47 protein-coding genes and 1 pseudogene (2 of these 48 only partly in view) are annotated in these 57671 nt (G+C 45.3%); 42 read left to right on the top strand and 6 right to left on the bottom strand.

All coding sequences use genetic code 11. From position 1 onward, the window contains the following. Positions 1-1434, top strand: partial view of a response regulator gene (locus FS628_RS01000; protein WP_145317754.1) — the 3' portion only. The gene continues 246 nt to the left of window position 1, outside the view; only the last 1434 of its 1680 coding nucleotides appear in the window; its start codon lies off the left edge, out of view; it ends in the stop codon at positions 1432-1434. Between the two features lie 339 nt (positions 1435-1773). Next, a complete protein-coding gene (locus FS628_RS00995) occupies positions 1774-3417 on the top strand; it encodes an extracellular solute-binding protein (protein WP_145317751.1) in 1644 nt (547 codons plus the stop codon). A gap of 82 nt (positions 3418-3499) precedes the next feature. On the opposite strand, the gene FS628_RS00990 is transcribed toward FS628_RS00995, so the two are convergent. Next, the gene (locus FS628_RS00990) at positions 3500-3760 is read right to left on the bottom strand and encodes a hypothetical protein (protein ID WP_145317749.1); all 261 of its coding nucleotides are present in this window, start codon (positions 3758-3760) and stop codon (positions 3500-3502) included. 94 nt (positions 3761-3854) lie between these two features. Further along, entirely contained in the window at positions 3855-3983 is a 129-nt protein-coding gene (locus FS628_RS00985) for a DUF4023 family protein (RefSeq protein ID WP_047842809.1), read from the bottom strand. A gap of 206 nt (positions 3984-4189) precedes the next feature. Here FS628_RS00985 and FS628_RS00980 point away from each other — a divergent pair, with 206 nt between their 5' ends. From FS628_RS00980 to FS628_RS00965, 4 genes and pseudogenes are all read left to right on the top strand, one after another. Then, positions 4190-4942: a TrmB family transcriptional regulator gene (locus FS628_RS00980; RefSeq protein ID WP_145317746.1), complete on the top strand. Its 753-nt coding sequence runs from the start codon at positions 4190-4192 to the stop codon at positions 4940-4942. 126 nt (positions 4943-5068) lie between these two features. Beyond that, complete coding sequence (locus FS628_RS00975; protein ID WP_145317743.1) at positions 5069-6232, top strand: MFS transporter; 1164 nt, start codon at positions 5069-5071, stop codon at positions 6230-6232. A 228-nt stretch (positions 6233-6460) separates the two neighbouring features. Next, positions 6461-6597 (top strand): annotated as a pseudogene (locus FS628_RS00970) (acetyltransferase); the annotation flags it as partial. 49 nt (positions 6598-6646) lie between these two features. Next, positions 6647-7249 (top strand): sugar O-acetyltransferase, encoded by a 603-nt coding sequence (locus FS628_RS00965; protein WP_145321302.1) that lies wholly within the window; start codon positions 6647-6649, stop codon positions 7247-7249. A 185-nt stretch (positions 7250-7434) separates the two neighbouring features. Here the strand turns inward: FS628_RS00965 and FS628_RS00960 are convergent, their stop codons facing one another. Next, on the bottom strand, positions 7435-8886 hold the full coding sequence (locus tag FS628_RS00960) for a glycoside hydrolase family 1 protein (RefSeq protein ID WP_145321300.1): 1452 nt from the start codon (positions 8884-8886) through the stop codon (positions 7435-7437). 139 nt (positions 8887-9025) lie between these two features. Here FS628_RS00960 and FS628_RS00955 point away from each other — a divergent pair, with 139 nt between their 5' ends. Both FS628_RS00955 and FS628_RS00950 read left to right on the top strand, forming a co-directional pair. Beyond that, positions 9026-9994, top strand: coding sequence for a LacI family DNA-binding transcriptional regulator (locus FS628_RS00955; RefSeq protein ID WP_145317741.1), 969 nt, complete (start codon positions 9026-9028; stop codon positions 9992-9994). A 205-nt stretch (positions 9995-10199) separates the two neighbouring features. Beyond that, positions 10200-10493, top strand: coding sequence for a DUF3817 domain-containing protein (locus FS628_RS00950; RefSeq protein WP_145317738.1), 294 nt, complete (start codon positions 10200-10202; stop codon positions 10491-10493). An 83-nt stretch (positions 10494-10576) separates the two neighbouring features. On the opposite strand, the gene FS628_RS31225 is transcribed toward FS628_RS00950, so the two are convergent. After that, positions 10577-10714, bottom strand: a complete 138-nt coding sequence (locus FS628_RS31225; protein ID WP_167350856.1) for a hypothetical protein — start codon at positions 10712-10714, stop codon at positions 10577-10579. Positions 10715-10832: 118 nt separating this feature from the next. On the opposite strand from FS628_RS31225, the gene FS628_RS00945 reads away from it, so the two are divergent. From FS628_RS00945 to FS628_RS00920, 6 genes are all read left to right on the top strand, one after another. Beyond that, positions 10833-11177 (top strand): thioredoxin family protein, encoded by a 345-nt coding sequence (locus tag FS628_RS00945; RefSeq protein WP_145317735.1) that lies wholly within the window; start codon positions 10833-10835, stop codon positions 11175-11177. Positions 11178-11360: 183 nt separating this feature from the next. Continuing rightward, on the top strand, positions 11361-12383 hold the full coding sequence (locus FS628_RS00940; protein WP_145317732.1) for a LacI family DNA-binding transcriptional regulator: 1023 nt from the start codon (positions 11361-11363) through the stop codon (positions 12381-12383). Between the two features lie 117 nt (positions 12384-12500). Next, positions 12501-13490 carry an ABC transporter permease gene (locus tag FS628_RS00935; RefSeq protein WP_222125162.1) on the top strand — a complete coding sequence of 330 codons (990 nt, stop codon included), beginning with the start codon at positions 12501-12503 and terminating at the stop codon, positions 13488-13490. Between the two features lie 15 nt (positions 13491-13505). Continuing rightward, the gene (locus FS628_RS00930) at positions 13506-14393 is read left to right on the top strand and encodes a carbohydrate ABC transporter permease (protein WP_076211802.1); all 888 of its coding nucleotides are present in this window, start codon (positions 13506-13508) and stop codon (positions 14391-14393) included. Between the two features lie 37 nt (positions 14394-14430). Further along, positions 14431-16074, top strand: coding sequence for a sugar ABC transporter substrate-binding protein (locus FS628_RS00925; protein ID WP_186327680.1), 1644 nt, complete (start codon positions 14431-14433; stop codon positions 16072-16074). Between the two features lie 22 nt (positions 16075-16096). After that, positions 16097-17449 (top strand): glycoside hydrolase family 30 protein, encoded by a 1353-nt coding sequence (locus FS628_RS00920; RefSeq protein ID WP_145317729.1) that lies wholly within the window; start codon positions 16097-16099, stop codon positions 17447-17449. 25 nt (positions 17450-17474) lie between these two features. Here FS628_RS00920 and FS628_RS00915 read toward each other — a convergent pair whose 3' ends face one another. Next, positions 17475-18308 carry an AraC family transcriptional regulator gene (locus FS628_RS00915; protein WP_145317726.1) on the bottom strand — a complete coding sequence of 278 codons (834 nt, stop codon included), beginning with the start codon at positions 18306-18308 and terminating at the stop codon, positions 17475-17477. Between the two features lie 122 nt (positions 18309-18430). Between FS628_RS00915 and FS628_RS00910 the strand changes: the two genes are divergently transcribed. The 24 genes from FS628_RS00910 to FS628_RS00795 all read left to right on the top strand — a co-directional run bounded on the left by FS628_RS00910 (position 18431) and on the right by FS628_RS00795 (position 51467). Beyond that, positions 18431-19891: an alpha-L-fucosidase gene (locus FS628_RS00910; protein ID WP_145317723.1), complete on the top strand. Its 1461-nt coding sequence runs from the start codon at positions 18431-18433 to the stop codon at positions 19889-19891. 692 nt (positions 19892-20583) lie between these two features. Then, a complete protein-coding gene (locus FS628_RS00905; RefSeq protein ID WP_145317720.1) occupies positions 20584-25833 on the top strand; it encodes a S8 family peptidase in 5250 nt (1749 codons plus the stop codon). 199 nt (positions 25834-26032) lie between these two features. Continuing rightward, positions 26033-26797, top strand: coding sequence for a YheC/YheD family protein (locus tag FS628_RS00900; RefSeq protein WP_145317717.1), 765 nt, complete (start codon positions 26033-26035; stop codon positions 26795-26797). 254 nt (positions 26798-27051) lie between these two features. Next, complete coding sequence (locus tag FS628_RS00895) at positions 27052-28224, top strand: GntR family transcriptional regulator (protein WP_313958564.1); 1173 nt, start codon at positions 27052-27054, stop codon at positions 28222-28224. Positions 28225-28447: 223 nt separating this feature from the next. Further along, on the top strand, positions 28448-29749 hold the full coding sequence (locus FS628_RS00890; protein ID WP_145317711.1) for a glycoside hydrolase family 125 protein: 1302 nt from the start codon (positions 28448-28450) through the stop codon (positions 29747-29749). Positions 29750-29826: 77 nt separating this feature from the next. After that, positions 29827-31206 (top strand): extracellular solute-binding protein, encoded by a 1380-nt coding sequence (locus FS628_RS00885; protein ID WP_145317708.1) that lies wholly within the window; start codon positions 29827-29829, stop codon positions 31204-31206. Between the two features lie 67 nt (positions 31207-31273). Beyond that, the gene (locus tag FS628_RS00880) at positions 31274-32140 is read left to right on the top strand and encodes a carbohydrate ABC transporter permease (protein ID WP_100528983.1); all 867 of its coding nucleotides are present in this window, start codon (positions 31274-31276) and stop codon (positions 32138-32140) included. Positions 32141-32162: 22 nt separating this feature from the next. Then, positions 32163-32987: a carbohydrate ABC transporter permease gene (locus FS628_RS00875; RefSeq protein ID WP_076211825.1), complete on the top strand. Its 825-nt coding sequence runs from the start codon at positions 32163-32165 to the stop codon at positions 32985-32987. A gap of 18 nt (positions 32988-33005) precedes the next feature. Beyond that, positions 33006-35801, top strand: coding sequence for an alpha-mannosidase (locus FS628_RS00870; protein ID WP_145317706.1), 2796 nt, complete (start codon positions 33006-33008; stop codon positions 35799-35801). A 365-nt stretch (positions 35802-36166) separates the two neighbouring features. After that, the gene (locus tag FS628_RS00865; RefSeq protein WP_260870972.1) at positions 36167-36691 is read left to right on the top strand and encodes a DUF5412 domain-containing protein; all 525 of its coding nucleotides are present in this window, start codon (positions 36167-36169) and stop codon (positions 36689-36691) included. Between the two features lie 526 nt (positions 36692-37217). Then, complete coding sequence (locus FS628_RS00860) at positions 37218-38222, top strand: Gfo/Idh/MocA family protein (RefSeq protein ID WP_186327679.1); 1005 nt, start codon at positions 37218-37220, stop codon at positions 38220-38222. Between the two features lie 24 nt (positions 38223-38246). Next, positions 38247-39170, top strand: coding sequence for an AraC family transcriptional regulator (locus FS628_RS00855; RefSeq protein ID WP_260870891.1), 924 nt, complete (start codon positions 38247-38249; stop codon positions 39168-39170). 12 nt (positions 39171-39182) lie between these two features. Continuing rightward, positions 39183-40280 (top strand): Gfo/Idh/MocA family protein, encoded by a 1098-nt coding sequence (locus FS628_RS00850; RefSeq protein ID WP_145317700.1) that lies wholly within the window; start codon positions 39183-39185, stop codon positions 40278-40280. A 173-nt stretch (positions 40281-40453) separates the two neighbouring features. Then, entirely contained in the window at positions 40454-41167 is a 714-nt protein-coding gene (locus FS628_RS00845; protein ID WP_145317697.1) for a glycosyltransferase, read from the top strand. Between the two features lie 277 nt (positions 41168-41444). Then, on the top strand, positions 41445-42197 hold the full coding sequence (locus FS628_RS00840) for a FadR/GntR family transcriptional regulator (protein ID WP_145317694.1): 753 nt from the start codon (positions 41445-41447) through the stop codon (positions 42195-42197). Next, the gene (locus tag FS628_RS00835) at positions 42194-43405 is read left to right on the top strand and encodes a M20 metallopeptidase family protein (protein ID WP_145317691.1); all 1212 of its coding nucleotides are present in this window, start codon (positions 42194-42196) and stop codon (positions 43403-43405) included. The genes FS628_RS00840 and FS628_RS00835 overlap by 4 nt, the downstream gene beginning before the upstream one ends. Then, positions 43402-44967, top strand: a complete 1566-nt coding sequence (locus FS628_RS00830) for an ABC transporter substrate-binding protein (protein ID WP_145317689.1) — start codon at positions 43402-43404, stop codon at positions 44965-44967. Before FS628_RS00835 ends, FS628_RS00830 begins: the two co-directional genes overlap by 4 nt. Positions 44968-45068: 101 nt before the next feature. After that, positions 45069-45986 carry an ABC transporter permease gene (locus FS628_RS00825; RefSeq protein ID WP_091016560.1) on the top strand — a complete coding sequence of 306 codons (918 nt, stop codon included), beginning with the start codon at positions 45069-45071 and terminating at the stop codon, positions 45984-45986. Between the two features lie 16 nt (positions 45987-46002). Then, positions 46003-46932: an ABC transporter permease gene (locus FS628_RS00820; protein ID WP_091030896.1), complete on the top strand. Its 930-nt coding sequence runs from the start codon at positions 46003-46005 to the stop codon at positions 46930-46932. A 21-nt stretch (positions 46933-46953) separates the two neighbouring features. Beyond that, a complete protein-coding gene (locus tag FS628_RS00815) occupies positions 46954-48972 on the top strand; it encodes an alpha/beta hydrolase family protein (protein WP_145317686.1) in 2019 nt (672 codons plus the stop codon). Continuing rightward, entirely contained in the window at positions 48969-49445 is a 477-nt protein-coding gene (locus FS628_RS00810) for a hypothetical protein (RefSeq protein ID WP_145317683.1), read from the top strand. Before FS628_RS00815 ends, FS628_RS00810 begins: the two co-directional genes overlap by 4 nt. A gap of 162 nt (positions 49446-49607) precedes the next feature. Further along, the gene (locus FS628_RS00805) at positions 49608-49970 is read left to right on the top strand and encodes an Asp23/Gls24 family envelope stress response protein (RefSeq protein WP_145317680.1); all 363 of its coding nucleotides are present in this window, start codon (positions 49608-49610) and stop codon (positions 49968-49970) included. Between the two features lie 370 nt (positions 49971-50340). Next, complete coding sequence (locus FS628_RS00800) at positions 50341-50946, top strand: pentapeptide repeat-containing protein (RefSeq protein WP_145317677.1); 606 nt, start codon at positions 50341-50343, stop codon at positions 50944-50946. 137 nt (positions 50947-51083) lie between these two features. After that, positions 51084-51467, top strand: a complete 384-nt coding sequence (locus FS628_RS00795; protein WP_145317675.1) for a hypothetical protein — start codon at positions 51084-51086, stop codon at positions 51465-51467. A 191-nt stretch (positions 51468-51658) separates the two neighbouring features. Here the strand turns inward: FS628_RS00795 and FS628_RS00790 are convergent, their stop codons facing one another. After that, positions 51659-53164, bottom strand: a complete 1506-nt coding sequence (locus tag FS628_RS00790; RefSeq protein ID WP_145317672.1) for an MFS transporter — start codon at positions 53162-53164, stop codon at positions 51659-51661. Positions 53165-53744: 580 nt separating this feature from the next. Between FS628_RS00790 and FS628_RS00785 the strand changes: the two genes are divergently transcribed. The 4 genes from FS628_RS00785 to FS628_RS00770 form a co-directional block, all read left to right on the top strand. Next, a complete protein-coding gene (locus FS628_RS00785) occupies positions 53745-55223 on the top strand; it encodes an Lsa family ABC-F type ribosomal protection protein (RefSeq protein WP_145317670.1) in 1479 nt (492 codons plus the stop codon). 202 nt (positions 55224-55425) lie between these two features. Further along, a complete protein-coding gene (locus FS628_RS00780; RefSeq protein ID WP_036608234.1) occupies positions 55426-55992 on the top strand; it encodes a TetR/AcrR family transcriptional regulator in 567 nt (188 codons plus the stop codon). A 243-nt stretch (positions 55993-56235) separates the two neighbouring features. Continuing rightward, positions 56236-56754 (top strand): RNA polymerase sigma factor, encoded by a 519-nt coding sequence (locus tag FS628_RS00775; RefSeq protein WP_145317668.1) that lies wholly within the window; start codon positions 56236-56238, stop codon positions 56752-56754. Further along, positions 56738-57671, top strand: the 5' portion of a protein-coding gene (locus FS628_RS00770) for a DUF4179 domain-containing protein (protein WP_145317666.1). 680 nt of this gene lie beyond the right edge of the window; the window shows 934 of its 1614 coding nt (coding positions 1-934); the start codon lies at positions 56738-56740; its stop codon lies off the right edge, out of view. The genes FS628_RS00775 and FS628_RS00770 overlap by 17 nt, the downstream gene beginning before the upstream one ends.

Raw genomic sequence — 57671 nt, 5'->3', positions numbered from 1 at the left:
ACGGGACATAACGAATTCGATTATGCACACCAAGCTATTCGAAATCCTTGCGTTGTTGATTACCTTTTAAAGACAGAGGGCATGAATCACATTCGGGCTGCAGTAGAACGGGCATTAGCACAGATCTCGGAAGAGAATGATTTTCGCTACCAAGCTGCCTGGTTTCGCAGTAAATTACCGCGAGCGCTGCCCCAGTTACAGCGTCAATTGCTGCTGGATGTGCTTAAGCGAACGGATAGACATGATACCGTTTCACTTCAAGAAGAACTGGATGCTGTACAGCTACCTTTCGAATCCGATCAACTCGTTATTCCAGTGATCATCCGGGTAGAAGAATGGAACAACTATCAATCCCAGGCGGATCGCAGTCTAATCCGCTATGCCGTTGCCAATGTTGCGGAGGAACTGCTGCAGGACAAGGCCAAGGTGAAGGCGATTGATCTGGACACTCAGGTCATCGCGTGCTTTATTCAATCGCAAGAGACGCATCCGTCACACGTATCTAATACGCAAGGGGAACGAGGGAGTCAGAAGGATAGCTGGGTACAGACCCTTCGTTTTGTCTATGGCACACTGGAGTCTGTGCAGCAATCCTGTGCGGACTGCCTGAACCTGTCTGTATCCATCATGGTCAGCGAGCAGGCGGTAGAGTGGAGCAGGGTTAATCAGGCGATCGCGCAGTTACGCCTTTCGATTCATGAGAGCCCCGGGCTTGGGATGGAGAAGCTGCTGCGTGTAAATATCCAGAATGAATTGCCTTATACCCCTAGCATTATGAATCAACAGGGTGTTGTAGCTCTGCATCTGGATCAGATCAAACAGCGAATAACCGCCGGGGACCGGGAATGGATAGAGTCATTCCATAAATGGACCGAGGCTGCGAAGGAGGGACTTCAAGATCCGTTCTTTCGCATGAAAACGTATACGGGTGCAGCTAGTATACTCATTGAAGTCCTGCATGAACTAGGGTTGTATGAGACGGCAATGGAAGAAATATCGCTGTCCCGAATGCTGCATTTTGACATCCATACCGCATGGTCCGATCTGATCATCTTCTATCAATCGGCATACGAATGGATGATCTCCAAACGAAGCGATGCCCGCGTGAACGACCAATCACAGATTCTGATCACGATCCATCATTACATCAAGCACCATCTGGAGGATGACCTTTCACTCACACGGATCGCACAGGAAGTCTCTCTTAACCCTTCTTATCTGTCGCGTTGGTACAAACGAATTACAGGCAAGGGCATATCCGACTACATCCATGACCGTAGAGTGGAGCGAAGCAAAGAGTTGCTTCTGGGTTCTTCTTGCAAGATGCATGAAATATCTGCGAAGCTTGGATTTAGTGATCAGCATTATTTTTATCGTTTCTTCAAAAAAGCAACAGGCTGTACCCCTCAAGAGTATCGGGATCAGAAAAGTTAATGTCTCAAATGGTAAATCAAAGATACCAGATGTCAACGGGATACACTCGAAGTGATAGCGCTTTCTTTGTAAGATAAAATTATATATAAGATGAGTTAATTTAAACCATGAACGGAGAGAGCAGAAAAAACCTGAAGAAGCGGAGCTAAAAGCTTTCTGTGGAAAGCTACTTCGTAAGCATTAACTCGCCTCTATCAACAGATTTCTCCCTTGGAAAAAGGGATAAAGGAAATCTGGGGATAACAGTGATCGGAAGGTTATTCTGCTATCGGAGTGGATGTTTAATATTTAAAGTTCATCTTATATACCTCACGGGAGGAGAAAAAAAGGGGGATTCGCATGAATATATCATTCAAGAAGTTCTCATTGTTAACATTAACCATGGTGCTGGCCACCACGCTTGCTGCCTGTTCGTCTGGTGCGGGAAGTGCCGAGAATGAAGCTGAGCCGAACGTGCAGCAGGATGCGGGAGGACCACTTACGAAATATGACCCACCCATTAAATTGACTTCCACCATGAATGAAACGGGGAAAGAATCGCTCGCCCAAGGAGATACACACGCCAACAATATCTGGACCAGAGGGTACAAGGATGAGCTCGGTATTGATGTAACATACGAATGGATTGTTCCGGATGCCAATTATAACGATAAGATGAATGTCACGCTGGCGAGTGGTGATCTGCCGGATGTACTGAAAGTGAGTGCTGTTCAATTCGAACAACTTCATGAAGCGGGAATGCTGGAGGATCTGACCGAAGTATATGACAAGTATGCATCCGAACTGGTGAAGGAGTTCATGTCCGCTGAGGATGGAGCAGGTCTGAAGCCGGTAACGAAGGATGGCAAAATATACGCCATGGTGAGTTTCCCAGGCTCACTGGATTCTTCAGATATGATCTGGATACGCCAGGATTGGCTGAAAAAGGTCGGTCTTGAGGCACCCAAATCCATGCAAGATGTTATCCAGATTGCAGAAGCCTTTACCTTCGAAGATCCAGACGGAAATGGCAAAGATGATACGTACGGCATTGCCTTGAACAAAGATTTACCAATAAACGCGTTCTTGCTCGGCTATCATGGTTATCTCGAAACCTGGATTAAGGATGCTTCAGGTCAAGTCGTGAATGGAACGATCCAACCGGAAGTGAAAGAAGGATTGCGTGAGCTTCAGACTCTGTATCAGAAGGGTGTGCTTGATCCCGAATTTGGCGTGAAGGATTTTGCTAAAATGATGGAGGATGTGAATGCAGGCAAGTCAGGCATGTTCTTCCTGCCACAATGGGCACCATTTCAGGTTAGCAGCATGATTAAGAAAGACAAGAACATCGACTGGATGGCTTACCCGGTTAAATCGATTGATGATCAGCCAGCCAAAACACAGAATCATCTTAGTCTGGGCGGTATATTTGCCGTTCGCAAAGGCTACGAGCATCCAGAAGCGTTGATTAAACTGCTTAATTTCCAGGCTGAAAAAATGTTCGGTGAGTCTGCCAAGGAAGAACGGGCTGCTTATTTGAATGGACTGACAGGTCTTGGTTTTCATAATGCGACAGTCTCCAACCTGCCAGCCAACAAAAATGTGAAAGCACAGGATGAAGTAGAGCAGGCGCTCAAAACAGGAGACACCTCCGGATTGGAACTCGAAGCGAAGCTGTTCTATGACGATATTATGGATTATCGGAATGGGAATCTCGATAAGTGGCATATGGAGCGTATCTTTGGCCCGGAGAGTTCACAAGGTGTGATTAAATACTATCGGGATAATGACCTGATTGTCATGAATGAATTCATCTATGCACCAACGAGAACGATGAATACCAAACAGGCAACACTCGATAAACTGAGAGCCGAGACGTTTCTGAAAATCATCTATGGTAACTTGTCGATTGACGAGTTCGATAACTTTGTAGCCAATTGGAAGAAACTTGGCGGGGATCAGATCACACAAGAAGTGAACGACACCATCGCAGCTAACCAATAAAAGGGTTGAATTTCATAAGATCAAAGAAAAAATAGGAAATGGTGCGCTCCCCTAAGGGGAGGCACCGTTTTTTTAATTGGGATTATCTGCGTTTCAATAACAGAACCCCACTGATTTCAGACGTTTTGTAGCGGTATACCACTTTGAATCCAATATCATTGTCCAGCAAGCAGTTCAGTGCATTGATCAGCCGTGCACCGGGAACCAGTGTGAACGTACATGGAGATGTATTACCAATTACACGCACACTTTGGATTCTGCGCGCAGAACCGGGAATGAGCGGATTTCTAGACCAATAGATTAATACCAGATCCGGTTGTGGAACAGCATTGACACGAGCCATCCTAATCATCTCTTTTCTATTAAGGTTCTTAATAGTAGATGAAAAAAGGATGAAAAGGTGCTAGACCATAGACATGCTGTTTAATAAATAGACCCTACTTATTCGTGGAGTGTTGCTTCGATGGTAACTTGTCCCCCGGAGTTCCTTTACCATTGTTTTTGTTATGGCGTGCTTTTTCGGCATTTTCGTTAACTTTTTTCACAAAATCTTGAGTACTCTCCATCTGTTCCTACAACTCCTTTCATAAGCGAAATGTGTATTCCGATTCTTAATATAACCATTGAAAAGTAATTTTATTTGAGGTACATGCCTAATGTTTATTGCGATACGACTTTCACCAAGGTCAATTGGGACATACTGGACATGGGCAGTACAGCCGTCTAAACTAGATAGACCAGACACAATAAGAAGGGATGCGCCTATCCAGACATGTTGCAGAAATTCGGTTTTACACAATATGAAAGTCAGGTCTATGAGGCTATATTTGCACAGGATGAACCGCTTGATGCCACATCCATTGTTAATCACTCCAACGTCCCCAAAGCCAAGATCTATGAAGTGCTCAACCGTCTAATCGACAAGGGAACGGTGCTAACAACGATGGATGGGAAGAAAAAATTATATATGGCCGTGGATCTTCAGTCCATTATTCATAAGATTAAGGCAGATTTCGAGAAAGATATTGAGGAATTGAAGCGTTACAAAATCAAACGTACATTCACCGATGAACATATCTGGACGTTAAAAGATGAGTCGTCCATTGCATCGAATATTGAACAGCTTATCGAGGAGGCAGACTCATCGATTCTTTTTCTCGCCTGGAACGAGCGAATGGAGAAATATCGTGAACTGCTGGAGCAGAAAGAAAAGCAGGGCGTGTACGTTGAAGTGCTTGCCGTTGGGGGAATGGAGACATCCTTAACCCGGAAATACTCGTTGATTCCATTGCTCGACGCGCCAGAGCCTTCACAGTTGCTCATTGTGGATCATGCGTATCTGCTGTTTGCCGGTGTGGAGCACGATTCATGGAGAGCGATCAAGACGATGTCCAAACCGATTGTCAAAGCAATGACCGATTATTTCTACCATGATGTTGCCCTTACTCAAATTACCAAAAAATACGGTGACCAACTATTACAGGATGCGGAGATCGAGCGACTGCTTACCAGGTTGATCTATTAAAACTATTCTCTCAGAGAATAGTTTTTTTGTTATCTCTTCGTATGAAAACGATAATGAAAATAAGTGTTGAAACTTTCATTTTTATAGGTTACTATCGTAGTTGTAACTTTTCGAGGAGGATTCAACATGAATAAGAAAGTATATGTGCTTGCTATCGCAGCATTTGTGGTCGGAACCGTTGAACTGATCTTGGGCGGAATTCTGGACCTGATTGCTACGGATCTTCATCTTTCCCTGGCGAAGGCCGGGTACTTAATCTCTATTTTCTCTCTTGTCTATGCGTTGTCTGCGCCGATTTTATTAAATATGACAGCCAGATTTGAACGTAAAAAGGTATATATGTGTACGCTATTTGTATTTTTAATCAGTAACCTGATCTCTGCATTCAGTACCAGCTTCTACATGCTGATGGCGGGTAGAGCGCTTGGAGCCGCGACGGGCTCACTTATTTTTGTGCTCTCCCTAACCCTTGCAGCGCGCATTGTGGAACCACAATATAAAGGACGTGCCGTGGGGATCATTACCATGGGAGGCAGTGCATCGCTTATCCTGGGTGTGCCCCTAGGTATCTTTGTAGGCAACTTGGCAGGTTGGCGTGAGGTGTTTATGCTGATTGCTATTCTGACTGCAGTGGTTATGGTAGCCATCTGGATTGCAATGGACCGTGTGCAGCCTATTCCTGCTGTATCCCTGAAGAAACAGCTTACGGCTCTGTGGAATCCGAAAATGTTGGCGATCCATGCTACGACTTTGCTTGTACTGGCGGGTCACTTGACTCTATATGCGTATTTCACGCCATTCCTGCAAGAAACGCTGGGTGCCAGCGCCACGATGGTTACGTTTATCTATATGATGTTTGGGATTGCCGCTGTTGCAGGGGGAGGCATCGGGGGCATGTTATCCGATCGTCTGCACCCTGCTAAAGCCATTGTTATTGTTCTGATTCCCTTTATTGTGAGTATGGCTGTCATTCCGTTCAGCGTAGGATTGCCTTTGATCGCCTTCCTGCTATTGTTAAGCATCTGGAGTGCATTGAGCTGGACGGTTACGCCCGTTCAGAATAGTCTCATTATCAAAACTTCGCCGGAAACAGCCGAAACGCTAATCAGTACCAATTCAGGTATTGCACATGCAGGTATTGCACTGGGTACCTATATCGGCGGCATGGTGATTGATCATTCATCGATTTTGAATACTGGATGGGTTGGTTCTGTTCTGATACTGCTTGGTTTGGTGTCTGCCATCTATGCCATCAGCGTTAAGGAAAAAACAGTTCGGGCGGTTGCCTAGAATAAATACGTCAAAAGCTTGAACCTCTGCATTTCCATAATCGAATGGGTGTAGAGGTTTTTGTTGTTTCGTTAGAGTACGCGAGAGTACAATAAACCATTTTCATATAGAGGAAGACTTGTTTTATTCATGGTATTCTATATAATTAAAATAGTTTTAAAAAGTATTATCTAATGTTGAATGACATGATGTGTACCAAAGGAGCAGTGACCATGACTACGAAGCCGGATAAACAAAAAATGCTTAATGGGGCCAGATGTACATATCTATACGGCTTCTCATTATGGTAAGCCAGTCACGATTGGCAATATGTATGGATTGGTGGTAGAGCCGTTATTAATCCGGGGGTTACCATTGGAGACAACGAGAGCTTTAACTTATTTAAGATAGAAGATGGGAAGTGCTTACGAAATGATGACTGAAAAAGAAAAATCTCAATTAGGGCTCTTGTATAACGCCAATTATGATCAAGAGTTAATTGAAGAGCGTTTACATGCCAAAGGGCTTTGTTACGAATACAACCAGCTCCATCCAGGCAAGATCAATGAAAGAGAAGCGTTAATCAAGAAACTGCTCGGGAAAACGACAGACCGTTTCCTGATTGAACAGCCATTTGTATGTGATTACGGCTATAATATTGAAATTGGTGAGAATTTCTACAGCAATCATAATATTGTCATGCTGGATGGAGGAAAAATCAGTTTTGGAGATAACGTTTTTGTTGCTCCAAATTGCGGATTCTATACTGCAGGCCACCCTTTTGATGTTGAGCAGCGCAATGAAGGTCTGGAGATTGTTGGACCCATCACGGTGGGGAATAATGTGTGGATCGGTGGCGGTGTGACAGTTCTTGCCGGCGTGACGATTGGAGACAATACGATTATCGGAGCAGGAAGCGTAGTGACCAAGAATATACCGTCTGGTGTGATTGCTGCGGGTAATCCTTGCAGGGTCATTCGCAAAATAACGGAAGAAGACAAAAGAAAGTACAGCAGGGATGTAGTGAAGAACATATAGTGAAGAACGTGGTAGTGGTAGTAGCCAATGAGAATGCCCGATGTGTATCATCGGGTGTTTCTTTTTGAAAATAAATATAAAATCCCCCGGACAGAAAACATGCCAAGGCATCGAATAACCGACCTTTTCATGTGATTTGTCTGGAGGATAGTAGGAATGTTCTGCTACATGTGATTTATAAGATCTTAACGTTTCAAGCTTTTTCCGTTACTACCGATCACTTCTTTGTACCAATGGAAGGATTTCTTGCGGTAGCGTTCGAGTGTGCCTGATCCATCATCATGACGGTCGACATAGATATAGCCATAACGTTTTTTCAACTGGGCAGAGGACGCACTGACAACATCGATACAACCCCATGAGGTGTACCCCATAATTTCCACGCCATCTTCAATGGCTTCGCCAACCTGAACCAGATGATCATTCAGATACTGGATTCGGTAGTCATCTTCAACGGTTTTCTCGCCGTCAGCACCCGTGATCAATTCGTCCACAGCTCCCAGGCCATTCTCGACAATAAACAGTGGTTTCTGATAACGGTCATAGAACATGTTGAGGACATAACGCAAGCCTTGCGGGTCGATCTGCCATCCCCATTCACTTGCTGGCAGATAAGGGTTAGGCACACCCCCAAGCAGGTTACCTTCACCTGTGACTTGTTTGTCCGGATCTACCGTCTGACAGATGCTCATGTAATAACTGAAAGAGATGAAATCTACCGTATTCAGCAGCATTTCCTCGTCGCCAGCTTCCATCTGAATCTCGATCCCATTTTCACGGAAATAACGTTTCATATATCCAGGGTAGCGACCTCTTACGTGTACATCGCCGAAGAAATAGTTGCTGTGCTCGAATTCCATGACTTTGATCATATCGTCTGGATTCGGTGTTAGCGGGTAGGTAGGCATACTGAGCATCATACAACCAATCTGTGCCGTAGGAATGATCTCATGACAGAGCTTCACGGCAGAAGCACTAGCTACAAACTCATGATGGATCGCCTGATACAGATCTTGCTTGCTAAGCTTCTCTTTCGGTGTGTAGATGCCTCCACTCATGAATGGTGCTTCGAGAATTGAGTTGATTTCGTTAAAAGTAAGCCAGTATTTTACTTTGTTCTTATAACGTTTAAATACGGCAGTTACATAACGCTCATAGAATCCAACCATTTTCCGGTTAACCCAACCGTCATATTCTTTGGACAGGTGCAGCGGTGTCTCATAGTGGGAGAGCGTAACCAGTGGTTCGATCCCGTATTTGTGACACTCGTCAAACAGATCATCGTAGAACTGCAATCCTTCTTCATTCGGCTCAAGCTCGTCCCCTTTCGGAAAAATCCGGGACCAAGCAATGGAAGTACGGAAAACTTTGAAGCCCATCTCTGCAAACAGTTTCACATCTTCCTTATAGCGATGATACAGATCAATACCGATCAGTTTCATGTTATCTTCAGTGGGTTCTTCCGTGATTGGACCCATGATGCCTTTGGGAGCTACATCCTGTGTAGATAATCCTTTGCCGCCTTGATTGTATGCACCCTCAGCCTGGTTGGCTGCAATTGCGCCACCCCACAGGAAGTTTTCCGGGAATTGATAGGTTTGATTTTGAGAGTTGCTCAAGTGTATCGCTCCATTCATCAAATTGATTTTAAGATGATTCATGTATGACATAAAAAAAGCTTAAACGTTGTAACGGGTTACACGTCAAGTTTTACTTTTGACCCCAAATTAAGGCATACTATTATTCTATAGTTGGTTAGCAAGAAGGGAGTCTCCGATGTCCAAGTTCGATGAAATTATGAAGCGGTCCGGTTACTCAAAAGCGACAGTGTCACGCGTGATTAATCATTCTCCGCATGTTAGTGATGAAGCAAGACAGATCATAACGGATATTATGAAACAATTGAATTATATTCCCAACCGGAATGCGGTATCGTTATCTACAGGACAGACGAAGCAGATTGGAATTGTGACCTCTACCACGAGTGAGATCATTCTTACATTCATGAATCAATTCATAGATACAGCCATGGATTTCGGATTTCAGACGATTATCTATACATCCCGTGGAGATCCGGAGATTGAATTGCAGGCGTTCGAAGATCTGCGCAGCAAACGAGTGGATGGGCTTGTTATTATTGCTTGTGTCAATAACCCTCGCAAATTGAAGGAATATCGTGAGTATGGACCCATTGTCTCCTGGCAGCGAATGGGGAATGATGAGATTCCGTCTGTTGCTATGGATCAGGCAGAAGGGTATAAGTTAGCTCTGGAGCATCTGTTTTCTAGAGGATACACCCGAATTGCCAATGTATTCGGCAGAGCTGAAAGTCTGAATACCCAGAGCCGCCGTGAAGCCTATGAATCTTTCATGAAGAGCAGAGGGTTGCATGTGTGGACTGAAGCGTATCAATATTCCGTATTTAGCTCGTCAGATGGCGAAGAGGCGTTGCGAAGAATGGCAGAGGGGTCAGAACTTCCACAGGCCGTATTATGTTCGAATGATTATGCAGCCATCGGCATTTTGAGTGAAGCACGCAGAAGGAATATTCAGGTACCGGAACAACTCGCCATTGTTGGGTTCGATGATATCGAACTTTCCCGTGTTCTCGGAATCACGACCATACACAATCCCATTGCGGAGCAGGCCACCCAGGCTTTTCATCAATTGTGGGCCGTATTGGGTAAAACGGAGTTACAGACCGAACAGCTGACATACCAGCTGATTGAACGTGAGACGACTTGAATCCGTAACACCTGATGTAGGAAGCAGCGATTACGGATTCAATAATTATTCAAATTTGAAGCATCTTCGATTCCGAGTCATACGTTATACTGAATATGAGCTTCAGAACGACATCTCTGTACAAAGATGTGGCGTGAAGTTTTCGTATCATGTTACAAGTTACATATTTCACAAACGATCTGCGGGAAAGGTGAGAATGGACTTTATGAAGACAGTGACAGGCCGATTCAGAATTGCGGGCATATGGGAGGGCGTATCATTACTTCTGTTGATTTTTATTGCTATGCCTCTGAAATATTTTGCAGATATCTCTTCCGCTGTAGCCGTAATGGGCATGATTCATGGTATTTTATTTCCTTTGTACCTTATTGCGCTAGTGCATTTGGCTGTGGTCAAAAAGTGGAAGATCACGCGCTGGTTGATGGGTGGACTCGCCGGTCTATTGCCTTTTGGAACTTTCGTATTTGAATCCTATCTTCGGAAGAAAGATTGGAAGTAAACATCCAATAGAAGAAAAGTCAAAGCAGGCGACCAACTACGGATCATATCCGAACAGGTCGCCTGTTGAGTTCGATGCGAGTTTTATTTCACTGTACCTTGCTGACGATCAGACAGCAGGCTTACGCCAATATCGCCAGAAGCATTCGACACAGGGGCATATGCCGAGAAGGAAGTAACAACAACCAGGGCAGTGAACAGGAATAAGAATGATTTCTTCATACCATAACCTCTTTCATATGGGGATATATTCCATTTGATTCTAACGCACATAGGCTATACTTGAAAAGTAAAAGTTTAAATGAGCAAGCTATTGAATGACTGAAAGGGTTGAGCTTCTATGAAAGATATTCATGAGTTAACATCCATAGAAATGGTTGAAGAAGCTATTCAACAACATGAATTGGTTTTTTTGTATGTATCTCGTCCAGAGTGCAGTGTATGTCACGCTTTACTCCCCAAGATCAGGGCGTTGCTTGAACCTTATCCATCGGTATACCTGGGTCACATTAATGCTAATGAAGTGGAAGAGGTTGCTTCCAAGTTTCTTATTTTTACCGTTCCAACAATGATCATGATTGTGGAGCAGAAGGAATACATTCGAGCGGATCGCTTTGTTCGCTTGGAACGTTTGGAGGAGCAACTGCAACAGATTCACTCCATGTATATCCAGGATGGGGAATAGTAAGCTAAAGCTTCATGAACGGCGGCTCACACGTGAGCCGTTTTTTTTTTGCGCCCGCAGTAACGTATGGTTATACATAAAGTACGTGATGCATGAACTCACAAATTAAAGTGTTGCCATGAAAACGGTTTTATGATAATTTAAACATTATAAAAACGTTTTTATAGCAAAGGAACAAAACTTATGGCAAAGATAACGATAAAAGATGTAGCAAGGGAAGCTGGCGTATCCATATCGACGGTCTCTAACGCCTTGAATGGTGTAGATGTCTTGAACCCGGAGACCAAATCGCATGTTCTCAAGGTGGCAGAGCGATTGAATTATGTGCCCAATCTGAACGGTAAGCTGTTGAAATCAGGTCAAACCAAGATGCTGGGATTTTTCACCACAAGTGTATCGGGTCCATATTTCTATAAGCTGGTGGAGTCGATGTCTCGTGAATGTGATCGTCTGGGGTACGGGCTGAATGTATTTGTGACCAAGGATAAACACGTTATTATGAGTAATATTCTGGGTCGACGGGTGGATGGTGTCATTATCTACGAAGAGCTTCGGATCGATGAGCAAGATATTATCGCCATGGAGAAAGACAAGATCAAGGCTGTTTTTCTGGATCGGGTCTATCAGAGCGATACGATGGGAAGTGTCATTTTTGACTCGTACGTGGCGGCTTACGAAGCTACCAAGTATTTAATTGGGCTGGGGCACAAGAACATTGCGTATATTTCGGGTGTGGATACGATGTTTGACAGTGTACAGCGTAGAGATGGCTATCTGGCTGCCCTGCGTGAATACCAGCTTCCAATCGATGAAGATTACATTATACAGGGGTATTTCGAGGAGGATAGCACATATAGTGCTATAAAATCTTTTCTTCACTTGCATCCCGGCAAGCGGCCTGATGCATTTCTTGCAGGGAATGACTTGAGTGCAATTGGCTGTATGCATGCGTTGAAGTCTGAGGGCTTTGAAGTGCCTCAAGACGTTAGTGTCGTGGGTTTCGACGATATTGATATCGCACAGTATTTTTCTCCACCGCTCACAACGGTAAGAAATCAAATTGCGAGACAGGGTATCCTGGCCATCAATCAACTGGTGGGCATGATCAAGGAGAAAGAACAAGGGGCTGCACAGAAATTGGCGGGTGAGCTGGTGGTTCGAGGTTCAAGCCATGTGAAGATCGACCGGAAAGGCTACCGTACATAAGTTGACTTAGCTTCTTCTCCGGTCTTTTTTTACATAAATATAAACAAAGGGAGTTTTTATGTCGAAAAATAAAAACGTTTTTATGACAATGTAGCAGATGGAGGGGAGTAAAAGAACGTGGAAAAATTAGCTGTAGAGAGATCAACCGGTAAAAATGCGATCAATCCCAATGGCAAGAAGCCCATCGGACAACGGATCAAAGAATTCATAGTAGATTATCGGAGACAATGGGAGATTCAATCGATGATTATCCCGGGCATTATCTTTATGATTATTTTCTGTTATATCCCGATTTACGGTTTGACGATTGCCTTCAAAAATTACACGGTCATTGATACGCTGGCTACCGCTCCTTGGGTAGGGCTGGATAATTTCAGAATCATTTTGTCAGACAAATATTTCTGGGATGCAGTCGTGAATACACTGGGGATTAGTTTTTTGAAACTGGGAATCGGGTTCGTCATTCCTATCATTCTCGCGATCATGATCTATGAGTTAAACAGCGGACGATTCAAGAAGTTTGTGCAAACGGTTTCATATTTACCCCACTTTTTGTCTTGGATCGTACTTGGGGGAATGCTGATTACCTGGTTTTCAACAACGGGCTTATTTAATCAATTGTTACTTAGCCTGGGAGTGATCTCTCAACCGCAGAACATCTTGCTGGATGCAGGCAAGTACTGGTGGATTGCTACTTTATCGGATATTTGGAAAGAAGCAGGTTGGGGAACGATCCTGTATCTGGCGATCATGGCGAAGATTGATCCTACGTATTATGAAGCTGCCAAAATCGATGGTGCAAGCCGTCTTAGACAGATCTGGAATATCACCATACCCAACATGAAATCGATCATCAGCTTAAATCTGATTCTAACTGTAAGCGGTTTATTGGGGTCGAATCTGGATCAGACACTGGTTCTCATGAACTCCCAGAACCGCGACAAAGCGGAAGTCATCAATTCGTACGTCTATCGTATGGGGATGTCTCAGGGTGACTTTTCATATGCAACGGCCGTTGGCTTGGGTGTCTCCATCATCTCAGTCATTCTACTCGTCACGGCGAACAAAATTACGAGCAAACTAAACGATAATCAATCTGTGTTGTAGAAGGAGGCATCCCGCGTGAATGGAAAGGTGGCAAAAGAAGATCTTGATAGTCGGATCTTTGATACCTTAAACATGATATTGCTAATCATCTGTACGGTCGTTATTCTGGTTCCTCTATGGAATGTCATCATCTCTTCCTTTAGTTCAGGCAAAGCGCTGGCGGAAGGTGGATTCATCTTCTGGTCACCGGAATTCTCGCTGGAGAATTACAGAGCTGTATTCAACGATCAGGGCATCTGGCAGGCCTTCTTCATATCGGTTTCCAAAACAACGATTGGCGTTGTTACACATGTGTTCTTCTGTGCCATGGTTGGTTACGGTCTGAGCAAAAAGTACATAAGAGGCCGTAAATTATACGTTGCCATGGGTGTTATTACAATGTTCTTCTCAGGCGGCATGATCCCGACGTATTTGTTAATCAAATCACTTGGCCTGCTTAACAGCTTCTGGGTGTACATTATCCCGGCGTTATTCAGCTTCTATGATGTCGTGATTCTGATGAATTTCTTCCGAAATGTCCCGGATTCGCTGGAAGAATCGGCCAAGATTGACGGTGCAGGGGATTGGCATATTTTCCTGAAAATATTCATTCCACTCTCCATGCCTGCCATGGCCACAATTGCGCTATTCAATGGCGTAGGGCAATGGAACGATTTCATGACGACCAAGTTATATATTACCGATCAGTCACTGTATCCACTTCAGATGATGCTGTATGAGATTATCGTTCAGTCCCAGACACAATCCATGCAAAATGTCGGGGGTTCGGCTGTTATTGAAACAACGACCAAAGGCGTGCAGCTAGCCACCATTGTCATTACGACACTACCTATTGTACTGATCTATCCCATCGTTCAGAGATACTTTATCTCTGGAATGATGCTGGGTGCGGTCAAGGAATAAGAGAACCAAATACCCCATTTTGAGGAGGAACAAAAACATGTTGAAGTTGAACAAGGCATCAGGCAAAAAAGGAATTAAATTGTTGACAACACTGCTCACAGCCGTACTTATGATTACAGGTTGCAGCGGTGGATCGGGGGGCTCCAGTGAAGGGAATTGGGTATCCATTGAAGATCGCTATACGGTTGATCCGGAAAAGCCGGCTTGGCAGTTGGACAAAAAGGAAGAGGCTACCGACCTGACCTGGTACGTCAATGCAGACTGGTGGAACACCGACTTTGGCAAGGATATTGTTACCAAGAAAATCAAAGAGGATCTGAACATCAATATTAAATTTATCACGGGTGATGATACCAAGTTAAATACCTTTTTCGCCGGTGGAGATATGCCTGACTTGTTGACGGTGTTTGACTCGAATTCACCAGTGGTGCAAAAAGCTGCAACCTGGGCTATGCCGCTGAATGATCTGGCGGAGAAATATGATCCTTACTTCAATAAAGTTGCGGCTGTCGATACGTTGAACTGGTTCCAGTTGGCAGATGGTAAAACGTATGGTTATCCGAACTATTCCAATACGCAAGAGGATTATGATAGCGGTAACATTCCTGCCAAGACGGCATTCATCATTCGTAAGGATGTATATGAAGCACTGGGCAGCCCTGTCATTGGAACACCAGAAGAATTCCAGAGTGTGATGAAACGAATTAAGCAAGAGTTCCCTGCGCTGATTCCGTTTGGGTTTAACTCGATTGGTGAAGGAACAGGTTCACTCGGGGATACGTTGCAAGATTTTATCGGCGTTCCGCTGGAGACCGAATCGGGAGAGTTCTACGATCGCAATCTGGATGAAGATTATCTTACGTGGTTGAAGACATTGAACACCGTCTACAGAGATGGCAATATCAGTGATGACAGTTTTGCGGATGATGGCACGGCTTTTGAAGAAAAAGTGAAGTCCGGTAAATATGCAACCATGCTGCTCGACGGTACACCTCAACAAGGAGGGAACCTGCAGATCTATATGAGCGCCAATCCGGGCAAAGAATATATCGCCATTGATGGACCGCAGAGCACTAAAGGCAATGCACCGACATTGAATCAATCCGGGATTACAGGATGGATGATTAATTTTATTTCCAAGGACTGTAAAGATCCGGCCAAGGCCATTCAGATATTCACATACTTGCTGAGTGAAGAAGGCCAGACGCTTATGAATTACGGGATCGAGGGGGAAACCTACCAAACCAAAGCCGACGGTAGCGTAGAATTGCTGCCAGCGGTGAAAGACTTGCAACTCAATAACGCAGATCAATTCAAAAAGGATTATCGGATGGGTGAATTTATGTTCTTCGGTCATGACCGCCACAAAGCACTCAGTGCAGATGCATTTCCGGAAGCCATTAAACAGATGCAGGAGTGGGGCAAAGGCAAGCTGAAACCACACTTCATTCTGGAGAATATTAGTCCGGATCAAGGTACACCTGAAGCTCGTGCGTTGTCAGCGATCAATACGAAGTGGAATACAACGCTGGTCAGTATGGTACGTTCCAAGGATGATGCCTCGTATGACAATGCACTGGCTGCTTACAAATCATTTTTAGGTGAGAACCGTTGGGAAGAGATTGTGAAGGTACGTAGTGAGAAGATGAAACTGAACAAAGAAAAATTAGGTATTCAATAATAGAAGTGTGGAGGGAAGTCATATGACGATTTTCAAAATGTACAAATCCACGGGTGAAGAAGATTTATTCGTATCTCTATCCCAGGAGCAATTGAAACCACTGGATGCCGATAAGGAGACAACAACCATTTATCTGGATGATCAGTTAACGTATCAGGAGATGGACGGATTTGGTGCTTCTTTTACCGATTCATCTGCCTATTTAATCAACCAAATCTTGAATGATGAGCAACGGGATGAGGTCATGACCCGACTATTCCATCCGGAGAAAGGGATCGGGCTGTCAGTCATCCGTAATCCGATGGGAGCTTCGGACTATGCGAGAACGGTATACAGTTATAACGATATGCCAGAACAGCAGACAGACCCGGAATTAACCCAATTCAGCATTGCACATGATGAAGGGGACGTTATTCCTTTAACGCAAAAGGCGTTGGCATTGAATCCTGAACTGAAGCTGTTTGCTTCACCATGGAGTGCACCGGGATGGATGAAAACGAGTGGATCGATGATTACCGGACAGTTGAAGGCGGAATGGTATCCGGTTTATGCCGATTATTTTGTGAAATACATTCAAGCCTATGCCAAGCATGGATTACCGATCCATGCCATCACACCACAGAATGAGGCGCTTTATGAACCAGGGCACTATCCTGGTATGTTGATGCCAGCCGAAGCCCAAGCAGACTTTATCAAAAACCATCTCAAACCAGTCTTCGAGCAAAATGAGATTCAAACGAAGATTCTCTGTTACGATCACAACTGGGATCAACCGGACTATCCGCTGACCGTGTTGGAACAAGCGGGAGAAGAAGTGGACGGCGTAGCCTGGCATTGGTACGGGGGCGATGCTTCTGCTCAAACGAAGGTTTATGAAGCTTTTGCAGGTAAAGAAGTGCATTTCACTGAAGGTTCAGGTGGAGAGTGGATTCCGCCATTTGAGCAGGCCTTTTCAAATGTGATGCGAACGGGAATTCAGATTCTTCGCAATTATAGCAAGTCCTTTGTACTTTGGAATATGGCACTAGATGAGAATAATGGGCCTACGGTTCCTGGTTTTGGTCGCAGTACGTGTCGTGGTATCGTGCAAGTGAATCAGCAGACGAAGGAGCTTACGTATACACTTGATTATTATGCCTTGGCACACTTTAGTGCCTTGATCCGTCCAAAGGCAGTTCGTATTGATTCGACGTCCAGTAATCATTCCATCTGCTCAGTGGCGTTCAAAAATATTGACGGTTCTGTCGCATTGGTCCTCTTCAACGATAGTGAAGAGGTGGGCAATGTGAAGGTTAAACTGCGAAATGAAGAACTGTTACGTTTCCAATTGGAGGGCAAAAGCGCAATATCCATTTTAATTCATCCTAATACGTAAAAAGCAGAGTATCAGGGCTTACGCCCTACGAAGTCCGAACTGTAGTTTGCCTGCGGAACTCCGTAGGCGTGAGCCCTGTATGCTTTTTGAACTGTCTGGAGAAATAATACAAATCACTGAATCCGAGATTCTCGGCAATGGCTGTAATGGTGTTCGGGGTGCAGGTAAGCAGTTCCTTGGCTTTGTCGATTTTTTTGCCTGTGATGTAGAGGATTGGTGGAATGCCGATCTGCTGCTTGAAAAATCGAATAAAATAATTCGGATGCATGTAGGCGATCTGGGCCAGATCCTGAACCGAAATATTCTCTTCGATGTTGGAGTCGATGTAAGCCAGAATGGCAGACAACTTCTCCATGACAGGCACGTTAATAAAGGAGATCTGATCCAGATCCAGATTCATTATATAGTGGGACAGTAACTCGGTCAGTTTGCTCTTGGCCATCATATGGGCATAGACTTCATCAGACTTCGCATATGTAAGGATGCTGCTGAAAATCCCCTGAATCAACTCAGGTTGATCTATCGTACAGATGTGCGGGAACTTCAGGATTTGGAATAAATTAATTCCCCCCACCTTCGCGCTAAAGTGACACCAGTATTTGAGAAAAGGACGATCGTTAATCACCGAGTAGGACTGCTGGATTCCCTCCGGCATTAAAATAAGCTGATTAGGCGCAGGGTAGTACTCTTCATTCCCAATTTTGAGCCACCCCTCACCTTCGCATATGAAATAAAACTTGCTGTAGTCTGGCGTGTAATCCAGATCCCGCCAATCGGTGTCGCACCGATTGTAATTGACCATGAATAAATCAACTTGCAGATTGGACAGGTAGTTCGTAAGCAAAGTTTGGTGATTCATGATCCTCATCTCCATACAAGGTTATTATTGTCCATCTAAAAGTTAGTGTTCTACATGTCTATCCATGGGCCGTAGCACTACAATACAAGTGCAGACGATAACGGAAGGGATGAGAACATATCATGGACAAAAACGAATATTTGCAACAGATCGAAGCAACGATTGCCAGCGGTAAATTTAAGGACAACTGGAGCTCGCTTAGCGCTTTTCAAGTTCCCGAATGGTACCAAAAAGCAAAATTTGGCATTTTCATCCACTGGGGGTTATATTCCGTCCCAGCTTATGATAGCGAATGGTATTCGCGTAATATGTATATCCAGGGCTCCAAAGCCTATGAACATCACCTTGCGGTGTATGGACCGCATAAGGACTTTGGTTATAAAGACTTCATTCCGATGTTTCGTGCAGAGAAGTTCGATGCAGACGAATGGGCCACGCTATTCAAACAAGCTGGAGCCAGATATGTTATGCCCGTGGCTGAGCACCATGATGGTTTTCAGATGTACAATAGCGCTATCTCTCACTATAACACATATGAAATGGGCCCCAAACGGGATCTTCTGGGTGAGATGAAGACTGCGTATGAGAAGCAAGGACTGACCTTGTGTGTATCGTCTCACCGTGCCGAGCATTGGTTCTTCATGTCTCACGGTAAGGAATTCGATTCAGACATTAAGGAACCTTTGAAACGTGGAGATTTCTATTGGCCTGCCATGCGGGAACCCAAGGATCACTTCGACTTGTATGACTCCCCCCCAACTGAAGAGTATCTGGAAGACTGGCTGATTCGCTGCTGTGAACTGGTCGATGAATATCAGCCGAAGGTCTTCTATTTCGATTGGTGGATTCAAATGGTTGCGTTCAAACCTTATCTTAAGAAATTCGCTGCCTATTATTATAACAAAGCTGAAGAATGGGGCTTCCCTGTAGCCATTAATTATAAACATGAGGCCTTTATGTTTGGCTCTGCTGTTCCGGATGTAGAGCGTGGACAATTCGCTGATCTCAAGCCTTATTTTTGGCAAACGGATACGGCTGTCGCTAAAAACTCATGGTGTTACACGGAAAACAACAACTACAAAACGGCCGAAGAGATCATCCGAGATCTCGTCGATATTGTAAGTAAAAACGGCAATCTGCTGCTAAACATAGGGCCCAAAGCAGATGGCAGCATACCAGATGAAGATCGGGATATCTTGCTGACGATTGGCAAATGGATGGAGGTGAATGGGGAAGCGATCTATGATACATCATTCTGGCGTACGTATGGCGAAGGCCCAACAGAGGTGAAGGAAGGGCAATTCACGGATGGGGATACCAAGGTTTTCACGAGTGAAGATATACGGTTTACGGTAAAAGAAAGCAATCTGTATGCCACGGTACTTGCTTACCCGGATAACGGGGTGGTGCACATTAAATCCCTGAAGGAAAATTCTCACCATTTTCAAGGGGTCATTCAAGATATTCAGGTACTTGGCTATGAAGAACAGCCGCAATGGGAGAGAACAGTGGACGCACTGACCATCACCACCACGAATGTGAAGAGTATTGCGCCTGTCGTTTTCAAAATTAAATTGGATTAGAAGTGAAAGGGAGCCGGCAAAAGCGTCGGTTCTTTTTTTGTTTGTGATTTCATAAGTGGACTATTATCTGAGGGGAGTGATAGTAATCTAGGGTCTATTTGAACCGTTTTTTATGGTTGAATTTGCGTGAATGCGAAAATTGTAATTAAGAGTACAAGCGACATGAGACACATAAAAGCATTAAATAGACTTATTTTCTATATTTTTCAATAAAAGTGCTTGTATATATCGAATAATGATTCTATACTATACCAATAAAATCCAATTAAATTCCTAATCGACTAGTATATGTAATTTAAATCGTTTTCTAACTCACTCGAACTACGATCGAAATTCGGATTCACTACTCCTTAGCAAGCGTTCTGCTAACGCTCCAGATCACCCTTCCACATGAATGCTTATAGACATTCACTCTCGTTGCACTGCACAAACACCCAAACCTTTCACTCTCACGTCTTAACCCGAGTCGTTCTAAATCTCCTAAATTTCCAAGTGAAAAATCATAGACTGATCCAGTTATCTCTTCTGACTCATATTGTTCCCTAACCAGACCTGTAAAGGAGGTGAGGCTTTATGTGAAACCCAGGGCGTCTATTTCGTCCGCAACAAAGGTTGTTTTATCGTTTTATTCTGCAGAGAAGGGCATATGTACCAGACTAAATTACAAAACCGGGTAAAAGGAGTGGAAAAGTTTGATAAAGATTAATCGGTTACGCAAGCCCATCTCCATGGGGCTCTCGCTTCTCCTTGCATTTTCGATCATTCATCCGGTTTCAGCTGAAAACTCCACATCATCCAAATTGGATATGAAATCTGGACTTGCCAAAGTTTCGGAGTCCAAAGTAAACGCCAAGTTGACCAAAGAATTCGAAGGTAGTGAATATGTTACCTATCTGGTGAAAATGAAGGAACAGGTGGATACAGCAGCAGTCTCCAAACAGGCCCTGGAAAAAGCGACCATCGCCAAACAAACGGCCTCAGCCACGAAGCTGTCCGTTCGTAATTCGGTCGTCAGTTCTCTGCGGGAAACGGCCTCACGTACACAATATACATTGGAAAGTTATCTGGAAAAGGAAGTTGACCTGGGTAAGGTCAAAGAATATAAAAGCTATTTTATCGTCAATTCACTGGCAGTAACGAGTACAAAAGAAGTCATGGAACAGATTGCGCTGCTGCCTGAGGTAGAGAAGGTTCTACCGAATGAGACACGATACTTACAGAAAGCGGAAGTGAGTAAAGAATCGGCGAATGCGGCGCCAGCCAAGGATGCTGTCCAAACGCCAGCTAAAGACGCCGCAGTCGGTGTTAAAGACAAGGAACCTGTTGCCAAAGACAATCTAACAACCGAGAACGTGGAATGGAACCTTGATTACATCAATGCACCAGCGGTGTGGGATCGGGGCATCGACGGAACAGGTATTGTCGTTGCCAATCTGGACAGCGGTGTGGACTATACTCACCCGGCACTTCGCAGCAAATGGCGTGGACTGGATGCCTCGGGAAACATCGTTGATCCCGAATTGAGCTGGTATGATCCGCACAGTAATGCTGCCCTACCTGCGGACGAAGACGGACATGGTACTCACACAATGGGTACGATGGTTGGCTCCGAAGCAGATGGCACCAACCAGATCGGGGTTGCTCCCGGTGCAAAATGGATTGGTGTGCGGATATTCAATCCTGAAACAACCGATGCCATTATTCTGGATGGCGGACAGTGGTTGATTGCTCCGGTGGATGCGGAAGGCAATCTGCATCCTGAACTTGCACCGGATGTCGTCAACAACTCATGGGGCGGAGGCGCAGGACTGGATGAATGGTTCCGGCCTATGGTCCAAGCTTGGCGAGATGCGCAGATCTTTCCCGAGTTCTCCGCGGGTAATGTAAGATTGACGAATCCGGGTGGTCCGGGCTCTGTCGCAAATCCTGCCAATTACCCCGAAAGTTTCGCTACGGGAGCCACGGATATTAATGGTAATCTGGCTTCCTTCTCGCTGCTGGGTCCATCTCCGTATGGTGAGATCAAGCCTGAAGTATCTGCCCCTGGGGTAAACATCCGTTCAGCAGTTCCGGGCGGTGTATATGAGGGAGGCTGGAACGGTACTTCAATGGCTGGCCCGCATACGACTGCACTGGCTGCACTACTGCTTCAGGCCAACCATTCCCTGACGGTGGATCAGCTGGAGCAGATCATAACAGACACAGCGACGCCGAGAACGGACAGCCAGTACCCGACCTCCCCTAATAATGGTTACGGTCATGGTATTATTAATGCCCTCGATGCTGTGGGTTCGGTACTCGAAGGAATCGGCACAGTTTCCGGCAGAGTGGTTACAGCCGGAGATGATCTGGAAGAGCCGGTACTGGCACATACCCCTGTCAATTCTGCCTTTACAGGCATCGATATACCCTTAACCGCTCATGTGACAGATAACGTCGCGGTAGTCTCGGTTGAGGCTTTTGCCAAAACGACAGGCACCAACCAGTACGTTTATCTACCGATGAATCGGATTGCCGGAGATAACAAAGATGGGACGTATACAGCGACAATCCCTGCTTTTCTTATTGACCCGCAAGGTGTAGAGTATTATATCCGCGTGAACGATTACGGCAACAACGGATTCGAAAGTCAGGTATATAAAGTGGCTGTGTCCAATGGTGTTCAGCCAGGATATCTTCAGGATTTTGAAGAAGATCAGCTGGGCTTCACGACTGGTGGGACAGGAAGTACTTGGGTATGGGGAGCACCGACCAGTGGTCCTGGAAGTGCACACTCCGGTGACAAGGTGATTGCAACCAATCTGCAAGGGACTTACGTGGCCAATAGCAACGCATATCTGCTTGCGCCACCTATTGATCTAACCGAGAGTCCGGAAGGTGCGTTATTATCCTTCAAGCACTGGTATGACCTGGAGAATAACATCGACTTCGGCAAGGTATACATCGCTTCCGAGGATAGCGATTATGTGTTCGAAGAACGGTTAACCTTCACGGGAACAGGTGGCAATTGGAAGACGCAGTATGTGGATCTTCGTGAATACGCGGGACAGCAGGTGTTCATCAAGTTCAATCTGACGAGCGATAATTCAGTGCAAAAGGCTGGCTGGTACATTGATGATTTTGCTGTAGAAGAACTGGATGAGATTGCTCCGGGCGCTCCTGCCGGATTGTCTGCGACAGCCGATATTCTTGGTAATGTAGCCTTGAGCTGGACTGGTTCGAGCGATGAGGATCTCGAATCCTATGTGGTATATCGCTCCACAACCGCAGGTGCAGGTTATGAATCCATTGGAACTGCAACAGGAACAACGTTTACAGATACGGCTACGGTGACGGATTCGACCTATTACTATACCGTTGCCGCACTTGATTATAGTGGCAATGAAAGCGACAAATCGAACGAGGTCTCCATTACAGTAGAGGTGCCTCAGGATATCTACATCGATCATTTCGATGGCAGTGATGATCATGGCTGGACTCATTCGGGGACCAAAGATGAATGGGAACGCGGTATTCCGGTAACGGGACCTGCCAGCGCCGTTTCTCCGCCGAATGTCTGGGCGACTGATCTCGACAATACGTACGAGAATGGCTCCAACTATTCACTCGTATCTCCAGTCATTGATTTGACCGATGTGTCCGAAGGAACACTTACGTTTAATCATTGGTACGAGATTGAGAGTGGATACGATTACGGATATGTGGAAGTCACCAAGGATGGTGGAACCACATGGTCAGAACTGGGTAAATTTTCACACAGTACAAATGGAAAACAATGGACACCCGTATTTTATGACCTGAATGCACTTACCGGCAATGAAGTTCAATTCCGGTTCCGTCTGACCTCGGACAACAGTGTCGTGAAGACAGGTTGGTTCATTGATGATTTCCGTGTACTGGGAGTTGCTGCGGAGACAGTAACCGAGGACAGTGCGGTTGTGCTTAACAGTGACAAACCGAAACCGTCCTATGATAACCCGTGGTACAAAATTTCACGGACAGACAAAGCGGAATTCAACAAAACGAAACAGCAGCAACCGGAAGTTGAAAAACCAGAAACAGGTTCGGTTAATCCGCAAAGCCTGCCTGCAAGTGCAACGGTAACCGTCCTCGAAACCGGTCGTTCAGTGAAGACGGATTCGGCTACGGGCAAGTATAGCTTCACACACGTAGCTGGTGATTACACGTTAAAAGCGGAGGCATATGGATACTATCCTCGAACTCAGCAGGTAACGATCACAGACGGCAGTGGGGCGAAAGCCAACTTTAATCTGGAGGCAATCCCGCATGGACAGATTGAAGGTGTAGTAACCGATGAGCGGACAGGCCAACCACTGGCTGATGCTTCCGTCCTCGTCGTGGAAGATGCCAAGGTAGGTGAAGTTCGCACAGGTTCAGATGGCAGCTTCGATATTCAGGTATTGGAAGGAAGCTACACTCTATCCATCCGGGCTGCAGATTATTACAGTAAAACCGTCACTGTAACTGTACCTGGTAATGGAACGGCAGAGGCAAATGTTGCCTTGAAACCATTCATCGGTTTCCCTGGGGAAATTGCTTATGATGATGGATCACCAGAGAATGCAAGAGCTTTTGTCGCTGCTGACAATGCCTGGGCGGTTCGAATGACACCAGAGCTGGAAACTGCACAGCTTACAGGCGCATCGTTCCGGTTCTGGAACACCGAATGGCCTGTACCTGGAGGTACAGCGTTCCAATATGCCGTTTATGATGCATCGGGCGCTGGCGGAGCGCCGGGAAGACAGCTGGCTGGACCATTCGATGGTACTGCACTTCGTAACGATCAATGGACAACCGTTGAATTCCCGGAACCAGTGATTGTAACGGGTGACTTCTATATCGTGTATGTACAAAGCGTAGCCGGAACAAGCGCTCCGGGATTGGCTACCGATGAGAATGGTGCGAATGCAGGTCGAAGCTGGCAGCGTGTAGGTGGGGCCTGGAGCACTGCGCCTGCAGAAGAAGGTAACTACATGGTTCGTGCAGTCGTGAGATATCCGGTGAATGCACCGGTAATTACAGCGCCTGCGAACACGTATACGAATCAATCGACCTTTAACGTGTCGGGCACGTCTCCTGCATCCGGAGCTCAGATCAAGCTCTACAACGGCAAGGATCTGGCTGGCACCACAACCGTGACAGATGGGAAGTTCTCATACGGTGTGAAACTCCGCTCAGGAATTAATGCAATTACTGCCGAGGCTGTGGTGGACGGGAAAACAACCGACCGTTCACTTCCCGTCGTCGTCATTCTGGATCAGATCAACCCGCAGTTGACGATTCTCACGCCAGCTCAAGGGGATCGCATCAATGCAGAAGTTGTTCATGTAACGGGTAACGTCGTGGAACAATTCCTCGATAAGGTAACCGTTAACGGGCAAACCGTACAAGTGGGCAAAGACAGAAGCTTCAGTCACCGCGTATTGGTCAATGAAGGCGAGAACACGATTACCATTACAGCAACCGATATCGCTGGAAACAAAACAACCGTAACCCGCACCGTCTACGTGGAAACGGCATTGCCAGAACTTACGAATATTACTCCTGCTGAAGATGTTCGAATCACATCAGGGGAGAGTGTTACCGTTTCATTTGATAGTAAACCTGGTTTGCAGGCATCTTTCCGAATTCAGTTACCGCTGAATCTGAATGACCAAGGTGCAGGAGAGATTCCATTGGTGGAGACCGAACCTGGCCGTTACACAGGCACATACACGACACCTTCATCCCTTGTTCTTGAGGGCGGAGTTATCGTGATTCGTGCTCAGGATGCAGCCGGGAATAAAGTAGAGGCTGAAGCAGCTGGACGATTGTTCGTAAGCGCAGCACAAGAACAATCAGTTCCAGAACCAGATTCGAGCCCAGCAGAAACGGAATCGAGCGAATCTAGTCCACCGTCCACTGAAGGTCTGCAACCATAATTATTCGAAGTGTGACACGGATGATAACTGTGTTTTGAAGATTCAAGCAAGAAGCCGACAAGCCGAAGTATCAGGGCTTGTCGGCTTTTTGTGTATCTCTTTTCGCAACTGACGCCTAAGAGTAGTTCAAGAAACTTGCATATACTGCATGGTTTAGAGCATCAGGATTAATAAAATAAGATCAGAGGAGGAGTGAACTGTGGGAGTTGATGCATCACTGCGATCCCAACCGTTACGAAGTAAATGGCTCAAAACCAAAATATTGCTGAATAACTCGGCTATCAAACCGTTTATCCCCGACACGCAGCGATTTAGCCAATCCAATCTGAAGTCCATGCTGGCCAAATATAGAATGGTATATATCAAACCCGAGATAGGCACCTTTGGAATGGGGGTAATTAAGGCTGAGATGGACAATCATCACCATTTTGCCTACCAGATCCATCAAAAGCGTCTGACCTTCAACAGTTTCGAGTCGTTTCATCGAAGTCTGACCCATTTGATTAAGCATAAAAGCTACCTTATTCAGCGAGGTATTCATCTGCTTCAACATAACAACAGGCGCTTTGATATACGGGTAATGGTCCAATTGAATCCCCAACAGGAATGGGAAGCGACAGGGGTCATCGGCCGACTGGGTCATCCGAAGAAAATCGTGACCAACTACCATAGTGGTGCTAAACCAATGAGCATTCACACTTTACTGAAATCCCATGCTTCCGACAAACGAATCAATGAATTGATCCGGGAGATGAACCGCTTAGGTATCGATATAGCCCGACATATGAGGAAGAAATACACGCGTTTGAAGAGCATTGGGGTGGATATCGGACTTGATCGAAGTCTAACGCCATGGATTATTGAGGTGAATGCCAAGCCAGACCCCTATATTTTCAATCAGTTAAAGGACAAGACGATGTATCGCAAGGTGATTCGATATTACCGTCAGGCTACGATGAAATGAAGGGATTAAAAGTAACTTATGCGACCTGAATGCCTCGAAGACGTATATATCCCTTAAGTCTATATCAGATGGATAGGGAGATGAATGATGAGAACACAAGTGAAAATATTTGAAAATGCAAAACAAAGCATCCATCCGGATGCTTTTTCTTGTGCTCTCATATGACAGAAGGTGAGTTATCTCCTTTCTTCACATTAATGATATAACATGATATATTAGGATGTAGAACATGAGAAGTATGGGTATTTATGGAGGTGCTTGTATTGGGGAAAGACTCGGCATCCAAGCCGATGTATGAACAGATCTTTGAATCCTTGCGAGAACGGATACAGCTTCATCAATATCAAGTGGGTGAGCGTGTTCCTTCAGAAAAGGAATTATGTGATGAATTCGGAGTTAGCCGGATTACGACTAAAAAAGCGCTTGAGATGTTGGCGAATGAACAATTGATTGTTCGTCAGCCAGGACGGGGTTCTTTTGTAGCGGATGCGGCAGATGTGTTACAGGAGAGACCTAACAGACCTGCTCAGCGAGCTTCTGTTAAACATCCGGAGAGGAAGCTGCTCATTGGTTTGGTCATTACCAATTTCAGTGACATGTATGGTACAGAGCTGTTATATGGGATGGAAGAAGCTTCACGAGAGCACGATTGTTTCCTCGTACTTAGACGTTCCTTCGGGATTCCCGAGCAGGAGGAACAGAGCATTCAGGAACTGTTGGAAATGGGTGTGGACGGATTAATTATCTTCCCGGCACAGGGTGAATACTTCAGCGATGAGATTCTTAAACTGGTCGTTAACAAATTCCCGTTTGTCCTGATTGATCGGTACTTGAAAGGCATTCCAGCTTCATCTGTCAGTACGGATAACGTAGGAGCGGCGCGAGAAGGGATGAATTATCTGTTCAACCTCGGTCACCGACATATCGCCTTTCTGACACAGCCTCCGGCGAATACCACACCGATCGAAGAACGAATTGAAGGGATTATTGAGGCTCATCATGATCAAGGGGTGTTGGTGAACAGGGAACTGTGGTTAGAATCTTTTCTTTCGGCACTTCCCAGTGTGTTTGATCCTCAAGTTGAGGTTCGCGATGTGGAGACGTTGGTGGAACATTTACAGAAATATCCGCAGATTACCGCACTCTTTGCTGCGGAGTACCGTATTGCTTTACTTGCAGAACAGGCAGCAGGTCGGCTTGGCCTGAAGATTCCGGAGGATTTGTCCATCATTTGCTTTGACAGTCCGAACGCTGCCGAAGGAAGTCGTGTAACACATATGAGACAAAGCCAGTTTGATATGGGGAAACAAGCATTTGAGATGGTGCTTCAAAGTATGCAGAACAACGAAATTGCAGTGAACAGAGTCATTCTGCCTGCCCGCTTGGTGAAGGGGAAATCGACGAGTACGGTGAAACAAAAGGGTTAATTTTAGATGCTAATATTTAATTGTGTTCAAGAAGGGACTTCGTGTAAACGAGGTCTCTTTTTTGTGCGGATAAAAAGGGGATAATTGTTTTAAATGGTATACTATTTGGTGTTTTTAAATAAAGACAACATGCTAATATACAAATAAATATATTGACATAACATTATATTCGTTTTAGGATGATGAAAGCGGTTAACAAATTGGATTACATAAGGAGGACAACATGCTTACACCCAGAAATGATCAAGAAATTTCCCCCTCGATATATGACATGATTGATCAGGTTAACAAACGTATGCCGGATTATCCGGAACTTAACCAAATGTTCAAAAATTGTTTTACCAATACGATGCTGACCACGATTCAGCGCAAAGAAGATGGAACGACTTTTGTGATCACGGGAGATATTCCTGCCATGTGGTTACGTGATTCTGCCGCTCAGGTCAGACCTTATCTGGTTCTCGCTTCAGAGGATGAAGATATCGCCGACATGATCGCTGGACTGGTTGAACGTCAACTGAATTATATTCTCCTGGACCCTTATGCAAACGCTTTTAATGAGACGGAGAGTGGAAAAGGACATCAGCAAGACCTGACGCAGATGAATGATTGGATCTGGGAACGGAAGTATGAGATCGACTCTCTGGCTTACCCGATCCAGCTCAGTTACCTCTTGTGGAAGAACACGGGCAGAACAACTCAATTCAACGATACGTTCCGCAAAGCAGCCAAGGGCATCATGCAGTTATGGCAAGTGGAGCAGCATCATGAGACGAAATCACCATACACGTTCCAACGTCTGGATGCTCCCGAAACCGATACGCTCAGCCGAGAGGGACGAGGCACTGAAACAGCCTATACAGGCATGACCTGGTCTGGATTCCGTCCCAGCGACGATCGCTGCGAATATGGTTATCTGATTCCATCCAATATGTTCGCCGTTGTGGCGCTTCGATATCTACAGGAAATTGCTGAAACTGTGTTCAAGGATGAATCACTGGCAGCGAGTGCTAAGGAGTTGGAGGAACAGATCAACAAAGGTATTCAGGATTATGGCACCGTTGAACATCCGGAATATGGAACCATATATGCGTACGAAACGGATGGGAAGGGCAATTACAATCTGATGGATGATGCCAATGTGCCGAGCCTGCTGTCTTTACCTTATCTCGGATATGTGGAGGAGAACGACGAGGTGTATCAGAATACACGCCGTTTCATTCTTTCCTCGCACAACCCGTATTTTTATGAGGGAACAGCAGCAGCTGGAATTGGTAGTCCGCATACACCTGAGGGGTATATCTGGCATATCGCTTTATCGATGCAGGGGCTGACTACAGAGGATCGCAACGAAAAATTAAGATTACTCCAGCTCATCCTTAAGACGGATGCGGATACCGGACTGACCCATGAAGGCTTTTCGGCCAACAATCCAGATGAATATACACGTCCTTGGTTTTCTTGGTCCAACATGCTCTTTAGTGAACTGATTATGGATTATTGCGGATTTCGCGTTCAGAAATAGATAGGAAAGTAAGACATAGCCTGCGGTACATCATAACGTTCGGAGTTCGTTGAATTCCGACAAGAGGAGAGCGAATCATGAGAAAAATATCATTGAAAATGCCGGTAGCAGCAGTTATGACATCCTTGCTCATTCTTACTACAGCCTGTTCGGGTGGAAGTTCAAGTACAGGCACAACCAGTGATGGCAAGAAGGAAGTAACCGTATCGTTCCGTTCTTCAGGATCTGAAGATACACTTACGAAATTCTTCCAATCAGGCTTGGTGGATCAATTCGAAAAGGAAAACCCGGATATCAAAATCAACATTGCGCCTGTATTGGCAAGTGAGGGTGATTATACGTCCAAAATGGTTTTGCAGATGAAATCCCCGGATACGGCACCTGATGTCATTGCCGAAGATACATCCATCATCAAATCCGATGCTGCTGCGGGATATCTGGAGCCGCTGGATACACAGGTTCAGGGATGGTCCGATTGGGAAGAACATATCATCGACAACCTGAAGGCAGGGGTTACCGGTGAAGACGGCAAGGTGTATGGAGTTCCGGCTACCTCGGATACACGCGGGATCTGGTACAACAAAGAACTGTTTCAACAGGCGGGTCTTGAAGTTCCATTCAAACCTGCAAGCTGGGCAGAAGTACTCGAAGCAGCACGTACGATCAAGCAAAAACTGCCAGGTGTGACGCCGCTTAATATGATCGTGGGCAAAGCAAACGGTGAAGGTGTTACCATGCAAACGCTGGAAATGCTGCTCTATGGTACGGCGGATACGCTGTATAACGACACCAGCAAGAAATGGGTAGTTAACAGCCCGGGCCTTCTGGATTCCTTCAAATTCATAGATCAAGTGTTTAACACGGATAAAACAGGTCCGACCATGCAGGTTGCCCTCAATGGACAAGCTGGCAGTATTGCATTCCAGCAACAGTTCCCGCAAGACAAATTGGCGATGGCTGTAGATGGTAGTTGGGCAGGTTCGACATGGGCGGAGAACGGTGCTGCTCCAATCGCCAACGTTGAAGAGAAAATAGGCTTTGCACCATTCCCGACACAAAATGGGGAAGAACCTGGAGCAACTACGATGTCTGGAGGATGGGCTTGGTCTGTTCCTGCACAGGCGAAGAATAAGGAAGCAGCTTGGAAATTTATCGAGTTTCTGATGAATAAGGAAAATGCGACTGCACGCGTAGTAGCGGAAGGCAGCCTCAGTCCGCGTAATGATTCCACAGTAGTTGAAGGTTATACGGATCGTCCATATACCAAAGAAGCACAGGAACTCTTGAATGTGGCGCACTTCCGTCCGGCGAACGATCAGTATGCAGCGGTATCCGCACAATTGCAAAGCATTGTTGAGAGTATTGCCTCTGGCAAGCTGACACCGGAAGAGGGAGTTACACAATTGAAGGACAACGTATCCCGTTCCCTTGGCGCGGACAGCATCGAAGAGAAATAAGGATATCGATATATTCGGAGGGGGAGGCACAATCTCCCCTTTTTCCGGTTCGAATGGAGAGTGACTTATGAAAAGGAAAGCACCAGGCTCATTTCTGTTTCTAATGCCTTCCGTACTGTTATTACTTGTGTTTTTCATTGTTCCCATCATTCTGACGATCTGCTTTGCCTTTACGAATATGGCTCTAACCGGTGCGGCAGCCAAGAGTTTGGAGTTTGTCGGATTCCAGAATTTCATTAATATGTTCCATGATCCGGACTTCCGGATTAGTGTCTGGCGCACGATGGTCTTTCTCATCTTCTCCGCAGTGATTGGTCAGGTGTTGCTTGGATTCATTCTAGCCCTTCTAATGAAAGAGAAAAATGTGACGTTCCGCCGGGTCATCGGAATCATCGTCATTGCCGGTTGGGTGACACCCGAGATTGTCGTGGCATTCTGTATGGTGGCCTTTTTCAGTGACAATGGTTCATTGAATCAGATCCTCGGCTGGTTTGGAGCGAATCCAGTCTCCTGGTTGTTCAGTTTCCCTATGGTGAGTGTCATTATCGCGAATATCTGGCACGGCACAGCCTTTTCGATGATGGTCTATCAGTCGGCACTGGATGATATCCCGAAGGAAGTCGAAGAAGCTGCGATTATTGACAGTGCAACCGGGTTCCAGATTGTCAGACACATTACGATTCCAATGGTAAAAGGGTCCATCGTGACCAACATGATGTTGGTTACCCTACAGACACTGGGTGTTTTCACGCTGATCTATACGATGACCGGTGGTGGCCCGGGTACTTCAACACAAACCTTGCCGATCTTCATGTACAACCAGGCCTTTGTGAACTATCAATTTGGATACGGCACAGCCATATCTCTGGTGCTGTTGTTCATCGGTATTATCGCCAGCCTGTTCTACATGCGATCCATGAAAGTGAAAGTGTAACCATGAAGGAGGTTCGATCCCTATGGTCAAACATGGGCTTCAACGCAAAATCCAGTACGGGATTCTAGTCTTTCTAGGGCTCTGTTTTTTATTGCCGCTGCTCTGGATCATTCTGGCTTCATTCGACCCAAACGCGCAACAGGGCATCAAAATGCCCAGTACCTGGACCATTCAAAATTTCAAGGATGTGCTCGGGGATTCGAGCAATCTTCGTTCATTCGGTGTAGGCCTGATTCTGTCGGGAGGGCAAGCGATATTGGTTGTTCTGGTATCGGTTCTTGCTGCTTATCCTTTATCCCGTTATGAAATGAGATTCAAAAAAAGCTTCCTGTTATCCATTTTGTTCATGACAGCTCTTCCGATTACTGCCGTGATGGTTCCGGTATTTCAAATGTTTCTGTTCTTCAAAATGCAAAACTCCATCATCGCCACGATGCTGTTCCTGACCGCATCATCACTTCCTTACGGCATCTGGATGATGAAAAACTTCATGGATTCGGTGCCCATTGATCTGGAAGAATCGGCATGGATCGACGGAGCGTCCGTCTGGAATGGTTTGAGACGAATCGTGGCTCCGCTGATGTTGCCTGGTATTGCAACGATAGCGATATTTACCTTTTCGGGAAGTTGGGGCAACTTCTTCGTACCATACATCCTGCTCCAGACACCGGAGAAACTTCCGGCATCGGTCACGATTTATCAATTCTTTGGCAGCCACGGTATGGTTGAATACGGCAGATTGGCTGCATTTTCACTACTTTATACAATGCCTTCGGTTGTGCTATATATCTTCTCCCAGCGTTACATGTCCAAAGGCTTCAGCATGGGTGGGGCAACCAAAGGTTAAAGACAGGAGGTACGCAACATGACAACCAAAAAGACGGCACATCTTATCTCGCATACCCATTGGGACCGCGAATGGTATATGCCTTATGAACACCATCATGTACTGCTCATTGAGCTGATGGATAAACTGCTGGACACGCTTGATCAGGACCCCGAATATCGCTATTTCCATCTGGATGGGCAGACGATTATTCGTGAAGATTATTTGCAGGTTCGGCCCGAACAGCAGGAGAGACTCGACCGCTATATTCGTGAAGGACGAATTCATTTTGGTCCATGGTATGTGTTACAGGATGAGTTTCTGACCAGCAGCGAGGCCAACTTGCGTAATCTGCTCATCGGTCATCGTGATGCTCGACCTTTGGGTGTGATATCCAAGACGGGATACTTCCCAGACTCGTTCGGAAATATGGGACAGGCACCGCAGATCCTGCAACAGGCGGACATTCATAACGCGATCTTTGGACGCGGGGTGAAGCCTACCGGATTCAATAATGCGGTGGTTGATGCAGACAGTTATGAATCTCCCTATTCCGAGATGATCTGGCGTTCGCCGGATGGTTCGGAAGTGCTCGGCATTTTGTTCGCGAATTGGTACTGCAATGGGATGGAAGTTCCGGTTGATCCGGAGAAAGCCCGAGTATATTGGGATAAAAACCTGGCGGATGCCGAGAAGTTCGCCTCGACTCCACATCTGTTGTTCATGAATGGTTGTGATCATCAGCCGATCCAGACGGATCTGCCCGAAGCTTTACGTACGGCAGCTACCTTGTACTCTGATGTGGAATTTATTCACTCCAATTTTGACGATTACATTGAGGCGGTTACCAAGGATGTCCCTGAGCATCTGGCGACTATTGAGGGCGAGCTTCGCAGTCAGCACACGGATGGTTGGGGAACACTGGTGAATACGGCATCCGCACGGGTTTATCTGAAACAGTTGAATCAGCAAGGGCAGACGCTGCTTGAAAAAGTAGCCGAACCGCTTGCTGCCATGGCGCATATAGTCGGGGTAAAAGAGTATCCGCACCATCTGTTGACACATGCATGGAAGATGCTGATGCAGAACCACCCACATGATAGCATCTGCGGATGCAGTGTCGATGAGGTTCACCGTGAGATGGTGACCCGCTTCGCCAAGAGCAGACAGCTTGCAGAGAAATTGGTTTCCCAGAGCGCGCAGGCGATTGCTGAGTCCATTCATGTGCAACCTGCTGAGGCTTGGGGAGAGGAAGCGGTGCTGTTCACTGTGTTCAACACGAGTGGATGGAATCGAAATGGAATCATCGAGATGGACCTGATTGTGGACAAAGCATTTTTCCCAGAAGGTCCTAATCCTCAGGCGCTTGCGCAGAAGATGGAAAAAGACGCACTGCCAGTGTATCAGCTGGTCGATTCGGATGGACGTACGTATTCGGCGGAAATTAAGGATATGGGTGCACATTTCGGCTATGAACTTCCGAAGGATCGTTTCCGACAGCCTTATATGGCTCGTAAAGTAAGAGTGACTTTCCAAGCGGTGGATGTACCTTCGCTGGGTTATAAGACGTATGCTCTCATTCCAGTTCAGAAGCAAGCAGAGATTGCTGAATTGCCCGATACGATGAGCGAACACATCCTGGTTCAAGGCATGATGATGGAGAACGGTCAATTAAGAGTGACGGTTGAAGAGAATGGTACGGCTACAATTGAAGATAAGGTCTCTGGTGCTATATACAGGGGATTGAACTCATATGAGAATACCGGTGATATCGGCAATGAATACGTCTATCGTCAACCTGAGGGAGAAACGACGCTGACCACGGAGCATCTGAAGGCAGACCTGCGGATCGTGGAGAAGTCTCCGTATCGGGTGGTCATGGAGAGTGTATTACGCTGGGATATTCCGGCTGGAGCAGATGAACTGTTCGAGCTGGAGAAGCGCCAAATGGTTCCTTTTACAGAACGGAAGGCGCAGCGAGCCCCGAACACCGTTCCGCTTGTGATTACGACAACGTATACGTTGGAAGCAGGCAGTAATATGGTCAAGGTAAAATCTGACTTTAACAATCAGGCCAAGGATCATCGACTGCGTGCACTCTTTCCATCAGGACTGGTGACAGACGATCATTATGCGGATTCCATCTTTGAAATCGCCAAACGTTCCAATACACCGGCCAAAGAATGGGTGAATCCGAGTAATGCGCAGCATCAGCAGGCATTTGTACATGTGACCGATGGTGATCATGGCTTGATGATTGCGAACAAAGGGCTGAATGAATACGAGATTTTACAGCATGAAGAGGGCAGTACGATTGCAGTTACGCTACTACGTGCCTCTTCGGAACTGGGAGATTGGGGTGTGTTTGAAACACCGGAAGCTCAGTGTCTGGGACCACAGAGCGTGGAATATGCAATTATTCCATTTGCAGGTGATGCTGCGCAGTCAGGTGCATGTGCGTCTGCATATGCGTATCCGATTCCGTGGACGACTGTGCAGCTAGGAGCACTTGCGTATACATTTGAGCAAGAAGGTCATGCTGGAGCTGATGGGCACAAGGTTGAACTACCTCTATCGAAGCAATGGCTGGCGTGGAATGCACAAGGTTCGACACTAGCCTTCTCCACATTGAAGATCGCAGAAGAAACCGGAGATTTGATTGCTCGCTGGTATAATTTGAACTCCGAACCCGTTGAATTGAACGTGCAAACTGGATTCGAATGTGCTTCCGTCTATGAGAGCGATGTGCTGGAACGGGTTAAGGACATGTTGCAGGGTCAAAGCCAAACGGTAACTGGGTACAAAATCGTTACACAAGGGTACACGTTACATTGAGTTGATATTTGAACATCATAACTATAGAGACCTCCTGTTCACGGTAGTGTGGACAGGAGGTTTTTGGTAGTCAAAATATTGTCTTATTGAAGGCTATAACGGCTTTATCACTCCCTATAAGTTCTTTTTATCCAATAAAATAATTAATTTCCAAGATAGAAAAATGTGGTATTATTGTGCTATTCAGTATATTTTGTGATGATTGATCAATAAACGAGTATCCTATTTGAAATGAATGATTCCGGTGAATATTCATACATAATCTAATAAGTCTGTCTTTGTTTAGGGATGGAGATGGGTGACTCATTCAGGTTCACTAAGTGTGATCTATTTGTGGTAAGAGGGGGTTCATTTTAGTGAAAAAAATGAGCTGGATTGCTTTGTTTTTAGTCCTAATTTTGTGCTTTGTTTCGATGTACTCACTATATTCTCATATGAATAATAAATGGCTAGTTAGTCCTCCAAACTATGTAATACTAATTCTTTCTATTTTAGGACTGGCTCTAGCTTTACTTGGCTTCAAAGATAAATCGAACAAGTCTACTAAAGTAAGAAGTTGGATCTCGATGGCTCTCTCTGTAGTATTAATCTTCATACTTATTGGTGCTTTGTCATTTACATCGATGTTTTCAGGATCAAAAGAATTACTTACGACTACGCATTCACCAGATAAACACTATACAATAAATTTCTATAAAACTGACGCTGGAGCCATGGGATCGTTTGGAGTTGTGGGGGAATTGAAAGGACCTCTTTGGTTTAAAAGAGTATTTTACTATGAGCGAAAAACAGATCAGGTAGACTTGGAATGGGTCGATAACCACACAATTTCAATTAATGATCAAAAAGTTAATTTATTATACGGTGAAACTGTACGCCGTAGCCCTTAAACTTATAAAGTTTTCTTTGAAAGTAACTGATATCTAAAGTGAAATTCTTTTGCGGAGTTTCGCTTTTTTTGCGTTTCGATAAAAAGTTGAAGAGAAGTGCTCATCATCAGATGAGTATAGCTCATATAAGTCGATACCCGCTGAAGATACGATAAGGGATTGAACTGAATGATTTTAAAAGAAGATAAACATGTCGCGATTTTATACATTTATTGTCGTGAGTTTCTATTAAAAATAGATTAAGTCTGTGATAACTTATAGATAAATGTCAGAATATTATATAAGATGATTGTAACATTTACACGCAAACGAAGAGTGCAGAACCGATCTGTAGAAGCGAAGCGTTCACCTAAAAGCTTTCTGAAAGAAAGCTACATCGGAAGCATACGCTTTCCCCGGATTTTCTCCATTAAGAAAGGATTCAAAAAATACGGGGATAACAGTGATCGGAAGATGGTACTGCAATCGGAGTGGCTGAGTGTAAATTTTACAGGTTCAACTTATATCCTATGGAGGTAAGACAACCGTGACCATTCGAATTGGAAAAATTAGCATGTGGCATGTTCATGCATGGGACTACATCAAGCAGGCACAGGAACATGAGGACACGGACATCGTAGCCGTGTGGGATGAAGATGCCAAGCGGGGACAGGAAGCCGCTGAACGCTTAAACGTACCATACTATGCTTCACTCGAAGATATGCTGGCCAAGGATGACATCGATGCCGTTATTGTAGATGCGCCAACCTGCATCCATGAAGAAGTGATCACCGCTGCTGCAAAAGCAGGTAAACACATCTTCACGGAGAAGGTTATTGCGTCGACACAGGCGGAATCCAACAGAATCCTTGATGAGGTGAAGGCAAACAAGGTCAAGATGACAGTCTCCTTGCCACGTCTGAATGCAGGATATACGTTAACGATTCAGGATGTGCTTAACCAGGGATTACTTGGTAAAGTGACTTATGTTAGAGCACGTTTATCGCATGATGGAGCGATTTCCAACTGGTTGCCTGAACACTTCTATGATCTGAAGGATTGTCAGGGCGGTGCGCTGATTGATCTGGGTTGCCATCCAATGTATCTGGCCAAACTGTTTTTGGGTCAGGAAGTAACAGCGGTTAATGCGAACTTCGGATATATTACAGGCAAAGAAGTGGAAGATAATGCGGTCGCAACCTTGTTCACGGATTCTGGAGCAGTCGGCGTTGTCGAAGCCGGTTTTGTGAACAGCCATTCTCCATTTACGATTGAGGTTCATGGTACGGAAGGTACGCTTCTGTACGGAACACCCGAAGAAAAGCTATTGATTCGTACGAAAGCAGCACAGGGACAATATGATGACTGGACTGAACTTCCTTTGGCAGATCAAAGAGAAAGCGCATTCAATCAATGGGTCGCACATATACAAAATGATACGGATGCAACTGAAAACGTGCAGATCGCTATGGAGCTGACCCGGTTGATGGAAGCTGCGAATCTCTCGGCCAAGGAAGGGCGCAGAATCGCTCTGAATGAGTTGAAGGCTTAAGTTTTATTAAGGAGGTATGCACTCTTGAGCCTGTATCCTTATGAGAAAATGCTTGAACGGCAGGATCTCCTGGAGAGACTGGATATTTCAATGGTATGGGGACATTATGAGATTCGTGTGATGCGATTTCATCTGACTTCATTTCCAGCGGGCCGAGTTGTGGATTTCCATAATCATGCGGAGTTCGAGTTTCATTTTATCCCCAGAGGGAAAGGCAAAGTCATTCTAGATGAACAGACACATGCACTCTCTGAAGGTATGCTTTATTTGACTGGACCGGGTGTCGTTCATTATCAGGAGGCGGATGCCAAAGAGGATATGGATGAACTATGTCTTCATGTGGATATCGTTCACAAGCCAAGAGAGCATGTCGATCCCTGGGAAGCAGCAGAATCAGAGGAAACGATTGAAAAGCTGAGAACGCTTCCGCTTACTCCGGTGAATGATTATCATCGGGCAATGCATTGCTTTTTGGAAGCCTATGAGGCATGTGATCAGAAATTGTTAGGTTATTATACGTCGATCAAGCAACTGGTTATCAGCATATTACTCAAAACCGTGCGAGCATACGACACCGGGGGGGATCGACCGGAAGCCCCTGTCCGGGATATGTCGGTGTATCGCTATGAGTATGCAGTGCAGTATATGGAGGCGAATCATCCTACAGTGGTCACGCTGGAACATGTAGCGGAGAAACTTCATATCAGCAGCAGACAATTGCAGCGAATCTTCTATCAAGTACAGCCGGAGATGCCGTTCAGCCGCGTACTGGAGGATATTCGTCTGCGCGCCGTGTGCCGCAATCTGGAGGAAAGTAATGTATCCATTGAACAGATCGCTCTCGCTTCAGGCTTCAATAATGCCAACTATTTGCATGCTGTATTTCGCAAACGTCTGGGGATGACCCCGTCGGCTTTTCGTAAAATGAAACAACCAATACTTAAGTGAGGGTGAATATATATGAGTAAAGTATATCGTATCGGAATTATTGGCTGTGGTGGAATCGCGAATGGTAAACATCTGCCGAGTCTGAGTAAACTAGATAATGTTGAACTGGTGGCTTTCTGCGATATCGTTCAGGAACGTGCAGATGAAGCCAAGCAGAAATATGGCTCAACTGATGCTGAAGTCTACACGGATTATCAGGAATTGCTTAAGGATGCGTCTTTGGATATTGTGCATGTACTTACGCCGAATATTTCTCATGCCGAGATTTCCATTGCTGCCCTGGAGGCAGGCAAACATGTCATGTGTGAGAAGCCAATGGCGAAGACATCTGCTGAAGCACAACTCATGCTGGAAGCGGCAGAACGTACCGGCAAGAAACTGACGATTGGGTATAATAATCGTTTCAGAGAAGACAGTCAGTATTTGAAGAAGCTGTGCGAAGCTGGTGAACTGGGTAATATTTATTTTGCCAAAGCACATGCGATTAGACGTAGAGCAGTACCAACTTGGGGTGTTTTCCTGGATGAGGAGAAACAAGGTGGCGGTCCATTGATTGATATTGGTACGCACGCACTCGATCTGACGCTCTGGATGATGGATAACTATCAACCGAAGGTTGTTCTCGGCACGACTTATCATGAGCTTTCACAACGTGAAAATGCGGCCAATGCCTGGGGCCCGTGGGACCCGAAACAATTCTCGGTAGAGGACTCGGCCTTCGGCATGATTGTGATGGAGAATGGGGCAACGATTATGCTTGAATCCAGCTGGGCGCTGAACTCACTGGATGTGGATGAGGCCAAATGTAGCTTGAGCGGCAGCGAAGCGGGTGCGGATATGAAGAACGGACTGCGCATCAATGGCGAGAAATTCAGCCGTCTATATACCAACGAGATTGAACTGAGTGCTGGCGGAGTAGCTTTCTACGATGGTAAGAGCGAGAGCGCACCGGATGTCGAGATGAGAAAGTGGATTGAGGCGATTGAGAACGATCAGGAGCCGGTGGTTACACCAAAACAAGCGCTAGTTGTATCTCAAATTCTGGAAGCACTCTATGAATCTGCTCGCACAGGGAAGGCTGTATATCTGAATAACGCTAGCGAAGCATAGAACAGAACAGAAAAAAGGATAGATTAGATTGGATTGGATTAGATTACAGAACCCTTTGTCCCGTTATTGGGGACAGAGGGTTTTTGGTGTTATGGATACTAGCTATTGGTCCATACCATACTCTATTTCAGCACATATGATGAGAGAAAAATGAGCTGAAAAGAGGGTATGTCTTGACTAAACAAAAAACGGGTCACGGTGTTTCCATTGTTGTGTGTACCAATCGACCGCAATTTTTTGACAACATTCTGCAAAATTACAGTCGCCAGCGTTATCAAAGCAAAGAGCTGATCATTGTCCTGAATCATGACAGTATGAATCTGGCATTATATCAAAACCGGGTTCGAAAATATGCGAATGTTCATGTATATAAAATTCCGGAGAGCATTTCGCTAGGACAAAGCCTGAACGCCGGAATAACCAGGGCTCGCTTTTCAATGATTGCCAAATTTGATGATGATGACTACTACTCGCCGTATTATTTAACAGAACAGGTGAGAGAACTTAAACGGACCAAAAGTGATATTGTGGGCAAACATTCGTGTCTCGTCTATTTGGGCGCGTCCAAGACATTGTTGGTCAGATCTCCCTCAGAAAAGAATAAACCGGTTGAATTCGTACAAGGCGGAACCTTGCTGTTCAAAAGAGAGGTTTTGAAAAAAGTCCGCTTCACGGACCGTTCTATTGGGGAAGATGTAACCTTCCTCAGACAATGCAGAAAGAGAGGATTCAAAGCGTACGCGACCTCTCCTTACAATTATGTTTATCACCGCAGACAGAACAAAAAAAGTCATACCTGGAGAGCAGATGACAGCTTTTACCTGGAGGGAAGCACAAAACTTGCAGTTACGGAGGATTTCAGACCCTATGCTAATAAGAAGTTGTAGAGGACAGAAGGTTGTTCTATCATCGTAGTGGTCTATGTAGATAATTTCAATTTGAATTGATAATTACCATGAGTGCCGCCAAATAACGAAGGATAAGATGCTTCTGCCGAGTGCAGATGCATCTTTTTTCTTGCCCAGTTTGTGCCAAAATGGTTCAATTTGGAGGTCGTGAAAAAAAGTTTTATGAATTTACTTGAAAAAAAGTATTGCATATAAGTTTAGTCGGAATTATATTAATGGTATAAGGTCTAGACCATATACAGATCGGAGTGTTTAGATGTCCAGTACGTTTTCATTTCGTTTTGAGAAAGTATCCACCAAAAAGGTTAGTGAATTCATTAGAGAACAACTGGAAGAAGCCATTATTTTGAAAGAATTAATGAGTGAAGAACAACTTCCGGCCGAGCGAGATCTGGCAGAGATTTTTAACGTAAGCCGCATTACTGTTCGCGAGGCACTCTCTTCACTGGAAGACAAAGGGTTGATTGAAAAACGGGTGGGTGCCAAAGGCGGTACGTTTGTATTGCCTCTGACAGCCAATTCGCATAAGCGCACGAGAGAAGAAATTAAACGAGATTGGTCACAGATGCTGAAGGTGTTTGAATTTCGAACCATCATCGAGCCAGAGGGAGCTTTCCTGGCTGCTGAGCGGATCACCGCAGGCGAACTGGAGCTGCTTGAAGGCTATATGGAACAAAGTATTGAGCCAGAGTGTACAAGGGAATGGTTCAGGGCGCTGGATGTGAAATTTCATCTGACCATCGCCAAAGCGTCTGGCAATCCGTATTGCGAGAGAGCCGTCAGACAGATTCGGACCAAAATTAATCCGGCGCTGGACTTGATGCCTTATGATGACCGGATACGTTCCGTCAATCACGGTGTACATATGGAGATTCTTCAAGCACTGAAAGCACATGACAGCATCAAGTCCCGGGAGACGATGAAAAGACATATCGAATTCTCGGCTGACGCGATCTATGCCCGTTTGGTTTCTGAATCGGATGAAAATGAAGGGAATGACAGCGAATGAATCGTTCAGAACTAATACTGCTGGCTCAGCCACTGCAAGCTCAGTTAAGCGCTTGGCGCAGAGATTTACATCAGCATCCGGAAATCGGTTATGAGGAGCATCGCACATCCTCCATCGTAGCCGAGCATTTGGAAAGCCTGGGACTCGAAGTTACACGCAATGTCGGAAAGACCGGGGTTACAGGCCTGCTTCGCGGAGAGACTGATGGACCAACCTTTGCCTTGCGCGCAGACATGGATGCCCTGCCAATTCAGGATCAGAAAGCTGTGGAATACCGCTCGCAAGTAGAAGGTAAAGCGCATCTGTGTGGACATGACGCTCACACCTCCATCCTGATGGGAGCAGCTCAGCTGCTCACTGGCCTTGGAAGACCGAAATCAGGCAATATCAAATTCATCTTCCAGCCAGCAGAAGAGGGACTTGCAGGTGCAAGAGCCATGATCCAGGATGGTGTTCTGGAGAATCCGAAGGTCGATGCAATAGCAGGGTTACACATGACACCTGGACAGGACACGGGAACCTTGGGCGTAAGTCAGGGCGTTGCCTTCGCGTCAGCGGATCCCTTGATTATCAAGGTGTTCGGCAAGGGTGGCCACGCAGCTCGTCCGCATGAGGGCATTGACGCGATTGCGGTATCCGCTCAGGTCATCACCGCATTGCAAAATATCGTCAGTCGGATGGTCGATCCACTTGAGCCCGCAGTAGTTACGATTGGCAAAATCACGGGAGGTTATATGGGAACAGCCATCGCCCCGGAAGTGGAGATGATCGGTACGGTTCGTACACTCTCACCTGCCATTCGTGAACGGATGCCAGCTTTGATCGAGCAGGTTGTTAAAGGGGTCTGCGATTCTTTCGGAGCAGGATGCGAGGTCGTCTACGGCGATGGTTACCCTGTTGTTGTGAATGATCTCGGCATGGTTGACCTGCTAACAGAGACTTGTGATCGGGTTAATGCGCAGAAGGGATGGAGCTATATCAAACCTTCCACAGGGGGCGAGGATTTCGCGTTTTATTGTGAACAGATTCCGGGTGTGTTTTTCAGACTAGGATCTGGTAATGATGAGGAACGTACTCGCTATCCACTCCACCATCCCATGTTTGATCTCGATGAGACAGCGATGCCTTATGGTGTGGGCATGTTGTCTGCAGTAGCACTTGAATTTTTGGCAAGGAATACAACTTCTGAGGGGGAGCAATCACAATGAAAAAAAGACAATGGACTGGCTTGTGGATCACGTTACTGGCAATCGTAATGGTTCTAAGCGCATGCGGAGGAAAAACGACAAGCACGAATGATAGTTCCGCAACAGAAGGAACGGGCAGTGGAAGCGCAAGTACAACACTGACTATAGCTGCAGCTACAGATATCGAGAGTTTCGATCCACACAACAACAATAATACCTCCAGTGAGGCAGTTCTGGTTAACGTTTTCGATTATCTGATCAAAAATGACAGTGAACAGAAAAAAGTTGCGGGACTTGCGACTTCATGGGATCAGGTTGATGATACAACGTGGAGATTCAAGCTGCGTGAAGGTGTGACCTTCCACAACGGCGATCCATTCACTTCAGCAGATGTAAAATACACGCTGGAGCGCGTAGCCAAAGATGAGACACTCAAGCAGTACAGCTATTTCAAAAATATCGTAGAAGTTAAAGCGGTGGATGACTATACCGTAGATATTATCACGGATGGTCCAGATCCATTGCTCCTGAATCGTTTGTCCAAAATGGGAGCAGGCATTCTGCCAGCAAAATATATTGCCGACAACGGGTTTGATGCTTTCCTGAAACAACCGGTAGGCACAGGCCCTTACAAGTTCAGTAAATGGACCAAAGATGATCGTGTGGAACTTGTGAAAAACGAGAACTACTTCGACGGTGAACCCAAATGGAATGAAGTGGTATTCCGCGTTATTCCTGAAGCCTCCACACGTGTATCCGAATTGCTTGCTGGTGGTGTAGATGTTGCGTCTTCCATTCCATCCACTGACATTGCACGGATCGAAGGCGAAGCAGACAAGAAGATTGTCAAAGGGCCAATCCAGCGTGTGCTTCAGTTGATCTTCCGCCAGACAGAAGGCAGTATCACAGCTGATCCAAAAGTTCGTGAAGCAATTGACCTGGCTATCGACAAACAAGGCATTGTGGACAGCATTGCCGGCGGAGCAGGTATCGTAACCCGCACGTCTGTAACTCCGGGCAACTTCGGTGCTGATCCTTCATTGTACAAAACGTCACTCTATGACCAGGAAAAAGCCAAACAGCTCCTGCAAGAAGCTGGCTATGCAGAAGGTGAAGCAGAGATGACCATCTCCGTTTCTGCACAGTACAAAGAACAAGCTGAAGTTGTTGCAGCCATGCTGGAACAAGCCGGATTCAAAATCAATCTGGATGTCCTGGAAGCAAGTGCATTCAGTGAACGTTACAGTTCCAAATCATTCAAAGAAATTTTCATGATCGGTATCGGTAACTCCTTGTTCGATGCTTCGAATAACTACAATCGTTATATGTTGGAAGAAGCAAAAGGCGAGTCGGATTACAACAATCCTGAAGTAGAGAAACTGCTTCAATCTGCATTGGTAAACATGGACCCTGCGTCTCGTGAGAAAGAGTATCAGCAAGTACAGCAGATTTTCTCTGAAGAGCGTCCAGCCGTTTATCTGTACCAAATGGAAGGTGTATATGGAACAAATGCTAAAGTGAACTTCGCGCCGCGCAGTGACGAGATGTTCTATGCTGACGAGATTACACCTGTTGCACAGTAATATCGGGTATAACACCGGTCATTGAAAAGATAGGCCGTGAACGGCAGGGACTGGATAACCATGTTCCTGCCGTTCTTTTTAATAAGGGAGGTGAACAAGGAATGGGCAAATACGTACTTAAGTCATTACTGCAGATCATTCCGGTACTGTTCATTGTTTCATTAATTGTGTTCATTTTGGTTCGAGTCACCGGTGATCCGGTCGCGCTAATGTTGCCTGAAACGGCTACCGCTGAAGATCGTGCTGTTTTGACACAGGCACTTGGTTTGGACCAGCCTTTATATACGCAATACGTGAAGTTTCTGGGCAGTGCAATACAGGGAGACTTTGGTCAATCTTTTCGCTACAATCAGCCTGCATTAGAGCTTGTGTTGGAGAGGTTGCCTGCCAGCTTTGAACTGGCGGTAGCGGCTATGTTTTTTGCCGTGCTAATGGCTGTTCCACTTGGTGTCATTTCAGCTGTCAAACGTAATACATTTACCGATCTCATTATTTCAGGAATATCCGTTATTGGTAAGGCGATGCCGAACTTCTGGATGGGGATTATGCTTATTCTCTTGTTCTCCGTCATGTTGGGTGTATTGCCAGTCTCAGGTCGTGGAGGATTGTCACATCTGATCTTGCCGGCATTCACGCTTGGCGTCGGGCTGGCTGCGCAGATGACCCGGCTGATTCGCTCCAGCATGCTGGAGATTCTGAACCAGGACTATATTCGAACAGCCCGCAGCAAGGGGCTTGGCCGGATGGTTGTCATTGTAAAACATGCTTTTCGCAATGGACTGATTCCGGTCGTGACGATAATGAGTTTGCAGTTTACAAGTCTGATCGGGGGAACCTTGATTACGGAAACGGTATTCTCCTGGCCTGGACTGGGTCAATTGCTGGTCGTTGCAGTCAACACACATGATATGGCGATTGTACAAGCAGCGGTGTTTGTCATTGCGGTTATCGTTGTAGTAATCAACATCTTGACGGATGTAGCCTACAGGCTACTTGATCCGCGCATCAAATACGACTAGAAGGAGGTGCAATCATATGACAGGCAGCAATGAAATGCCAATTCCGGGTACAGAACAGGAACAAGACAATGGGCGTGCACCAACGGGATTTCGTTATATCTGGCAACAACTGATCATCAGCAAGACCGGAATGTTTGGTGCTGTGCTTGTATTGTTGGTTGTGTTAATTGCCATAGGTGCACCTCTACTGACGAGTCATGATCCGGCAGCAGTTAATCCGCTCAACCGTCTTAAACCGCCTGCATGGCTTGAGGGCGGGACGGCTGAATACTGGCTGGGAACAGATAATCTGGGCAGAGACATGTGGAGCCGAATTGTATATGGTGCCCGGGTTTCCTTAATTGTAGGGATGGGTGCGGTGATTGTGTCAGGAATAATTGGCGCCATTCTGGGGCTGGTATCCGGATTCTATGGGAAATGGCTGGATGCCGTCATCATGCGTGTAGGTGATGCATTCATGGCGATTCCGACCATTCTGTTCATGCTCGTTGTGATGGCGATTGTTGGCCCGGGTATTACGACGCTGATCTTTGTGATCGGTGTGACGAACTGGGTTCCATTCACCCGTGTGGTCAGAAGTGAGGTTCTGAGTATCAAAGAGCGTGATTTTGTTCATGCGGCCAGATCGATTGGAGCCAAGAACGGAAGATTGATTCTGAAACACATTCTGCCGAATATCCTTTCATCCTTTATCGTAATCTGCGGTATGAATGTCGGCACGACAATTATTATGGAAGCCTCACTCAGCTTCCTGGGTCTGGGTATCAAACCACCCGATGTGTCCTGGGGAGGCATGCTCAGTGATGGCAGACAATACGTTGCAACAAGCTGGTGGGTCGCTACATTCCCGGGACTAGCCATTACATTTACCGTACTCGGTGTTATTTTCCTTGGAGATTGGCTACGTGATGTGCTTGATCCACGTACGGAGACAACCCATAAATAAACGGAGAAGGGAGCCATGAATATGAACCAAAGACCAATTATGCCGGAGGATCTGCGTCACTATCGTTGGATCAGTCAGCCAGTGATCAGTCGGAACGGACGAGTGGCTTATGTGGAACAGACCATAGATCAGGATAAAAACGAATATAACACACAGATTCGGGGAATCTCCCTCGATGGTGATGAAGATATTGCACTTTCAGATGGCACGAAGGATTCCTCGCCTGCGTGGTCGCCGGATGGGACACAGCTCACATTCATTCGCTCAGAGGATGGGGGGAAAGGACTATGGACGCTCGATACAGATAAAAAAGAGCCTGTCATGCTGATACCTCCCGCACGTAAAATATTGAGTTATATCTGGTCTCCGAATGGGAAGTACATTGCTTTCACCAGTAAAGCTCAATTCGAGGAGCAACAAAATAAGGCTGAAGTGCATCAAGAGTCTGCACCCCTGCTGCGAGGTAAGGTCTTCGAACGAACAACGCCGAAGGCGGAAGGTTCCGGATGGTGGGATGGTCAATACAGCCATTTGTTTGTATATGAGATCGAAAGCGGGAAGATCACGCAGGTGACTTCCGGGCTATGGAATATCAGTGCTCCGACGTGGTCGCCAGATAGCCAGAACCTTTCCTTCATATCCAAGCAAGTGGAGGATGAGGAACTCGATGCGGATCTGCTGCACTTTACCGATGTATACAGCATTCGATTGGGAGAAAGTGATCTCTTCAAAGTGACGGATTCCAGCCTGGCGGTAAGCCAGTTCTCCTATTCACCCGATGGACAACAGTTGATTCTGATCGCGAGTGATCGCAAATACGGAAGTGGGAGTCACAACAGATTATATGCAGTCCCCGTTCATCGAGGTATACCCAGGCCAATCGCACCTCAAGTAGATATGCAGCTTGGTAACGCGGCGCTTGGTGATATGAAGTCAGCAGCTGCTTCTCCTTCTCCACTCACGGATAATAAGCATTCGGAACTTGGTGTATATGTACTTGGGACACAGAACGGGAATGTGGATGTGTATCATATTCAAGATAATGGAGAGTGTAAATCCGTTACGGGCGATGGTGAGAAGGATGTGTATCAGTATACCTTAACATCAGATGGTACGTCGCTTGTTATCGCTGCCTTGACCGCTGAACATCCTGGAGAGTTATACCGCGTGGATATCAACAGTGGTGAAATGTTCAGACTCACCCGCCGAAATGACGAATTCATGGCCGAATTAGCCATAAATGTGCCTGCTCGTGTTGAGTTTACATCTTCAGATGGATGGCCGATTCAAGGTTGGTTAGCCACACCGGCAGTACGTGCATCCAATGGGAAGCTCCCACTGATTTTGCAGATTCATGGCGGACCTCATGCGATGTATACGGGAACATTCAGTCATGAAATGCAGACACTCGCTGCACAAGGGTACGCTGTGTTATGGGTTAATCCTCGTGGAAGTATGGGATACGGTCAGGAGTTTGCCAGAGCATGCCGTGGTGACTTTGCCGGAGGTGATTATCGGGATCTGATGGAAGCTGTTGATTATGCCCTGGCTACCTATGATTTTCTTGATGAATCACGTTTGGGTGTAGCCGGTGGCAGTTATGGTGGAGTGATGACGAATTGGATCGTGGCGCATACCCACCGTTTCAAGGCGGCTGTAACTCAGCGATGCATCTCCAACTGGTTGTCCATGTATGGAACGAGCGATATTGGAATTTCCTATGTCGAAGGAGTCATTGGTGGTAATCCGGCGGAAAACGCTGAATTCCTGTGGTCCCGCTCACCTCTTGCGCATGCACACCACATTGAGACGCCACTTCTGATCATGCACGGAGAGCAGGATTATCGGACACCGATTGCGCAAGCGGAGGAATTATATACCACACTAAAACGATACGGCAAAAAGACCAAACTGATTCGTTATCCGGGCTCCAACCACAGTTTGCTGAAAAGCGGTAAACCTTCACTTCGGATCGATAGCTTCGAACAGGTGAATGCCTGGTTCAATCAGTATCTCGGTAAAGAGGAGGGTGAGGAATGAGTCGGATTCAGCTGTCCATTCCTGTAGGCCTTCTTGTAGAGAATGTTCTGACAAGTGGGGCTCCTGAAGAGGTAATTATTGAATGGTTACAACGTCGAGACTACGCCCAGTTGCTGACTCTGGTTAAGGAATCCGTGATGGATTTTGATGAAAGACTACAGACAGCAGCTGATATCGGAGACGATTGGGAAGAGGCCATACGTAAAGGTTATGAGTTCAAGTTTTTGCATATTAATGGCTTGAAGAGATTGCTCGATTTCCGGTTTGACCGTAAGGTGGATCGGGATTATGTTCAGGAGGATCTGTCACTGAGGTACATACATCTGACTGCACAGGAGATCGAATTGCTGCAATCATTAATTGGTAGACAATGGATCGTGCAAGCAGAAGAAACAGCAGCAGTGGAAGAACACAGCAGAGAGAGCGAGTTATCCTCCCACATTCCTGTCCGTATTCAATTGAAGTTCCCTTAATATGACCAACAAAAGCCGCGATGATCGCGGTTTTTTTGCTATGTACAGGTAGAAATGTGGAGGACTAAATTCAAAAGTTGAAATCGAACTCGAGATGATTTATATTTATATTAAATGATATAACTAACTATCAAAAAATGAAGATAAAGAGGAGGACATGGGATGTCCATTCAAAATGTTCTTGGAAAAATTCAAATATCGGATGATGTGATCTCCAAAATTGTCGGCAAGATCGCGAATACCACCAGTGAGATTTCCTCCATGTCGACAGGACTTGTAGAAGGGATCACCAAAAAGTGGAGTGGGAAAAGTCTGCAAAATGGCATAGCTATCCGCAAGGTAGAATCCAGACTGGAGATTAATTTAAAGGTTGTCGTTCGTTATGGAACGAAAGTGCATGAAGTCTGCAGGGAATTGCAGAACAATGTGAGAGTGCATGTTGAACAGCTGACCGGTTTAACCATTGATACGGTGAACGTGATCGTTGAGGGCATTTCACTGAATCAACCTGATGCGAGGTTTTAGTCCAAATTTAGCTCCCAATACGCTATGAAGCCAAAATGGGTAGCCAAACACTGGGCATGATGATGTGTTATCCCAATAAACCTGCGCTATCCCTGTACAGGATGTCCAAAAAACAGGTGTAATGTTGTCTAATACGAATAGATGAAGGAACTGGAAGGTCCATACACATAAGCCCACATAAGCCCAAGTTAAAGGTGTGGGTTGAAGGGACGCTTTAGGCGTTCCTTTTTTAGTTATCAGATTTTTCTCATAAAAAAAGTAACTTGACTTTCCTTTGTGTTTAAGCAGGTACTTGACAGGGGTGTGGTATAGTATAAAAAGTTCTTTTAATGAAGAAAGACGGATAATCAAACAAGATGGGGTGTAATCGGTGTTTCAATACAAGGATCAGGAATATGATGCAGTACATTTTGAGGGACGTGATCTGCGATACGGAGAACTCATAAGCTGTGTTTTCAAACAATGTACATTCATGAACGCTTCTATGGAGGAAATCGAGACAAGTAACTGTCGATTCATTGAATGTGATTTCAAAGGGGCATCCATGAACGGTTCAATACATACGGAATCAGCATTTGAAAACTGTTCATTTGGGGGTGCGAATCTCTTTGCTTCCAAATTCAGTTCTTGCAAGATGACAGGATCGGACTTTTCAGGTGCGCAAATGGATGGCATTACCCTGAGTCAGGGCGATTGGTCTTATACGAATCTGAGACATACCCGATTAGGCAAACAGGATTTACGAGGAATTCGTTTCTTTGAAGCCGACTTTACAGACACGGATTTCACCAAAGCGGATTTGAGAGACTGTGATCTTACCAGAGTCGTATTGAGCAGAGCTAAGCTACAAGGGGCCGATCTAAGAGGGGCTAATCTGGAAGGAATTGATCTGAAATCACTGGATATCAAAGGCGTACGTTTGGATCGCGAACAAGCCGTTCTGTTTGTACGCTCGTATGGTGCGAAAGTAGATTGAGTTGAACATACACAGCAAGAAGCCGCCTTTAAGGCGGCTTTTTTGACTTTAAAGCGTTCCTATTCAAGAAAATAGGCAGGAAAAAGAGATATAAACAAGAAGTAGTCAACATAAGTTTCAAATAAAAGGAGGCCATCATGACGGTCACATTAATTACTTTTGTTGCTATTATTGTCTTTGGGCTTATAACAGGCACGATCACTACGCTTATGGCATTTAAACTGCTACGTAACAATAAAGAGCAACAGCACCTTCGCAAGAGCATTCTGATGGACGGAATTCCAACAGAAGCAATCATTCATGATATTGTACAGACATCATCCAGTATGGATGGAAGGCCTGGCGTGCGATTGGATTTGACGGTAACCCAAGTTGACGGCCGCACCTTCCCAACAATTGTAGAGACTTATATCCCGATCACACATATTCCCCACTTTCAGAAAGGAAATGTCATTAACGTAAGATACATTGCGATGGGGAATGAACGAAAAGTTGAGGTAGAGGATGCCTACCTTCCGTGAGGTGCCGCATGGTGGTAAGCTTCGGTTATCAGGCATATCAAAAACCATTACCTGAAACAAATCAGGTAATGGTTTTTGACGTTAATTTCAATTGAAAATGGTAACAAGCTGTTTAAGTTTATCGACGGTCAGTAGTTAATCCTCTTCTTTATTTCGTATATACCTCGCTTTGTCTCATGAAATGAATTTCATTATGTTTTAACGCTGTGCTTTTGGGCTCGTTTCAAGCGCACGGCAACCCAGCTCATAATCAGAGCACCAATGAACAGAAATGCGGTCACACCTGCAATGACGACAAAGAAGGATTGGTCAAAAGCAGCAAAGGCGGCATTTGTGAGTGATTCAGCAGACGCGGCAGGCAAGCTTTCGGCGGCAAGAAGTGCTTCATCCAGACTGTCCTTCACATTGGACGGCACATGAATGCCTGCAGGAATCTTCATTGCCAGTGTGTAGAACAAGGTCGACATGCTGCCGATGATCGCAATACCGGATGCTCCGCCCAGCTCATAACCTACTTCCTCAATGGATGCGGCCATACCCGCTTTGTGAGGTGGTGCATAACTCATAATGGAATGTGATGCAGCAGTCATTCCTGAACCAAGACCTGCACCAAGTAGTGCCAAACCGATAATCTGCCCGGTTAACCCAGCATTGAAATACATCAGATACGTCCCCATGCCAAGGGCAGCGATGAAGAGAGAGAAGCTTTTGATATATACAACATCCACACGGTGCATGATAGTCCCCGTAACAGGTCCGGCAATGAGTGCTGCAACAGGTATGGATAGGGTGAATAGTCCAGCCTGAAGCGGTGACATGCCTTCCACAAGCTGAAGTCGCTGAGTGACCATATATTGCACACCCATTTGTGCGAATAAGCCTACCAGTGCGGTTATAAAGCCGGTGCTGAATCTTGGAATTTTGAACAAGGACAGATCCAGAAGCGGGTGGGTACTGTTATTCTGACGGCGAATAAAGATGATAAGGGACAGAACGCCAATCACTGCAGCAAGGATAGCGAGTGTGAGAGATCCTTCGCGTCTTGTGAATTCCTTGATGGAATAGATAATTCCGACCATGGCAATCATGATCTGAATGGAACTGGTGAAATCCCACTTTTTCGACGCATCCCCTTGGTGGTTAGGAATCATTTTCAAGGCGAATACAAACGCGAGAATAGCGATAGGCAGGTTAATCAGAAACACAGAGCCCCACCAGAAATGTTGAAGAAGCAGTCCACCGACAATCGGTCCCAGTCCAGCACCACCTGACGCAATGGAACCCCATATGCCAATCGCCAGTGCGAGCTCTCGTTCATTCGTAAACGTAACTCTGATGATGGACAATGTTGCTGGCATCATCATGGATGCGCCTACGGCAAGAAGAATTCTGCTCATGACCAGCACAGCAGGTACTGGAGAAAAGGCAGCAGCAAGAGAAGCAGCAGAAAAGACGAGCAATCCCAGGGTGAATATTTTTTTATGACCAAGACGGTCTCCGAGTGTTCCCATTGCAGGCAGCAGCCCAGCCATGACAAGGGAGTAACCGTTGAGAATCCATAATTTCTCCGAAGCTGATGCACCGAGATCATGGGTCAAGCTGGGTAGGGCTGTGTACAGGATGGTCATATCCATCACAATGAGTAATAATGCACTTGAGACAATAACAAGAATCATCCAACGTTTGAATTTTGACATGTTTCCCTCCGACAATATGAATAACTTACAATTCCAGACTAAGCTATAGGGTAACCCTATAGTCAAACTTTTCTTTACACACTATAATGAAGCCATCTTGATAGAACTTAGACTACATATGTACATGGTGTAATCTCCAAGAGTACATCATCAAGATTTACGTAGAGGTGTGTAAGCCAGATTACGCAATGGTTTAAAGGTACGAGTGTGGAAGATGTGACCGAGGCTGTACTGCCTTGACCCATGTCGTATTCCATGTTAAGTTTTCTGTATTAAAATGTGAGATTTCCAAGGGGGGATAGAGTAATGACGGAATTAGAGGTTGTGGATGTTTATGTGGACCTGTCAACGAACATGAACAGTGGCATGGTTCACAATATAGCTAATCAGAATCCGGCACTTTGTCCTCCTATGCATAGATCTACTTGGCGCTGAATGGTATATCGCCAGGTTCCTTTATTGTATAAGCGAATCTAAATTCTGATTATGTTCAAATATTAAAGTGAGGGAATCCATGTCATGTTAAATGATCAAATCCCGTTAGTTTACTTTTATATTTCACATAAAAAGGATGATCTGTATGTCTTTAATCAACGTTACCAACCTGACCTTTGCCTATGAAGGCAGTTACGATAACATATTTGAAAATGTAAGCTTCCAGTTGGACTCCGACTGGAAATTGGGTTTTACCGGAAGGAATGGCAGAGGCAAAACGACCTTCCTCAATCTGTTGCTCGGTAAATATGAATACAGTGGACATATCTCTGCGAATGTTAGCTTTGAATATTTTCCTTTCCATGTAGAGAATAAGGGAGCGATGACCCTCGATGTCATCGGCGAGATTCATCCTGACTATCTTCACTGGCAACTTGTGCGAGAGCTGAACTTGTTAAAGGTATCGGAAGATGTTCTATATCGGCCTTTCGATACTTTATCCAATGGAGAACAGACGAAGATCATGCTCGCCGCTTTGTTTCTGAAGGATAATCGGTTTTTGCTCATTGATGAACCTACCAATCATCTTGACCTTCATGCGAGACAACTCGTCAGTAATTATCTTCGCAGCAAGAGCGGGTTTATTCTGGTATCTCACGATCGGGCGTTTCTGGATCACAGCGTAGACCACATCCTTTCAATCAATAAGAATGATATTGAGATTCAGAAAGGTAATTTCTCGGCTTGGTGGGAGAACAAAAGAAGGCAAGATCAGTTCGAACTTGCAAGTAATGAGAAATTAATGAAGGATATCAAACGTTTATCCGATTCAGCCAAACGGACGGGTGGATGGTCGCATGAAGTCGAAAAAACCAAAAACGGAACGAGAAACTCCGGTTCCAAGGTAGATAAAGGATATATTGGACACAAGGCTGCCAAGATGATGAAGCGTTCCAAAAATATTGAACAAAGGCAGCAATCGGCGATTCATGAAAAGTCCAAACTTCTCAAAAATATAGAGAGTGCAGAAGCTCTACAGATTCATCAGCTGGATTTTCACAAGAATGAACTTGTCGAATTGGAACATGTGTCGATAGCATACGGCTCCAATATGGTGTGTAAGGATGTTAACTTCACGGTTGAAAAAGGGGATCGAATTGCCCTGTACGGAAAAAATGGATCTGGCAAATCAAGTATCCTTAAACTGATCTGTGATGAAGATATCTCTTATACGGGTCTTCTACGTAAGGATCATCAGCTCATAATCTCATATGTGTCGCAGGACACGTCTCATCTCGAAGGACATTTGTCCGCATATGCGTTGACGCAAGGGATTGATGAGAGCCTGTTCAAATCGATACTCCGAAAGTTGGATTTTTCCAGACTGCAATTGGAGAAAGATATTTCAACATTTAGCGCAGGCCAAAAAAAGAAAGTGCTCATTGCTAAAAGCCTTAGTGAGAGAGCTCATCTGCACATTTGGGATGAACCACTCAATTTTGTGGATGTCATTTCACGTATGCAGATCGAAGAATTGCTGCTGGAATACTCCCCAACCCTGCTTTTTGTAGAGCATGACAGTGAATTTTGCGCAAATATTGCAACAAGAATCATTGAACTATAAGCAACGGACTGAGATAAAAGAGATCATGCTAAGAGCCGCCGAATGGCGGCTTTTAAGTTTTACAGCACGAATATAAAAGGTGGTCTGTTGCGTTCAGAATGCGATATCGCAAGAATGTATGCTATAATTTTATAATCTCATCCAATCATATGATGGATGATCAGATCAATTGTAGACTAATTCGCCAAGAGGTGTAATACCTATGAAAAAAGAAATGACAACAATCAAACAAACGAGGCTACATTCCATTCTGGACGAGGCGACCAAGTTGCTGATTGAAAAGCCGAATGCTTCCATGAATGAAATTGCAGAGTCTGCAAAAATCGGGATTGCGACTTTACATCGATATGTGGAAAGCCGCGAACAGCTCATGGTTTATCTGGGATTACGCGCAATCGAAGTGGTCAGTGAGACCATGAAAGAAATCCAACTGGATGAGGAGCACTGTGAAAAGTACATACCCGAGCTGATTGAAGCGCTTATTCCATTAGGCGACAAAATTTATTTTCTGGCTCATGACACCACCATTAACTATAATCCCGAGATTGAGGGAGCAGATCTGAAACTGAGAGAACCTGTATTGCATGCGGTTGGTTTGTTGCAACAGAAAGGTTATTTCCGCTCCGATCTGGATAAAACCTGGATTGTGGATGTCCTGTATTCCATCATGTTCCTGACGTGGCAGCAGGTTGTAAGTGGTCATATCGCGAGAAAAGCAGCCCCTGCGCTTGTAGTAGACACGTTTTATCATGGATTTAAGCAGAGGTGAAAATAGGGGTGAGACTAACACAACAGCATCAACTCGTTACTCGATGACCAAATGACTTCATAAAGTCGCTAATTTAGCGGCTTTTTTTGCTTGTTTACATGTATACATACCTGTTCAAGCAGAGACATTGAACTAATCTATTCTAGGTAGCTGAGAATTTAGCAAAACCAACTATAAACAAAATGAACGATTACATAACATTATTTGTCTTATTAATGAAAACACGGCAAAGGGGGGGATAGAATGACTGACAGAGAAATTTTTGAATTGTATAAAGAGCAAGTTTATTACTTCTGTTATTATCTGATGAAGAATCAAGCAGATGCCGAGGACATTTGCCAAGAAGTATTTGTCAAAGTTATTCTGGCTGACAGAACTAAGGTAAGGAACATGAAATCATGGATATTGCGAATTGCTTCAAATGAGTGTCATAGCGTTATGAGAAGACGGAAATCTGGATGGTTGAAAGAAGTGCGGCATTATTTGTTGTCCAAATCCCAGAGTTATAACCCTGTGGAAGAGGGTGTGTACCATAGGGAAACAAAAGAAGAGCTACGAGGATTATATAGTGGGCTTCCTGACAAGATTAGGACGGTTGTTGTCCTTCGATTTATCAATGATTTGACTGTACCTGAGATCTCTAAAGTTATGAACATACCTGAAGGGACTGCAAAATCCAGATTAAACAAAGGATTGAAACTTCTCAATAAAATGGTTGAACCTCAACTAAAGGAGCTGAGTAATAATGAATCAGTATTCTAATAAGGAAAAAAATATATCTCATCCGGATTATGACTTGATGTGGACAACCATTGAAAAAGAAGCACATAAACGACGAGTCAATGTGAAATCTTCACAAAAGCCTACTGGATATCGAGCTAAAGCAATTCCTATAAGCATCATTTTTACTTTTTTCTTACTTGTTGCTATTCCTGTATTCGCCAGTATGACGATTGATTGGGATCGAATCGGAGGCCGGGGCGTCGCAAGCGCAATAAATAATGGTATCGGTCAGCAATATGATCTTCAGTCCGCTAGTTCAGGTGTGACAATGAATCTAAGCGGTGTTGTAACAGATGGAGAAAAAATGAAGATGCTCATATCTCTGGACACATCAATCGATCTTTCTCCATATAGTGAATTTGCGACTGAGGAAAATACTATAATAGGAGAATCCGATGCGAGAGCGAACGTATATGGTTATTTGGGGCACGATCCTGATAGTCAGAAACTCATTGGGATCTATGAAACAGCTGATACTTTAAAGGGCGGTACCAAAGAGTTTACATTCGAAGCAAAGAATCTTATTCTTTATCGGGATAGGGATATTTTCCTAAAATCTAATCAACATACTGGGAAATCAATGGTTACTGGCGTTTCACAGTTTCCGGCGATTCATATTGAATCGGTTAGACATGCAGATAATCAAACGGTCATCCGTTATAAAGTCGAGGTAGTATCATCAGATTTGGAAAGCGTCAATCCTCGCTTGAGAGTTCATACCGGGGCCCAGGTTGTAGATGCTATTCCGACCATCTTGCCTAACGAAGAAAAAGGATTGTTGATTGAACAGGTATTTGATATATCGAAAGCGGATTGGGCGAATGCAAACCTTCATTTCAATTATGTTGAAGCAGCAAAACGATTGACAGGTACTTGGAAATTCGATTTTGTCGCAA

It is taken from the genome of Paenibacillus xylanexedens (assembly GCF_007676705.1).
GTDB lineage: Bacteria > Bacillota > Bacilli > Paenibacillales > Paenibacillaceae > Paenibacillus > Paenibacillus xylanexedens_C.
The sequence above is the reverse complement of the archived record's forward strand: the minus strand, read 5'-3'. Positions and strand labels throughout refer to the sequence as shown.

Bases quoted from the DNA above. Each gene is read 5' to 3' on its own strand.
- FS628_RS00840 (WP_145317694.1), top strand. From the start codon at position 41,445: ATGTCCAGTACGTTTTCATTTCGTTTTGAGAAAGTATCCACCAAAAAG.
- FS628_RS00830 (WP_145317689.1), top strand. From the start codon at position 43,402: ATGAAAAAAAGACAATGGACTGGCTTGTGGATCACGTTACTGGCAATC.
- FS628_RS00945 (WP_145317735.1), top strand. From the start codon at position 10,833: ATGAAAGATATTCATGAGTTAACATCCATAGAAATGGTTGAAGAAGCT.
- FS628_RS00885 (WP_145317708.1), top strand. From the start codon at position 29,827: ATGAGAAAAATATCATTGAAAATGCCGGTAGCAGCAGTTATGACATCC.
- FS628_RS00870 (WP_145317706.1), top strand. From the start codon at position 33,006: ATGACAACCAAAAAGACGGCACATCTTATCTCGCATACCCATTGGGAC.
- FS628_RS00975 (WP_145317743.1), top strand. From the start codon at position 5,069: ATGAATAAGAAAGTATATGTGCTTGCTATCGCAGCATTTGTGGTCGGA.
- FS628_RS00875 (WP_076211825.1), top strand. From the start codon at position 32,163: ATGGTCAAACATGGGCTTCAACGCAAAATCCAGTACGGGATTCTAGTC.
- FS628_RS00815 (WP_145317686.1), top strand. From the start codon at position 46,954: ATGAACCAAAGACCAATTATGCCGGAGGATCTGCGTCACTATCGTTGG.
- FS628_RS00955 (WP_145317741.1), top strand. From the start codon at position 9,026: ATGTCCAAGTTCGATGAAATTATGAAGCGGTCCGGTTACTCAAAAGCG.
- FS628_RS00985 (WP_047842809.1), bottom strand. From the start codon at position 3,983: ATGGAGAGTACTCAAGATTTTGTGAAAAAAGTTAACGAAAATGCCGAA.
- FS628_RS00950 (WP_145317738.1), top strand. From the start codon at position 10,200: ATGAAGACAGTGACAGGCCGATTCAGAATTGCGGGCATATGGGAGGGC.
- FS628_RS00940 (WP_145317732.1), top strand. From the start codon at position 11,361: ATGGCAAAGATAACGATAAAAGATGTAGCAAGGGAAGCTGGCGTATCC.
- FS628_RS00920 (WP_145317729.1), top strand. From the start codon at position 16,097: ATGACGATTTTCAAAATGTACAAATCCACGGGTGAAGAAGATTTATTC.
- FS628_RS00825 (WP_091016560.1), top strand. From the start codon at position 45,069: ATGGGCAAATACGTACTTAAGTCATTACTGCAGATCATTCCGGTACTG.
- FS628_RS00865 (WP_260870972.1), top strand. From the start codon at position 36,167: ATGAGCTGGATTGCTTTGTTTTTAGTCCTAATTTTGTGCTTTGTTTCG.
- FS628_RS00850 (WP_145317700.1), top strand. From the start codon at position 39,183: ATGAGTAAAGTATATCGTATCGGAATTATTGGCTGTGGTGGAATCGCG.
- FS628_RS00990 (WP_145317749.1), bottom strand. From the start codon at position 3,760: ATGGCTCGTGTCAATGCTGTTCCACAACCGGATCTGGTATTAATCTAT.
- FS628_RS00890 (WP_145317711.1), top strand. From the start codon at position 28,448: ATGCTTACACCCAGAAATGATCAAGAAATTTCCCCCTCGATATATGAC.
- FS628_RS00795 (WP_145317675.1), top strand. From the start codon at position 51,084: ATGACGGTCACATTAATTACTTTTGTTGCTATTATTGTCTTTGGGCTT.
- FS628_RS00925 (WP_186327680.1), top strand. From the start codon at position 14,431: ATGTTGAAGTTGAACAAGGCATCAGGCAAAAAAGGAATTAAATTGTTG.
- FS628_RS00910 (WP_145317723.1), top strand. From the start codon at position 18,431: ATGGACAAAAACGAATATTTGCAACAGATCGAAGCAACGATTGCCAGC.
- FS628_RS00960 (WP_145321300.1), bottom strand. From the start codon at position 8,886: ATGAATGGAGCGATACACTTGAGCAACTCTCAAAATCAAACCTATCAA.
- FS628_RS00995 (WP_145317751.1), top strand. From the start codon at position 1,774: ATGAATATATCATTCAAGAAGTTCTCATTGTTAACATTAACCATGGTG.
- FS628_RS00880 (WP_100528983.1), top strand. From the start codon at position 31,274: ATGAAAAGGAAAGCACCAGGCTCATTTCTGTTTCTAATGCCTTCCGTA.
- FS628_RS00820 (WP_091030896.1), top strand. From the start codon at position 46,003: ATGACAGGCAGCAATGAAATGCCAATTCCGGGTACAGAACAGGAACAA.
- FS628_RS00785 (WP_145317670.1), top strand. From the start codon at position 53,745: ATGTCTTTAATCAACGTTACCAACCTGACCTTTGCCTATGAAGGCAGT.
- FS628_RS00980 (WP_145317746.1), top strand. From the start codon at position 4,190: ATGTTGCAGAAATTCGGTTTTACACAATATGAAAGTCAGGTCTATGAG.
- FS628_RS00810 (WP_145317683.1), top strand. From the start codon at position 48,969: ATGAGTCGGATTCAGCTGTCCATTCCTGTAGGCCTTCTTGTAGAGAAT.
- FS628_RS00915 (WP_145317726.1), bottom strand. From the start codon at position 18,308: ATGAATCACCAAACTTTGCTTACGAACTACCTGTCCAATCTGCAAGTT.
- FS628_RS00835 (WP_145317691.1), top strand. From the start codon at position 42,194: ATGAATCGTTCAGAACTAATACTGCTGGCTCAGCCACTGCAAGCTCAG.
- FS628_RS00965 (WP_145321302.1), top strand. From the start codon at position 6,647: ATGACTGAAAAAGAAAAATCTCAATTAGGGCTCTTGTATAACGCCAAT.
- FS628_RS31225 (WP_167350856.1), bottom strand. From the start codon at position 10,714: ATGAAGAAATCATTCTTATTCCTGTTCACTGCCCTGGTTGTTGTTACT.
- FS628_RS00790 (WP_145317672.1), bottom strand. From the start codon at position 53,164: ATGTCAAAATTCAAACGTTGGATGATTCTTGTTATTGTCTCAAGTGCA.
- FS628_RS00775 (WP_145317668.1), top strand. From the start codon at position 56,236: ATGACTGACAGAGAAATTTTTGAATTGTATAAAGAGCAAGTTTATTAC.
- FS628_RS00805 (WP_145317680.1), top strand. From the start codon at position 49,608: ATGTCCATTCAAAATGTTCTTGGAAAAATTCAAATATCGGATGATGTG.
- FS628_RS00780 (WP_036608234.1), top strand. From the start codon at position 55,426: ATGAAAAAAGAAATGACAACAATCAAACAAACGAGGCTACATTCCATT.